This window comes from Phocaeicola sp. GP0067 (assembly GCF_031119655.1).
GTDB classification, from domain to species: Bacteria; Bacteroidota; Bacteroidia; order Bacteroidales; family Bacteroidaceae; genus Phocaeicola; species Phocaeicola vulgatus.
Genome location: NZ_JAVHZY010000011.1, coordinates 57,672 through 115,342, shown reverse-complemented (window position 1 = coordinate 115,342; position 57,671 = coordinate 57,672). Strand labels below are relative to the sequence as shown.

Annotated in this window: 55 protein-coding genes and 1 pseudogene (2 of these 56 cut by a window edge); 37 read left to right on the top strand and 19 right to left on the bottom strand. The window is 42.7% G+C overall.

Going from position 1 to position 57,671, the window contains the following annotated elements; all coding sequences use genetic code 11:
* The 3 genes and pseudogenes from RE317_RS10765 to RE317_RS10755 form a co-directional block, all read right to left on the bottom strand.
* Positions 1-1,008: the 5' portion of an RNA-binding domain-containing protein gene (locus RE317_RS10765; RefSeq protein ID WP_008781276.1), read on the bottom strand. The gene continues 639 nt to the left of window position 1, outside the view; only the first 1,008 of its 1,647 coding nucleotides appear in the window; its start codon is at positions 1,006-1,008; its stop codon lies beyond the left edge, outside the window.
* Entirely contained in the window at positions 977-1,219 is a 243-nt protein-coding gene (locus RE317_RS10760) for a helix-turn-helix transcriptional regulator (protein ID WP_008666336.1), read from the bottom strand. The genes RE317_RS10765 and RE317_RS10760 overlap by 32 nt, the downstream gene beginning before the upstream one ends.
* A gap of 505 nt (positions 1,220-1,724) precedes the next feature.
* A pseudogene (locus RE317_RS10755) lies at positions 1,725-1,925 on the bottom strand (nucleotidyl transferase AbiEii/AbiGii toxin family protein); the annotation flags it as partial.
* A gap of 333 nt (positions 1,926-2,258) precedes the next feature.
* Here RE317_RS10755 and RE317_RS10750 point away from each other — a divergent pair.
* Positions 2,259-3,557, top strand: a complete 1,299-nt coding sequence (locus tag RE317_RS10750) for a glycoside hydrolase family 105 protein (RefSeq protein WP_005849731.1) — start codon at positions 2,259-2,261, stop codon at positions 3,555-3,557.
* Between the two features lie 56 nt (positions 3,558-3,613).
* Here RE317_RS10750 and RE317_RS10745 read toward each other — a convergent pair whose 3' ends face one another.
* Entirely contained in the window at positions 3,614-4,111 is a 498-nt protein-coding gene (locus tag RE317_RS10745) for a hypothetical protein (RefSeq protein WP_008666331.1), read from the bottom strand.
* Positions 4,112-4,123: 12 nt separating this feature from the next.
* Positions 4,124-4,771: an outer membrane beta-barrel protein gene (locus tag RE317_RS10740; RefSeq protein ID WP_005838759.1), complete on the bottom strand. Its 648-nt coding sequence runs from the start codon at positions 4,769-4,771 to the stop codon at positions 4,124-4,126.
* Between the two features lie 179 nt (positions 4,772-4,950).
* Here RE317_RS10740 and RE317_RS10735 point away from each other — a divergent pair, with 179 nt between their 5' ends.
* The 6 genes from RE317_RS10735 to RE317_RS10710 all read left to right on the top strand — a co-directional run bounded on the left by RE317_RS10735 (position 4,951) and on the right by RE317_RS10710 (position 8,366).
* Positions 4,951-5,199 (top strand): hypothetical protein, encoded by a 249-nt coding sequence (locus RE317_RS10735; protein ID WP_008666330.1) that lies wholly within the window; start codon positions 4,951-4,953, stop codon positions 5,197-5,199.
* 204 nt (positions 5,200-5,403) lie between these two features.
* Positions 5,404-5,622, top strand: a complete 219-nt coding sequence (locus tag RE317_RS10730; RefSeq protein ID WP_008666329.1) for a DUF6132 family protein — start codon at positions 5,404-5,406, stop codon at positions 5,620-5,622.
* 2 nt (positions 5,623-5,624) lie between these two features.
* Positions 5,625-6,104 (top strand): thioredoxin, encoded by a 480-nt coding sequence (trxA, locus tag RE317_RS10725; RefSeq protein ID WP_005838762.1) that lies wholly within the window; start codon positions 5,625-5,627, stop codon positions 6,102-6,104.
* 37 nt (positions 6,105-6,141) lie between these two features.
* Positions 6,142-6,489, top strand: a complete 348-nt coding sequence (locus RE317_RS10720; RefSeq protein ID WP_005838763.1) for a winged helix DNA-binding protein — start codon at positions 6,142-6,144, stop codon at positions 6,487-6,489.
* A gap of 23 nt (positions 6,490-6,512) precedes the next feature.
* Positions 6,513-7,178: a M15 family metallopeptidase gene (locus RE317_RS10715; RefSeq protein WP_008666328.1), complete on the top strand. Its 666-nt coding sequence runs from the start codon at positions 6,513-6,515 to the stop codon at positions 7,176-7,178.
* Positions 7,179-7,181: 3 nt separating this feature from the next.
* Positions 7,182-8,366: a hypothetical protein gene (locus tag RE317_RS10710; RefSeq protein WP_008666327.1), complete on the top strand. Its 1,185-nt coding sequence runs from the start codon at positions 7,182-7,184 to the stop codon at positions 8,364-8,366.
* Here the strand turns inward: RE317_RS10710 and RE317_RS10705 are convergent.
* Both RE317_RS10705 and RE317_RS10700 read right to left on the bottom strand, forming a co-directional pair.
* Positions 8,363-9,046, bottom strand: a complete 684-nt coding sequence (locus RE317_RS10705; RefSeq protein WP_008666326.1) for a response regulator transcription factor — start codon at positions 9,044-9,046, stop codon at positions 8,363-8,365. The two genes, RE317_RS10710 and RE317_RS10705, sit on opposite strands and share 4 nt — an antisense overlap.
* 4 nt (positions 9,047-9,050) lie before the next feature.
* Positions 9,051-10,589: a cell wall metabolism sensor histidine kinase WalK gene (locus tag RE317_RS10700; RefSeq protein WP_008666324.1), complete on the bottom strand. Its 1,539-nt coding sequence runs from the start codon at positions 10,587-10,589 to the stop codon at positions 9,051-9,053.
* A 51-nt stretch (positions 10,590-10,640) separates the two neighbouring features.
* On the opposite strand from RE317_RS10700, the gene RE317_RS10695 reads away from it, so the two are divergent.
* Positions 10,641-12,713 carry an outer membrane beta-barrel family protein gene (locus RE317_RS10695; RefSeq protein ID WP_050541239.1) on the top strand — a complete coding sequence of 691 codons (2,073 nt, stop codon included), beginning with the start codon at positions 10,641-10,643 and terminating at the stop codon, positions 12,711-12,713.
* Positions 12,714-12,748: 35 nt separating this feature from the next.
* Here the strand turns inward: RE317_RS10695 and RE317_RS10690 are convergent, their stop codons facing one another.
* The 3 genes from RE317_RS10690 to RE317_RS10680 all read right to left on the bottom strand — a co-directional run bounded on the left by RE317_RS10690 (position 12,749) and on the right by RE317_RS10680 (position 16,019).
* Positions 12,749-13,177: a SufE family protein gene (locus tag RE317_RS10690; RefSeq protein WP_005838774.1), complete on the bottom strand. Its 429-nt coding sequence runs from the start codon at positions 13,175-13,177 to the stop codon at positions 12,749-12,751.
* Positions 13,178-13,188: 11 nt separating this feature from the next.
* The gene (locus tag RE317_RS10685) at positions 13,189-14,193 is read right to left on the bottom strand and encodes a M28 family peptidase (RefSeq protein ID WP_008668565.1); all 1,005 of its coding nucleotides are present in this window, start codon (positions 14,191-14,193) and stop codon (positions 13,189-13,191) included.
* Between the two features lie 68 nt (positions 14,194-14,261).
* Positions 14,262-16,019 carry a gamma-glutamyl-gamma-aminobutyrate hydrolase family protein gene (locus RE317_RS10680; RefSeq protein ID WP_005838778.1) on the bottom strand — a complete coding sequence of 586 codons (1,758 nt, stop codon included), beginning with the start codon at positions 16,017-16,019 and terminating at the stop codon, positions 14,262-14,264.
* 82 nt (positions 16,020-16,101) lie between these two features.
* Between RE317_RS10680 and RE317_RS10675 the strand changes: the two genes are divergently transcribed.
* A complete protein-coding gene (locus RE317_RS10675; protein WP_005849704.1) occupies positions 16,102-17,010 on the top strand; it encodes a phosphate acyltransferase in 909 nt (302 codons plus the stop codon).
* Positions 17,011-17,108: 98 nt separating this feature from the next.
* Positions 17,109-18,173, top strand: a complete 1,065-nt coding sequence (buk, locus tag RE317_RS10670; RefSeq protein WP_005838784.1) for a butyrate kinase — start codon at positions 17,109-17,111, stop codon at positions 18,171-18,173.
* 137 nt (positions 18,174-18,310) lie between these two features.
* Here the strand turns inward: buk and RE317_RS10665 are convergent, their stop codons facing one another.
* From RE317_RS10665 to RE317_RS10655, 3 genes are all read right to left on the bottom strand, one after another.
* Positions 18,311-19,561, bottom strand: coding sequence for a DUF3874 domain-containing protein (locus tag RE317_RS10665; protein WP_008668562.1), 1,251 nt, complete (start codon positions 19,559-19,561; stop codon positions 18,311-18,313).
* Between the two features lie 729 nt (positions 19,562-20,290).
* A complete protein-coding gene (locus RE317_RS10660; protein ID WP_303266241.1) occupies positions 20,291-20,545 on the bottom strand; it encodes a hypothetical protein in 255 nt (84 codons plus the stop codon).
* Positions 20,542-21,270 (bottom strand): hypothetical protein, encoded by a 729-nt coding sequence (locus tag RE317_RS10655; RefSeq protein WP_008668558.1) that lies wholly within the window; start codon positions 21,268-21,270, stop codon positions 20,542-20,544. Before RE317_RS10655 ends, RE317_RS10660 begins: the two co-directional genes overlap by 4 nt.
* Before the next feature lie 25 nt (positions 21,271-21,295).
* On the opposite strand from RE317_RS10655, the gene RE317_RS10650 reads away from it, so the two are divergent.
* A complete protein-coding gene (locus RE317_RS10650) occupies positions 21,296-21,739 on the top strand; it encodes a hypothetical protein (protein ID WP_303266240.1) in 444 nt (147 codons plus the stop codon).
* A 199-nt stretch (positions 21,740-21,938) separates the two neighbouring features.
* Here the strand turns inward: RE317_RS10650 and RE317_RS10645 are convergent, their stop codons facing one another.
* From RE317_RS10645 to RE317_RS10630, 4 genes are all read right to left on the bottom strand, one after another.
* Complete coding sequence (locus tag RE317_RS10645) at positions 21,939-22,253, bottom strand: DUF4491 family protein (protein WP_005838797.1); 315 nt, start codon at positions 22,251-22,253, stop codon at positions 21,939-21,941.
* Between the two features lie 6 nt (positions 22,254-22,259).
* Complete coding sequence (locus tag RE317_RS10640) at positions 22,260-22,718, bottom strand: Lrp/AsnC family transcriptional regulator (protein ID WP_005838800.1); 459 nt, start codon at positions 22,716-22,718, stop codon at positions 22,260-22,262.
* A gap of 116 nt (positions 22,719-22,834) precedes the next feature.
* On the bottom strand, positions 22,835-23,218 hold the full coding sequence (locus RE317_RS10635; protein WP_005838801.1) for a hypothetical protein: 384 nt from the start codon (positions 23,216-23,218) through the stop codon (positions 22,835-22,837).
* 22 nt (positions 23,219-23,240) lie between these two features.
* On the bottom strand, positions 23,241-24,527 hold the full coding sequence (locus RE317_RS10630; RefSeq protein ID WP_005838803.1) for a hemolysin family protein: 1,287 nt from the start codon (positions 24,525-24,527) through the stop codon (positions 23,241-23,243).
* Positions 24,528-24,661: 134 nt separating this feature from the next.
* On the opposite strand from RE317_RS10630, the gene RE317_RS10625 reads away from it, so the two are divergent.
* From RE317_RS10625 to RE317_RS10585, 9 genes are all read left to right on the top strand, one after another.
* A complete protein-coding gene (locus RE317_RS10625) occupies positions 24,662-25,186 on the top strand; it encodes an NUDIX domain-containing protein (protein ID WP_005838805.1) in 525 nt (174 codons plus the stop codon).
* A 9-nt stretch (positions 25,187-25,195) separates the two neighbouring features.
* Positions 25,196-28,099 carry a tetratricopeptide repeat protein gene (locus RE317_RS10620; protein WP_032939401.1) on the top strand — a complete coding sequence of 968 codons (2,904 nt, stop codon included), beginning with the start codon at positions 25,196-25,198 and terminating at the stop codon, positions 28,097-28,099.
* A 23-nt stretch (positions 28,100-28,122) separates the two neighbouring features.
* Positions 28,123-29,820: a TonB-dependent receptor gene (locus RE317_RS10615; protein WP_008668553.1), complete on the top strand. Its 1,698-nt coding sequence runs from the start codon at positions 28,123-28,125 to the stop codon at positions 29,818-29,820.
* Between the two features lie 121 nt (positions 29,821-29,941).
* A complete protein-coding gene (topA, locus tag RE317_RS10610) occupies positions 29,942-32,380 on the top strand; it encodes a type I DNA topoisomerase (RefSeq protein ID WP_008668551.1) in 2,439 nt (812 codons plus the stop codon).
* Positions 32,377-32,904 (top strand): shikimate kinase, encoded by a 528-nt coding sequence (locus RE317_RS10605; protein ID WP_005838813.1) that lies wholly within the window; start codon positions 32,377-32,379, stop codon positions 32,902-32,904. The genes topA and RE317_RS10605 overlap by 4 nt, the downstream gene beginning before the upstream one ends.
* Positions 32,905-32,945: 41 nt before the next feature.
* Positions 32,946-34,838, top strand: a complete 1,893-nt coding sequence (gene speA / locus RE317_RS10600; protein WP_005838815.1) for a biosynthetic arginine decarboxylase — start codon at positions 32,946-32,948, stop codon at positions 34,836-34,838.
* A gap of 4 nt (positions 34,839-34,842) precedes the next feature.
* The gene (gene argB, locus RE317_RS10595; RefSeq protein ID WP_005849685.1) at positions 34,843-35,616 is read left to right on the top strand and encodes an acetylglutamate kinase; all 774 of its coding nucleotides are present in this window, start codon (positions 34,843-34,845) and stop codon (positions 35,614-35,616) included.
* A gap of 63 nt (positions 35,617-35,679) precedes the next feature.
* Entirely contained in the window at positions 35,680-36,189 is a 510-nt protein-coding gene (locus tag RE317_RS10590; protein ID WP_005838819.1) for an RNA polymerase sigma factor, read from the top strand.
* Complete coding sequence (locus RE317_RS10585; RefSeq protein ID WP_005849684.1) at positions 36,179-36,658, top strand: hypothetical protein; 480 nt, start codon at positions 36,179-36,181, stop codon at positions 36,656-36,658. Before RE317_RS10590 ends, RE317_RS10585 begins: the two co-directional genes overlap by 11 nt.
* 197 nt (positions 36,659-36,855) lie before the next feature.
* Here RE317_RS10585 and RE317_RS10580 read toward each other — a convergent pair whose 3' ends face one another.
* Positions 36,856-37,587: a head GIN domain-containing protein gene (locus RE317_RS10580; protein WP_117889404.1), complete on the bottom strand. Its 732-nt coding sequence runs from the start codon at positions 37,585-37,587 to the stop codon at positions 36,856-36,858.
* A gap of 106 nt (positions 37,588-37,693) precedes the next feature.
* Between RE317_RS10580 and RE317_RS10575 the strand changes: the two genes are divergently transcribed.
* The 10 genes from RE317_RS10575 to araJ all read left to right on the top strand — a co-directional run bounded on the left by RE317_RS10575 (position 37,694) and on the right by araJ (position 48,487).
* Complete coding sequence (locus RE317_RS10575) at positions 37,694-38,398, top strand: M48 family metallopeptidase (protein WP_008668546.1); 705 nt, start codon at positions 37,694-37,696, stop codon at positions 38,396-38,398.
* 20 nt (positions 38,399-38,418) lie between these two features.
* The gene (locus RE317_RS10570) at positions 38,419-39,729 is read left to right on the top strand and encodes an acetylxylan esterase (RefSeq protein WP_008668544.1); all 1,311 of its coding nucleotides are present in this window, start codon (positions 38,419-38,421) and stop codon (positions 39,727-39,729) included.
* A 104-nt stretch (positions 39,730-39,833) separates the two neighbouring features.
* On the top strand, positions 39,834-40,484 hold the full coding sequence (locus RE317_RS10565) for a YbjN domain-containing protein (RefSeq protein WP_005849680.1): 651 nt from the start codon (positions 39,834-39,836) through the stop codon (positions 40,482-40,484).
* A 180-nt stretch (positions 40,485-40,664) separates the two neighbouring features.
* Positions 40,665-40,910: a hypothetical protein gene (locus RE317_RS10560; RefSeq protein WP_008668540.1), complete on the top strand. Its 246-nt coding sequence runs from the start codon at positions 40,665-40,667 to the stop codon at positions 40,908-40,910.
* A gap of 608 nt (positions 40,911-41,518) precedes the next feature.
* Positions 41,519-42,019, top strand: coding sequence for an AraC family transcriptional regulator (locus RE317_RS10555; RefSeq protein ID WP_032934128.1), 501 nt, complete (start codon positions 41,519-41,521; stop codon positions 42,017-42,019).
* 65 nt (positions 42,020-42,084) lie between these two features.
* A complete protein-coding gene (locus RE317_RS10550) occupies positions 42,085-44,520 on the top strand; it encodes a PL29 family lyase N-terminal domain-containing protein (protein ID WP_008668533.1) in 2,436 nt (811 codons plus the stop codon).
* A 242-nt stretch (positions 44,521-44,762) separates the two neighbouring features.
* Positions 44,763-44,924 carry a hypothetical protein gene (locus tag RE317_RS10545; RefSeq protein ID WP_005849674.1) on the top strand — a complete coding sequence of 54 codons (162 nt, stop codon included), beginning with the start codon at positions 44,763-44,765 and terminating at the stop codon, positions 44,922-44,924.
* Positions 44,914-45,870, top strand: a complete 957-nt coding sequence (locus RE317_RS10540; RefSeq protein ID WP_005838840.1) for a hypothetical protein — start codon at positions 44,914-44,916, stop codon at positions 45,868-45,870. Before RE317_RS10545 ends, RE317_RS10540 begins: the two co-directional genes overlap by 11 nt.
* Entirely contained in the window at positions 45,867-46,937 is a 1,071-nt protein-coding gene (locus RE317_RS10535; protein ID WP_008668531.1) for a radical SAM protein, read from the top strand. Before RE317_RS10540 ends, RE317_RS10535 begins: the two co-directional genes overlap by 4 nt.
* Before the next feature lie 389 nt (positions 46,938-47,326).
* Positions 47,327-48,487 (top strand): MFS transporter AraJ, encoded by a 1,161-nt coding sequence (gene araJ / locus RE317_RS10530; RefSeq protein ID WP_032939421.1) that lies wholly within the window; start codon positions 47,327-47,329, stop codon positions 48,485-48,487.
* Here araJ and RE317_RS10525 read toward each other — a convergent pair.
* A complete protein-coding gene (locus RE317_RS10525) occupies positions 48,448-48,867 on the bottom strand; it encodes a hypothetical protein (protein WP_005838848.1) in 420 nt (139 codons plus the stop codon). The genes araJ and RE317_RS10525 overlap by 40 nt on opposite strands.
* 138 nt (positions 48,868-49,005) lie before the next feature.
* Here RE317_RS10525 and rimP point away from each other — a divergent pair, with 138 nt between their 5' ends.
* From rimP to sufD, 7 genes are all read left to right on the top strand, one after another.
* Positions 49,006-49,473 carry a ribosome assembly cofactor RimP gene (gene rimP, locus RE317_RS10520; RefSeq protein WP_005838850.1) on the top strand — a complete coding sequence of 156 codons (468 nt, stop codon included), beginning with the start codon at positions 49,006-49,008 and terminating at the stop codon, positions 49,471-49,473.
* Positions 49,474-49,475: 2 nt separating this feature from the next.
* Positions 49,476-50,732 (top strand): transcription termination factor NusA, encoded by a 1,257-nt coding sequence (gene nusA, locus RE317_RS10515; RefSeq protein ID WP_005838852.1) that lies wholly within the window; start codon positions 49,476-49,478, stop codon positions 50,730-50,732.
* Positions 50,733-50,773: 41 nt separating this feature from the next.
* Positions 50,774-53,785, top strand: a complete 3,012-nt coding sequence (gene infB / locus RE317_RS10510; RefSeq protein WP_005838853.1) for a translation initiation factor IF-2 — start codon at positions 50,774-50,776, stop codon at positions 53,783-53,785.
* Between the two features lie 138 nt (positions 53,786-53,923).
* On the top strand, positions 53,924-54,427 hold the full coding sequence (locus RE317_RS10505) for a CvpA family protein (protein WP_005849667.1): 504 nt from the start codon (positions 53,924-53,926) through the stop codon (positions 54,425-54,427).
* Positions 54,428-54,434: 7 nt separating this feature from the next.
* Positions 54,435-55,886, top strand: a complete 1,452-nt coding sequence (gene sufB / locus RE317_RS10500; RefSeq protein WP_005838858.1) for a Fe-S cluster assembly protein SufB — start codon at positions 54,435-54,437, stop codon at positions 55,884-55,886.
* A gap of 27 nt (positions 55,887-55,913) precedes the next feature.
* Positions 55,914-56,666, top strand: a complete 753-nt coding sequence (gene sufC / locus RE317_RS10495) for a Fe-S cluster assembly ATPase SufC (protein ID WP_005838860.1) — start codon at positions 55,914-55,916, stop codon at positions 56,664-56,666.
* 29 nt (positions 56,667-56,695) lie between these two features.
* Positions 56,696-57,671 carry the 5' portion of a Fe-S cluster assembly protein SufD gene (sufD, locus tag RE317_RS10490; RefSeq protein ID WP_005838862.1) on the top strand. 368 nt of this gene lie beyond the right edge of the window, so the window shows 976 of its 1,344 coding nt (coding positions 1-976); it begins with the start codon at positions 56,696-56,698; its stop codon lies beyond the right edge, outside the window.

Below are 57,671 nucleotides of genomic sequence, written 5' to 3'. Positions count from 1 at the left end.
TATCTCCACTCTATCATCAAAGATGAAGATGCGGATAGGGGCTTTCGCATTCAGCGAGCGATGTACCAAAGCATTTACGGTGAACTCAACAAGACTGGTGTAGGGTATCTCCAACACTCCCTTCGAATTGAATTCATCCCCAACTTGTATATGACGCAAGTTCCGGGTGAAGAAATCCATAATAGTCTCGAACTGATGAAACAGATTGCCTTCAATGTCGGCATCATTCACTTTATCACGAAATTGTGTACCGCCAAGACTATTACCCACAAAACAGATACACTTTGCCGTCATTACTGGAAGCCAACGCTGAGTGTACTTCCCAAACAATAACATTGCGGCCACTGTGATTTTTCCATCGGGTCGGATGAAACGTAGGTTACGCAGCAACTTCTCCCCATCGTGCCCACTGGCGATAGCAGAACAGACTGTATCTAAAGAGATTTCACGGAATGCATCACCCACCAAACCTTTTCTCACCAATACTTTTTCAAACTTGTTGCTTAAAAAGGTTTTGATGGTATTCTCGTCCAAGTCCTTAATCGTAGCATCCCGAACACCTGCTTCATCAGGCGAGAAACTGCCGCAGTCGGTCATCATCTCGGCAAGCTCGGCATTATCGAACACCTTGCGCTTGTCGGCACCGTTCTTCACCCACACAATCCCCCGATTGTCATGGTAAGGCTTATTCACCCCTTCTTTAATATGAGCCACAACAAGGCTTCCGCCATCCACAGAAATAGTTTCTACATCAACAAGGATGGCAGGAACAACATTCTCTGATGCGATATTTCCAAGTATATTAGTGGTTTCCTGTACTTCTTGATACGACAAAGGATTGACACTACCAGTTTTGTCCTTCACGCCAACAACCAGTGTACCACCACGTGCATTGCTGAACGCCACCAATTCGCAACCAATATCATAGTTGTCAAGAATCCGCTCTTTGAACTGCACCTTACTGACCTCGCCAAGTTTAATCTGTTGGATAATATCTATTTCTTTCATTGTTCAAATGTTTTTGGTTGAGCAGCCTACCTGCATCAATGTTCAAAGCCTCTGCTATACGCAGGAGGTTTCTTGCGTCAGGCTGCATGGTATTCGTCACCCATTTGGAGACAGTAGCCCTGTCTTTTCCTAATTGCTCTGCCAGCCACTTACTGCTTTTTTGCTCTTCGGCAAGCACAATCTTCAGCCTGTTAATCCTTTCTTTTTCCATAAAAGACATCCTTTTCGATGTAAAAGTACAAATAAGCCTTGAGAATCACGAAGAGACATATCAAAAAAGAGCATCTTTTTTATAAATAATTGGCGATAACGTCAATCATGCTCTTTGTTTATAGCAGAATATGTGGAAAGCATGGGATTCTATATCGCCCATTCAAATGAGGTAATAACAATATATACTTCTCTATATTTCCCCTCGTTTTTGCGTAAACAATGCGTAAACAAACTATTTCAGTTAGGGGGATTTAGTGAGTTTCACCGAGAGTGACAATCTACATAACTATCTGATATTCAATAAAGATTAAAATCGTTAACTATCGCAGAATATCATTTTATCGTTCTCATAATCTGGAGGTCCCTGGTTCAAGCCCAGGCTGGTCCACAAGCTAAAAGGCTGATTCCTAACGGAATACAGCCTTTTTTGTTTGCAGATCCTCCAGATATAAATCTGTTGTTCTTGGTTGATTTACTCCTAATATATAGCTGTTGTTTCACTATTGTTTCTCTATCTGATACCATGCCACTTCCATTTTCTCTGTTTTAGAGGTACGCCATTTCATAAAGTCCAAGTCTTCACTTTGCCGAGTTCCCATTTGCAATGACAAGGCAGTGCCACCTACCAAGAGATAGGATTTGATGCAGTCCAACTTAGAAACAGCTTCAAAAACTTGCAGCGTGTGTGGAGCTAAACCTTTCATGCAAACATTTTAGTAAATTTACATAATAAATTCAGTGTTGATCTCAGAACTTACACAGAAATAATTAGCGTGTTGATAATGAGGTAGATTTACATTTGTTACTCTTGTTACAGGAATCATGAACAGAATTTCTTTCTCTTAGTATAAAATCATGAGCACATTATATACTCTAAAACTGAAAATGTGGATATTACCCTTAAAAAGTAGGATGAAAATTTGTACGAAACGGGAAGATGGCTTTATCTTTGAAGAATATTAAAGATAGCCGGACTTTTTATTTCGGTGGAATATAGAGGTTGTTAGTATAAAAATAAAAAATTAAATTTAGGTTGTATGGTTAAACGTTATGGTTGTGCAGGCATTTTATTGTTTGCAATGGGATTGTTTCCTTTATTGGCACAGGACAATGCTGCGGCTAAAGAGATGGCTATAAAGATAGCCGATCGTATTGTTGCTTCTACGGTTTATGAATTCAAGGATGTAAAAACAGGTAAAGTATACACTTCTTTGGATAATGTTTCTTTAAACCCGGATATGCGTGTCAATAGTAAATATTTGAATTGGCATTACACAAACGGAGTAACAAATATGGCTTTGATGGAGTTGGGTGATAAAATACAGAACCGGAAATATGAGGATTATGTGCTGAAGAATATGAAGTTCATTTTTGATAAGACTAACCAGTCCTATTTTCATCGTTTGTATGATAAGACTTTCCGTGAAGGAGGATGGAGAGCGGTTCCCCGTCTTACTTGGCATATGATTTATAGAAACAAGCGTTTGGATGACAACGGTCCTATGGGGGCTAGTTTGATAACTTTGAACCAGCGTCATCCGGATGATGCTTTCCAAAAATATATTGAAACAACCAATCATCATATTATGGTTTCAGAACCTCGTTTGGCCGATGGAACCATAGCCCGTTTATGGCCTCATGAAAATACAATTTGGGCAGATGATGCGTTTATGGCGGTGTCTTTTATTTCCCGCATGGGAGAGATTACTGGTGAAAAGAAGTATTTTGATGATGCTGCCAATCAGATATTGAATTATACACGATATTTGTGGTGTCCTGAAAAACAGATTTATTATCATTGCTATCATACGGATAATAAGGAACATGGAGTGGCGCATTGGTCCCGGGCCAATGGATGGATTTTTATGGCGACAGCCGATCTGTTGGCAAGAATGCCGGAAAATCATCCTATGCGTGAGGATGTGATAAAGAATTTCCAGATGCAGGCTAGTGGGGTAGCGCGGTATCAAGGGAAAAACGGTTTGTGGCATCAGTTGTTGGATAAAGAAGATTCTTATGAAGAAATTACCGGTAGTTCTATGTTTGTATTTGGCATAGCTAAAGGTGTGAAGGAAGGATGGTTGCATCCGGATTTCATTTATGTAGCATGGCAGGGATTCAAAGGAATGTTGTCAAAAATTTCAGAGAATGGTGATGTGACGGCTATTTGTGTCGGTACAGGTATTATGCCTTCCACCGTATTTTATTATAATCGTCCCACTCAGGAAAATGATCCGATGGGTGAAGGGCCTGTGTTACGCGCTTTGGTGGAAATGATTGATGCGCCTGAATACACGGAGATTAGTGCGAACGATCAGTATGATAGAATAAAATAAGAAAGAGATTAATTTACCCGTTGGCAAGCTGGGTCTAATTTGTCAACGGGTATATGTTAGAATGTTAAATCAAAACGCCCTTCTGTCACTCTTCCTCCTTCAAAAGTTCCGCTGATTATTCTGTTGTTCAAATCAAAGCGGGTAATATTGACAATGCCGTCTTCCAGTCTTTCTTCTTGCTTGTTTCCATCTTTGAAAACGGCGTCGGTATAGATGGTCTGATCATTATCCATCTTTTCAATATCACTGTAAACGGTGATATTTTTTTCTTTCGGGTCAATGATATTGAAAGAAATAGACGTATTGGTATCTACCCAAACGTATACATGGACTGTTGCTTTTTCATCTTCATTATAAGCAGGATAGTAGGATGCTTTATGGTCCGGCCCATAGCGTTGTCCTGTATATATCCAGCCGTCTATCAGACAGCCAAAGGTATTGGCGCCTGTCTGAGTGGCAGGTGGCATGAGAGTAGGATCTGCTGAAAAGTCTTCTCCATTACAGGCACAGCATAACGCGACAGTTAATACTATTGTAATAAGATATTTAATCATGGTCTGAATCTTTTAAAAGTGATAGTTAATACCTGCCGAGAAAGATAATTGAGAAATGTCATCCGAACCGTTCATCGGATAATGTGGTTGTACCATCCATTCTTTATGATGATAGCGGACGGAATATTCACCGGAATACGCCAGGATATAGCTTATCCTTGCACTGATCCCCCAATGGGTGAAAAGGTGGTATTCTCCGCCTACTCCAAAGTTTGCCGCCCATTTGTTCATGGATACTTTTCGTGGTTTATCATATACCATACTGTCGTCTTTATATAACTGGTATCCGGTTCCGGTAGTAAAATACCAATCGAATTGTTGTTTCAGCCAATGCAGGGAGAACTGTGGAGCAAAATAGTGTGTTTGAATCTTGTCTGTGGTATTTGTCGTGTTGCCTGTATATCGGCTGCCTTGATAAAGTATTCCGAATCCGGCTCTAATGGCAGGCTTGTTTCCTACCAGGTAAGTATAACTTCCTGACCAACCTATGCCGTTGCGCAAATTCGAGGAATATCCTGCTATTCCTATCAGCTTTCCGGTGTAGAGGGTAGGACCTGTCTGAAAGGACAGAACGGATCGTTTGTCAGTGCCGGATTGTGCATATAGCGATGTTGGACACAGCAGCGTGGCTACTATAATAAAATATAGTTTGTTTTTCATGGTCATTGTGTTTATCTAGGTGGGTACAAAAATAATAAATCATTGGAAATAACAGCATTAATAGTTTTCTTATTTTAAGTAATCCGTGAAAAATGTGATAGATTAACACTTTCCTGCCATCTTTATTCCATTCATTCTGTTTTCTTATGAAGATTATTCACTTTAAAACCTTATAGTTTATGAAACCAGTAGAATCAGACCGGTTGGATGCCGAAGAGCGTAGAGAACTGAGCAGTTCTGATTTCGGAATTCCTGAAGAGCGTGCTTTCCCGATGCCCGATGCGGCACATGTGCGGGCGGCGGAAGCCTATTTCCGTTATGCTAGTGATGATCAGAAGCCTGAGTTGGCGAGGAATATACTGGAAAAAGCGGCTGAATACGGAGTGCGTGTAGAGAGTCCTGTGGTGCTGTCTTGGGCCGGGAAATAGTTGTTGTATAATGATTTGACCTTTTGTGTTGCTGAATATTGTGTAAATGTAGGTGCCGAATCGTGAAGGAAAGTTATTATTTAAATATTTTCCTAAGGAAATTTGTTATATAGGAAAGTATGGAATATATTTGGAAAAAGTTTCCTAAGGAAATAATTAAAGGAGATAACATAACAGAGTCCGGTTTTAATTATGAAGAAGAGTATGAAAAAAGAGTTTATAAAAAGGTATGGATGGACATTGCTTGGTATTGTGGCAGGAATGGTAGGAGGATATTTGTATTGGCGGTATGTAGGTTGCACCACTGGGACTTGCCCTATCACTTCTTCTCCTGTCAACAGTTCCATTTGGGGGGCGGCAATGGGGGGATTGTTGCTCAGTTCATTTATGCCGGAGCATAGAAAGATAAAGAAGGAGGAATAAGTATGAATAAAACGATTTTATTTTTTTTAGCCCTTGTGCTGGCTGCCACAACAGCTTGCGGCAGAGGAAGCAGTAATAATAACCCTGTAAAAGAAGAAACTATGGCAACAGAAGGAAATGGAAAGGTCATACATTTGACTAAAGCTGAATTTTTGGCGAAAGTATATAATTTCGAGAAAAACCCGGAAGAGTGGAAATATGAAGGTGACAAACCGGCTATTGTGGATTTCTATGCTGACTGGTGTGGTCCTTGCAAAATGGTAGCTCCTATTTTGGACGAATTGGCAAAAGAATACGATGGTCAGATTGTGATTTATAAAGTGGACACGGAGAAAGAACAGGAACTGGCAGGCGCGTTTGGTATACGGAGTATTCCGTCCATTCTGTTCATCCCCATGGAAGGAAAGCCGGAGATGGCACAGGGGGCTATGCCCAAAGCGTCATTTAAAAAGGCTATTGATGAGTTTTTATTGAAAAAATAAGTACTTTTGTGCAATAGCATCAAGAAGAAAGAGCAATATGGAAACTTTATGTAAAATAAGAGATCTCTATCGCGCTATTGCAGAATTTGAAACACGGTTTGAAAAGGCGCACCACCTTTGTCTGAACGAAGGAATGTTGCTGTGCTGTCTCTCCAGAAAGAAACGCCTGTCCTCGGGAGAGATAGCAGAGCAATTGGGGCTTTCTAATTCGAATACTTCTAAGGTTATCAGATCTGTAGAGGATAAAGGCTATATAGAGCGTAATTTGGGAGATTGTGACAAACGCCAGATGTATTTCTCGCTTACGGAGGAAGGAAAGAAAATACTGAAGGAGATGGAATGCTGTAATATTGAGATTCCTGAGTTACTGAGGTCTGTATTATAATAGTAAGAAAGATACCGCTGTAGATGAAGTCTGTTTTTATTTTTATATCATTGCTGATAATGCTCTGTCCCGCTTTCTCGCAAAGCAGGATGGAGCATTATCTTGATTCTTTGGGATTGGTGAATGTAGGCCGGATGGACCCGACATTGAAAATAGATTTGATGTATACCCGTGCCGACAATTTTACCGGGAAAGTCCTTTATGAGGATTTGCAGGAGGCCTATCTTCATCCCGAGGCTGCCAAAGCCTTGTTGCAAGCGCAAAAGCGGTTGAAAGAGTTGTATCCCGGTTATTCTCTGATTATTTATGATGCCGCCCGTCCCATGTCCGTGCAGCAGAAAATGTGGAATGTGGTAAAAGGTACTTCCCAAAATATATATGTATCCAATCCGGCCCGGGGAGGAGGGTTGCATAATTATGGTTTGGCGGTGGATGTGAGTATTGCAGATGAAAAAGGAAATCCTTTGCCTATGGGGACCAAGGTGGATCATTTGGGCAAGGAAGCACACATAGATACCGAGGCGGCAATGGTACAGCAGGGAATCATTACAGCGCAGGAACGGAAAAACCGTTTGCTGCTGCGCCGGGTCATGACGGATGCGGGTTATAAACCTTTGCGCAGTGAGTGGTGGCATTTCAACTTCCGCAGTCGTGAAGAGGCAAAACGGAACTATAAAGTAATTAGATAAAGGATGGAAATATCAGCAAAAACACTCCATTTCATCGAAGAACATAAGGAGGACGATACGCGTACACTGGCTTTGCAAAGTAAGAAATATCCCGATGTAGACATGGCGGCAGCTGTCACACAAATTGCCGGACGGCAGGTGGCGGCCCGCAAGATACCTTCATGGTATCCGGTTTCTGCATTATGGTATCCCCCTCATTTGTCTATGGAGCAATGTTCTTCCGAAGCAACTGCTTTGTATAAGGCCTCTTTGTTGGAAGGCGATACTTTTGCCGATTTAACCGGAGGTTTCGGCATTGATTGCAGCTTTATCTCCCGGAATTTCAAGCAGGCTGATTATGTGGAAAGGCAGTCAGGACTTTGTGAGCTGGCTTTGCATAATTTCCCTTTGTTGGGGTTGGGGCACATTCGGATACACAACCGGGACGGGGTATCCTATTTGCAGGAAATGCTTCCGGTAGATTGCTTGTTTTTAGACCCTGCCAGAAGAGACGGACACGGTGGAAAGACGGTTGCCATCTCTGATTGCGAGCCGGATGTTACTGTTTTGGAGCCTTTGCTGGTTGATAAGGCAAAGAAAGTGATGGTGAAATTATCGCCTATGCTGGATCTGTCATTGGCATTGAACGAGTTGAAAACAGTTCGTGCGGTACACATTGTCGCTGTGAATAACGAGTGCAAGGAGTTATTGCTGATACTGCAAAAAGAGTCCGTTTCATCGGAGGTAAGCATCCATTGCGAACATATTGCAGGCAACGGGGAGAGCCGGCATTACACCTTTACCTTGAAGCAGGAAAAAACATCGCCCTGTCTTTTGGCCGATGAAGTCGGAACTTATTTGTATGAACCGAATGCCGCTATACTGAAAGCCGGTGCTTTTCGTTCTCTCACACAAACCTATCCTGTGGCGAAACTTCACCTCAACAGCCATTTATATACCTCTGTTTCTTTGGTTCCGGATTTTCCGGGACGTCGTTTCCGGGTTGAGGCCGTATCGGGTTTTGGAAAAAAGGAACTGAAAGCGTTCTTGATGGATATGGACAAGGCGAATATTACGATCCGCAACTTTCCATTATCGGTTGCGGAACTTCGCAAACGTTTGAAACTGAAAGAGGGAGGAGATGATTATATCTTTGCCACTACCTTGTCCGGCGGGCAGAAAGTCTTGATTAGAGGGAAGAAGTGTTAGTTTATAATCAGTTTGTAACCTATTCCCCTTACATTCACAATCCGTATGCTTTGGTCTTTGGACAGTTTATGGCGTAATTTCGTAATAAATACATGCAGGCTGCGTGAATTGAAGAAGCTGTCATCTCCCCATAGCTCCAACAAGATGCTTTGGCTGTTCACCACTTCATTCCGGTTCTCACACAGGCGTTTTAGGATTTCCGATTCCCGGTGGGAGAGTTCTTGTATGTTCCCTGCAAAATCCAGTTGTTGGGTGACGGAGTTGAACTGATATCCTCCGATGGTGTAGGTATTGGTTATTTCTTTTTCCACAAAAGCTTTGTGCATCAAGGCTTTGAGGCGTACAATAAGCTCCTGCATACCGAATGGCTTTTTCAGATAGTCATTAGCTCCCAGTTCAAATCCTTTTACTACATCATTGATGGCAGACCGGGCGGTGAGGAATAATACCGGGGTTGGTTTATCCGATTGGCGGATGCGGCGTACCATTTCAAAGCCATCCATACGGGGCATCATGACATCGGCTACCAATACGTCCGGTTTCTGTTCGAAAAACTTTCTTAAGCCTTCTTCACCATCTCCGGCGGTAGTAATGATAAAATCCTGTTCTTCCAGTGTGTCCTTGATAATCATGGCAAGAGTCTGTTCATCCTCTACTAATAAAACGTGTATCTTTTCCATTTGCTTATTCGGGAATTTTAAGTGTAAAGGTACTGCCTTTTCCTGTGCTGCTTTCCACGGAAACAGTTCCTTTATGCTGTTCTATCATTGTTTTTACATAATAAAGTCCTAATCCATATCCTTTTACATTATGCAGATTACCGGTCGGAACCCGATAAAACTTATCAAACAGATGTTTTTGTCTGTCGGCAGGAATACCTATTCCTTTGTCTTGTATCTTTAGCATTACATAAGCGTTACGGTCACCGTTGCATGGATTGTTGCAGCGTATTGCAGAAATGTAAATATATGCCTTTTCATCGGAATATTTTATAGCATTATCTATCAGATTGCTGATCATGTTATACAGGTGCAAGCGGTCTGCACGTAGGGTTATGTTTTCTTCCATAATGAGTTTGAACTCAGTCGGCTTATCAGCTTTCAATCTATGTTGGCTGATCAGATTTTCCAACATAGACCTCAGTTCGACAGGTTCATAGTTCAGACGGAAGTTCTTCCGTTGCTCCATACTCATGGAAAGGATCTGTTCCACCAGTCCGCTGAGCTGTTTCAGCTGGGTTTGGATAATCTGAAGATAGTTCTGTCGTTTCGTCAGGTTTTCTGCTCCGTTGAAGTTCAGTAATGCATCGTTGGCGGCGTAGGCTACGGCTATCGGAGTTTTCAGTTCGTGAGTAATGTTATGCGTGAAGTCCTCTTTCATTTCTTCTACACTTTTCTGCCTTAAGATGATACGGATAAGAAACCAGAATGATACCCCCAATATAATAATGATAAAGAAAGAGGTATAAAGTATCCCCTTCATTTGTTGCAAGACGATGGTATTTGTCGGTTCCACCCATAACCGGTATGCCATTTTGTTGTACAAGTCATAATTGTAATAGTAGCTCACTGCTTCTTTGCCCGGCCTGTATTTTTGAGGTGAGCTGAGTCCTTGTACGACCGTGCTGTCTTGACGTAAATTCACTATTTCGATGCGGTGAGGCAGGTAGATGATTCCGCGCATGGCAAGTGTCCTTGTAAAAAGGCTGTCGAAAGTGTGCAGGTTGATTTCCGTGAAAAGGTCCAGCTGGCTGTGGATACCCCGTTGGAAGTATTTGGTGAGCAGTTCCAGTGTACCGTTTTTGTCGATGGTAGTAGATACCGGTTCATTGATTTCCAGACCAAATCTTTTTTGCTGTTTGAAAGGCTCGGTTTCTATAACTTTGGTAATCAAAGCACTGCTGTCCAGATTGATACTGGATTCGATATAGCCATTTATGGTTTCGTTGCTTCGTTTCACGGAGTCGCACCGTTCCATCATTTCATTGTAGTCACTCACCTGTAATGTTTCTATCAGGCAATTGTCCATATCCTTCTTCATCGAGGTGTATAATCCTGTCAACCAATATGCCTGATAGGCAAAGACGCCTATCAGCGAAAGGATAATCAATGCGGCTATGGCTTTAAACGGTATCTTCATGGTTTGGCAAAAATAGGTACAAAATAAGTATTCTCTTTCTTTTGATAACACTAAATAAGACTTCATAAGCCGGCGGTAACACATACGGCACATTTTTCACCTTTACTTTGCATGGACACTAAAAATAAAACGATGATGAGGACAGTGATTATCTTTTGTTTATGCTTGTCGGCATTTGCGGCACAAGCGCAGAATGATGTGAATTATACCTATATGGACAGCCTTTTCCAACAATTGCCGGAGGTGTTGGTCAAAGGGGAGCGTCCGGTGGTAAAGGCCGAGCGGGGAAAGCTGGTCTATGACTTACCCCGTATGGTAGAGCGGCTTCCGGTGAATAACGCCTACGAGGCGGTAAAGGAACTGCCCGGCATCGTGGAACAAGATGGCAATCTCACTTTTGGGGGGCGCAGTATTACTTTGGTAGTAAATGGAAAAGTAAGTACACTGGACAAGGACGATTTGAAGTCCGTGCTTCAGAATACCCCTGTCAGTCGTCTGGAGAAAGCGGAAATCATGTATGCTGCTCCGGCACGTTACCGCATTCGTGGAGCCATGGTGAATGTTATTCTAAAATCGAATATCGGGCAGAAGCCTTCTTGGTCCGGTGAAGTAGCGGCTATGTATGAACAGTCCCGCAGGGAAGACATTGCAGGCCGTGGAAATTTGCTCTACACTTCCCGGCGCTTTTCGGCGGATGTGATGTATTCATACGGGTTCAAACATACCACTTTCGGATTGGACAAACAGTCATGGCACACTATGGCGGGGGACGTACACGAGTTGGATTTGAAAACAGAGGCTAAAGGGTATGGCGGCCGGCATAACCTCCGCTTGGGGGCGGATTATGATTTCGGGAAGAAGAACTTGTTGAGTGTGGTTTACAATACACAATACCGCTATGGGCAGGACTGTACAAAAATGCGTGGAACAGCCCACAGTGATAAAACGGATGACGGTGACCGCCAGTTACATAATGTGGCGGCCGATTATCAATCTTCTTTCGGCCTTTCGGCAGGAATGGATTTCCTTTTTTTCTCCAATCCGTCACAGACCTTTCTGGAGAAAGATATGCAGGATGTCAGCCGGACATTGAATTATGACAGCAACCAACGTATCAACCGCTGGTTATTCTATGCCAACCAGCTTCATTCCTTGCAAGGTGGAACCGAGATAAATTATGGTGTAAAGTACACTGCCACACACGATAACAGCTACCAGTTCTATCGGGATGGTGAAACAGGAGCCTTGATTCCCGATAATTCCGAGAAACTGCTTCGAAAAGAATATACTCTGAATATGTACACCGGCGCTTCACATAGTTTTGGGAAGAAGTTCTCTGCCGAAATTTCCTTGGCCGCAGAGCTTTATCATGCCGGGGAACGCCATAGCTGGATGCTGTATCCCACTGTAAACACAACTTATACTCCGGCAGATGGCCATACCTTGCAAATGTCTTTCACCAGTAATCGTAAATATCCCGCTTACTGGCAGTTGCAACCTATTATACAGTATGTGGACAGCTATACCGAGGCTCATGGAAATCCCGACCTGAAGCCAAGTTCCAATTATTCGCTCGACTTGAATTATCTGTATAAGAATAGATATATGATAGGGGTGAATTACAATTACACACCCGATTACTTTGTGCAGCTCCCTTATCAATTGCCCGACCGTCTGGCGGAGGTGAATCAGTTTGTGAATTATGATTTTCAGAAAAGATGGACCATACAGACTATGGCTTCTTATAAAGTGAGTACATGGTGGAACGGGCGCATTTTTGCTTTCGGCCTGTTCTCTCATGACAAGAACAGCCATTTCCATGATATTGCATTCAACCGGCATAAATTCAGCGTCATTCTGAATACCACAAACACATTCATCTTATCGAAGAAACCGAATATCATAGGTACGTTGGCTGGTTTTTACCAATCACGTGCCATACAAGGGGTGTATAACTTAAGTCCTATTTGTAATGTTTCGACTTCACTTCAGTGGGCTTCTCCGGATGGAAAGACGAAGGTGATATTGAAAGGAAATGATATTCTTAATACATCGAATATGACCACCCGGCTGGCGTGGGGGCAGCAACGGAACCGGACAGAAATGAATTGGGACAATCGTAGCTTTACATTTTCATTCCTCTATAAATTCGGCGGATACAAAGAGAAGAAACGTACCGATGTCGATACCAAGCGGCTGGGACGATGATTTTTTAGTGGTTAGTAATCACTAACCACTAATCACTAGTTCGCCATTTTTGCCTTGAAAGCCAGCGCATACATACGCATCTGTTTTACCATTGCCAGCAAGCCATTGCTGCGGGTGGGCGACAGATGTTCTTTCAAACCTATCTTCTCTATAAAGTATAAATCACTGCTTAATATTTCATCCGGAGTATGTCCGCTGACTACTTTGATAAGCAGGGCAATGATACCTTTTACAATCAAGGCGTCACTTTCCGCCTGGAACACCACTTTGCCGTCTTCCATATCGGCTTGCAGCCATACGCGGCTCTGGCAACCGTCTATCAGGTTTTGTTCTGTTTTATATTCGGGGGCGAGTGGTTCCTGCTCGTTACCCAAATCTATGAGCAATTGATACTTGTCCATCCAGTCATCAAAATCACTGAACTCTTCTATCACTTCGTTCTGAAGTTCGTTTATTGTTTTCATTATTTTATCATTTATTTCTCATTATAAATCACATCCATCACTGTTTGTCCTACCGCTTTCAGCGTGTTACGGTCAATGTTTTCCATCGTATCGTTTACCGTATGCCAGAAAGAGCCGAAAGAACTTTGCGGATTGTCGGCATCATAGTTAATGATGTCCACACACGGGATACGCGCCAACTTGTTGACATAGATATGGTCGTCCACCGTCTCGCCCCCGTCTTCTTTTACAAAATATTTGCCATATCCCAGCTCATGTGCCTTTTTCCAGATTTTCTTCATTTCGGAACGGGCGGTGCGGGCCGAGTAACCTTCATAATAGAAGGTGGCATCTTTTCCTCCTACCATATCCAGCAAGATTCCATAGCGTGCATTATAGTTCTGAACATGTGGGGTACGTGCCCAGTATTGTGATCCAAGACACCAAGTGTCCTGTTTGTACTTGCCGTCATAAAATTCGGGAATTCCATAATCCTCCGAATCGAAAAATACGATATCTATACCTAGGGCAGGTTGTTCCTTCTGTATCTGACGGGCGATTTCCAGCAGCACCCCCACACCGCTGGCACCATCATTCACTCCCAGTATAGGAGTATGGTGATTCTTCGGGTCGGGATCATTGTCGGCATACGGGCGGCTGTCCCAATGGGCGCAAAGCAGGATACGTTTTTTACTTTCGGGCTTGTAAGCACCGATAATGTTGCGTGATTTCAGTATCGTACCGTCGTATGCTATCAGATCGGCATATTGATTGTATACCTTGGCGCCGAATTTTTCCAATTGTCCTGCCAGATATTCCCCACATTCTTTGTGCGCCTGTGTGTTGGGAACACGGGGACCGAAGTCTGCTTGTACCTGAATGTACTGGTAGGCGCTGTCTGCATTGAATTCGGGAGCCTTGATCACTTCTTTGTCTACGGTTTCTGTCCGGTCGTTTCTGCTTTTACTGTTTCCGCACGAAACGGCTGTCAATACAAGCAGCAAGAACGGGATTACTAAAACATTTCTTATCTTCATACTTATTCTTCTGTTATTTATTTGTGCATTATCCTTTATATGGAAGGGGGCTGCGCCGCAAAGTTACGTTATTTTCTTTGTACTTCTTCCATAACGCGCAGGAAGTTTCCACCCCAAATGAGGCGGATATTTTCTTCACTGTATCTTTCCAACAGCAGCCGGCGTGTAAAGTTTATCAATTCTGATGCCGAAGCGCAGCCTGTGATGCCGCCGTCACCGTCAAAATCGGTTCCTATCCCTACATGTTCTATGCCCATGACATTTACCATGTGGTTCAGATGCTCGATGGCATCCTTGATGGTAGCTTCTCCGTTCTTGCGCAGGAATCCGCCATACATACATACCTGTGCCACCCCCCCCTTGGCTGCCAATGCTTTCAATTGGTCATCCGTCAGATTGCGCGGATGGTCGCAAAGGGCACGGGCCGAAGAATGAGAGGCTACGATCGGTTTGCCGCTGATTGCCAGTGCATCATAGAAACTTTTCTCTCCGGCATGAGAAACATCTACCATCATTCCCACACGGTTCATTTCTTTTATCACCTGTTCACCGAATGTGCTTACGCCCAGTCCTTCCTCATTATAACGGGCAGAGCCGCAGATATCATTATTTCCGTTGTGGCAAAGTGTCATGTACACCACGCCACGATGGCGGAAACGTTCTACATTCGTGATATCCTTGCCAATGGCATATCCGTTTTCAATGCCCAGCATGACAGCCTTTTTCCCTGCTTTTTTCAAACGGCACAGATCAGCGGGAGTATATGCTATATCTACGGCTGTACAGTTCTTGGCAACCATCTCCTCTATTTCGTTCAGGATGCGGTCTGCTTTGGCAGTAGCGGCCGATAAGGCTTCATCGGTACGTTCCAATTGCTTCAGGTAAGCCACCATGATGGTTGCGTCCAGATGTCCTTCCGTCATCTTATGCAGGTCTACCAGGATTTTCTTGTCACGGGTGGCGAAGTTTATTCCTTGATCGAAGAACATGGGAGTGTCGCAATGTGAATCCAGCGTTATCATGCGGCTGTGAAGTTTTTTGGCTTCTCTGAAAGAAGTGGATTCCTGTATAAGCCAGTGGAATACCGGCATCATACAGGTATTGTTTTCCAGAATGAAACATTCCGGATGCCATTGCACTCCCATCATGGACTTGCATTCGGTAGATTCCATCGCTTCAATGACTCCGTCGGATGAGCGGGCAGTTACCCTGAAACCCGGCGCAACCTCCTTTACCGCCTGATGGTGAAACGAATTGACCGGCAATATTTCTGTTTCAAACAATTTATAGAGTAAGGAATCTTTCTCTATCCGGACCGTATGCGAGGCATATCCCCGTCCCAAATCCTGATCGTGTTTGATCCGTTCCCCTTCCATCTGTACGTGGATATCCTGATACAGGCTGCCTCCAAAAGCGGCGTTCATCACCTGTATGCCGCGGCATATTCCCAGAATCGGTATCTGCCGGTCGGCGGCCAGTTTGGCAAGCAATAACTCCTGACGATCCCTCCGGGGATTTATGCTGTGTAATTCCTTTATCGGTTCTTCTCCAAGGAACAAGGGATTGATATCCGCACCGCCGGTCAGTAGCAAGCCATCCAATGCATTCAGTGAGTTTATCAAACTGTTAGTTTCGTCAACAGGAGGAATAATGAAAGGAATACCTCCTGCTTTCAGAATGGAAGTGAAATATCCTTCCAGCAAAGTACATGCGCCTTCCTGGAAGTTTCCGGTAAGCCCTATGACTGGAGCATCTTTGTGGCAGGGAAAGGTGCGGTGTATGGCATCGTACTCGGCTGAAATGTCAAATGTTTGAAACGTTTTCATAAGTTAAATTATTCATAGAAACTAAGCAAAGATAGGGATAAATTCAGATTTATTTTTCATATTTGCTAAAAATCTAATGACCATGGAACCTATACAAGACTTCGCCGGCCTGATATGCCGTTTGCGTTCGTTGAAGGAGCGGAAACGTGTGGTGGTTGTTTGCCCCAATGACCCTCATACCGAATACGTTATAACCCGCAGTTTGCACGAAGGCTTTGCCGATTTCTTATTGGTGGCGGATACGCCCCATTTGCTGAACTCGGAATATATCCGCCTTCAATATCCGGATCATGTGAAAGTATACGAGGCGACAAGTCCCGATAAAGCAGCCCAGGAAGCTGTTTCGCTGATACGTGAGGGACATGCGGACGTGTTGATGAAAGGGATTATCAATACGGATAATTTATTGCGGGCCGTGCTTAATAAGGAACATGGTATCCTGCCGAAAGGGAATGTGCTGAGCCATATCACGGTGGCACAGATCCCGATGTACAAGAAATTGCTGTTCTTCTCGGATGCAGCGGTCATTCCCCGTCCTACCTTGGAACAATTCGAGGCGATGCTGCGGTATGATCTGGAGGTATGCCGCCGCATGGGAATAGAAGCTCCCCGTGTGGCCTTGATTCATTGTACGGAAAAAGTAAACGAGAAATTCCCTCATACACTGGATTATGTGACTTTAAAGGAACGTGCCGCCGCCGGTGCTTACGGAAACATGTACTTGGACGGACCCATGGATGTGAAGACGGCATGTGATGCGCATAGCGGTGAGGTGAAAGGAATCAGCTCGCCGGTGGTGGGACATGCGGATTTGTTGATCTTTCCCAATATCGAGTCGGGAAATACATTCTATAAAACGGTGTCATTGTTTGGTGACGCCAACATGGCAGGTATGTTGCGAGGTACGGCCTCTCCCGTAGTGGTTCCGTCGCGTGCCGATTCCGGTAATTCGAAATATTACAGTCTGGCATTGGCCTGCGTGGCCGGATAAATAATGTGGCAATGTGCCAATTTGCCGGTGTGTCAATTGGCTGTGCTGTGTTGCCGCATGGTTTTGGCTCATTCGCAAATTGATAAATTATTGAAACTATGAAAATATTTGTGATTAATCCGGGCTCTACTTCTACCAAAATAGCCCTTTTCATCGATGAAAAGCCGGTGTGGGCGGCAGGGGCCCATCATACTGCGGATGACTTGTCGGAGTTTCACCACGTCAACGAACAGTATGCGTACCGTAAGGACTTTGTATTGCGATTGCTTGCCGAGGCGGATATTCCGTTGGATTTTGATGCCGTCATTGCCCGTGGCGGTCTGCTGAAGCCTACGCCCGGCGGGGTGTATGCCATTAACGAACAGATGAAACACGATTTGCTCAACGCCCGGATGGAGCACGCCTGTAATTTGGGCGCGCTGATTGCCGATGAAATAGCCCGGGAATGCCATTGTCCCGCCTACATTGCCGATCCCGAAGTGGTAGACGAGCTGCAACCGGCCGCCCGCCTGACGGGAATACCGGAGATAGAGCGCATTTCCATCTTCCATGCCTTGAACAGTAAGGCGGTATCGCGTAAATATGCCGCTTCCATCGGGAAACATTATGAAGAGTTGAATCTGATTGTGGTGCATCTGGGGGGTGGCATATCGGTGGGTGCCCATTGCAAAGGACGGGTGATTGATGTTAACAATGCCTTGAACGGTGAGGGGCCGTTTTCTCCCGAACGTGCGGGAACCATTCCTGCCGACCAGTTGGCGGAATTGTGCTTCAGCGGTAAGTATACGTTAAAGCAGATCAAGAAGATGCTGAATGGCAAAGGGGGGCTGACTGCCCATCTGGGTATGAATGATGTGGTGACTATTGCCCGGAAAGCTTCCGAAGGCGAGGAGCCTTATAAAGGGGTATTGGATGCGATGCTCTATACGGTGGCGAAACAGGCAGGGGCCATGTATGTCACGCTCCGTGGGCAGGTGGATGCCATTATTCTGACGGGAGGCATTGCCCATAGTGATTACTGTGTAGGGATTCTCAAGGAACAGATTGATTATCTGGCGCCGGTCGTGCTGATGCCCGGTGAAGACGAGATGGGCTCGCTGGCTTATAATGCGTTGGGAGCCTTGAAAGGTGAGCTGCCTTTGCAGGTTTACCGGCCGGAATAAGAAGATGGTGGTACATCGGAATTAAAATAAGCGATAAAATTGTTCAAATCCTTCATGGAAGGGTAATGTGTTGATATACAGAAGGCTATTATGAAGGAATCATTATAAATTCCTTCATAATAGCTTCAGGGATGTTTTTACCCGGCCAGTGCTACCAGTTTATACATATTTCCTGTTGTGGTATGCATCCGTTCCGCTCCCAGGGAATTCATGATTCTTCCCATTTTGTTTATCGTGATGCCGCGCATGGCTGCCGGATATCGTTTCAGCAGGATATTGAACAAGCATACTGCCGAGTAAAGTTTGAAGTCTTCCCCTTTCTCCGGCAGTCTGAAACAATGGAGAATCATTTCCGCTTCGGTAGGCAAGGCATAATAGGCCTGGTTGCGCAGTTTCAGCTCGGATTCCTCCTCCGCCGAGAACCAGTAACGCTTTCCCTCGTCCAGTTCTGCTTTCAGCTGGGCGAAAAGCTGTTTGTGCTCCAGTGGCGAGCAGTCTATCTTCTCCTTTACCTCGGCAAAGAAATAACGGCGGCTTCCGCTGGGGTCGGTGAGCAGCGCTTTCCGGTTACTGGTGCCGATGAACGAGGCCATCCGGGGCAGATGGCTGTAGGACGAGCGGTGCGACTTGCGGAAATCCAGTTTTTTCATCTGCATCAGATTTTTCAGCAATGGCAGTTTCTGTGGTGAAAGACGGTCGTACTCATCCAGATTAATCAGTCCGAAGAAAGCCAGCTTCTGCTCGCATCCTGCCTGTCCGGTCAGTTCGAAGCTGTCCGTATAGTAGTCTTTCAACGAATCGGGCATCAGCAATTCGCAGAAAGTGGATTTGCATCTCCCTTGCTCGCTGCTCACCAGCATGGGGGCCACAGCGTTGGCGCACCGGGCCATGCGTCCGCTCCACTGGGCAGTTACGCCCAGCATCCAGCGGTGGAAACTGTTCACCCAGAAATCTTTCGTAGATATGCGTTGTGCCAGCGGAGTCACGCGGTCCTTGCCGTCCCATTCGGGAAGGGTGTTCATATAGGAAAGTAACGGATGATAGTCCGGCATCTGCTCCGAGTTCACGAACCGGCTTACATCCTTGTCCCAGCAGTTGATGTGACGTGCACGTGCTTCCAGGCACAGGCTGTTCAGTGTGCGCTGGCTTATTACCTTATATATAGGTGTGTCAGCGTCTTTTTTGCAACATTCCGTTTGTTCCGTCAGCACGTTGAAGCGAAAATGGTAGCGGCTCAGCAAATATTGTTCCAATTTTTGCTGTACTTGCTCCGTTTCCGGTTTCTTCTGCATTGATAATGAGGTAGATGAACTCTTCACTGTCGGACTTATCACTACATTCGAGGAAGCAAGCTTCTTCATTACTTTGTTCAATAACTTTTTATTCATTATTTGTTGTTTTAGGTTTCCGTTGGAACAAAGATACTGTGTAAAATAGCGTTTTGCAAGTGTTTTTCGTGGGGTTTTAGAGAAAAGTGACTAAGCGTAAACATCCTGAATAACAAGCTGTTTCGTCCGGTTGATTACACGATATCTTCCTTTTGATTCAGTTGTTTCACTTAAGTGATGAAGTTTGAGCACTCTAGTGATGAAAGTTCATCACTAAGGTGATATAATATCATCACTTAAGTGAAACAATTTACTTGAAGGGAAGATACAACGACTTCGACCGGATGATACACCTTATTCGTCCGGTTGTTGTCATTTGATGAAATGTGAGTATTTTGCCGGACAGTCATCACCTTGGGATGCGTTTTTGGAGATGGAACGGGGCTGAAGGAATATGTAAGCGTCTCCGCGCTTTTATATTGTCTCTCTTTTTTTGTTCTTATATCTTGGGTATAAAAACGAATCATTATGGATTTGGCAGAAAATAGATTTAGAAAAACCTGGGAACGTTTCCTTGAAGTATTAAAAGTAGACTGTCATGAAGAATAGATGAAGGATATCTATAGCGATCCTTCATTGCAACTTATTTATATTCAGCAAGTAATGCGCTGATGAAGGATTTGAAGGAAATAATTCCTTCATTGTATCTTGACGTGTGGTTGAGATGGGTGCTAAAACTATCTGTCGGATAAATAGATCAATGTACTAGAATTGACAATTTCCTGATCACTATTTGCGCAAATAACTATCGCTTGTTGTCTGTATGCTTTTCGCACGTTTTACTTTTACTTTCTTGCCAAAGTCAAACTTATATATAAGGTTTAAGCACGCTCCTTGATAAGGGGTTTTATTATTTTCTTCTATTCTGCTTAGATTGTTATTGGTAATTGTGGTCAGATTTCTTCTTTTATTCAAAATAGCGTAAACTGATAATTTTATGCAGAACTTTTGATCCAGGAAATATTTGTAAAGGCCGGCATTCATATTGTATACACTGTGATATATTGTTTCGCTTCTACGTGTTCTTCTTTCTGCCATCCTTCTCCACTCTGATATGCGTAATACATTTGGTTGTTGGTATGGTTATTATAATAGTCGCCACCCCATTTCAACCTGGAATGTTTGTTGAGCAAGAAGATATAATTTATTTCTGCTTTCCATAAATCAGAAACAGTTCCGGTGTTGCTACATTTATTATCCTCTTCGTTTTTCTCCGGATACTGATAAAGATAATGGTGATTCAGTTCTTTCGTTTCGTCACTTTTCAAATAATCAAGAACTGTTTGCAAAGTATTCTTTCCGTTTTTTGATTTCCAATTATAGTTCAAACTAGCCTGATATATTTTGTCATCCCCTTTCCCTTTACTATGGTAGGAAGAGGTATATTCCTTTTCTGTTTCTTGTGTTTCGGAAAAAGAAGAAGATTTTAGTGTGCTTCCAGCCTGTTTTACCATACAGTTAAGTCCGATGCTTTGCAGGGTAGTTATATCATATAACATGCTGAATGTTTCATTGATTCTTCTTATATTTTTACGGTCTATATTTTGATTTACAATATGGGTGTTCAGGTGGCTGTTATGGGTTATATTTTCCGTGATATAAGGATCTCCTGCATTAGAAAGGACCAGATTGTTGTAAAAGTTCCATTTTCCAAGCCGAAGGCTTAATGGAAAACCAAAGCGTTCCCAATGACTATTTCTTTTTCTCATCTCTCCTAGCAAAGAGGGTGAACCATTGCCTCCGCTATCTGCATTTGGTGGAAATATAGGGTATGATACTCATTTCTATACTCATCAGCATGGAAAGGGCTCTCTTTATGTTAATCTTAATACGTATGGACATTATAAAAGATTGTCATGGAATCTTTATGGGAATTATCGGCCTTTCAGCTATGGTGTGAATAACAAACGGAAACATTATGGGTCTGAATCGGAACTGACGGTAACTTGGCGTGTGAACAAACATTTGGGAATTACTGGAAATATGAGGTATTTGTTGGGCACTTTGGGGTATGATTCCACTACGCACGAAGGAACTTATTACAATTTCTCATCCGGCAGGATGAAGGACCGAAGTTTCTGCTTTTCATTAGGATTCAATTATTATATGCAAGGAAAGAATTTCAAATATAGGAATAAGAAGAGTTTGCAGAGTACGGAGCAGGGGATAAAGTTGTGAAATAATTTTTGTTTGATATGTTGCAGGCACGGGATGCGTATGATATTAGAATCGCGGGAACGTTTACGAAGAGCGCATGAGGAATGCGCGAAACTTGAGAGTGTCATCTGATGTCATAGTACAGGCTACAGGGCTTCCTGAAGAAGAAATAAAAGCCCTTTAATTGGATTGCAAAGGGTTTGGCCGGAAAGAATAGTTTCTATTCGTATTCGTGTTTCCGTTTCGGATTCATCGGAAACCAGCCTTTCAGCACGCGTTCGCGTTGCTCGAATATCTCCTTGATAGTCCAGAAAGAAGAGAAGGAGAAGACACCCAATAAAGAGGAAATCAGGATGTCACTGATAAGCACAGTCCCTATAATGCCTGCTATGCCCAGTACCAAAAATATCCACCAGCACCGTGTACCCCAATAATATTCGGCCTTGACCACGATGGGGTGGAAAAGACCGATTATTAAAAAGGTACAAATGCCGATGGCAATACCGCCTAAATGGTATTCATTCAGCCATTCCATTCTTTCTTAGCTTTGAATGGGTATTTCTTTTTTGATGCTCTGCTCCAGAGAGATCAGGGTCTCGGTAGCCGTAACGCCGGGAATTTCCTGAATCTTTGAGTTCAGCAAGTCCATCAAATGCTCGTTATCGCGTGAATAAAGTTTGGTCAGCATGGTATAGGGACCTGTAGTGAAGTGGCATTCCACAATTTCGGGAATCTTCTTCAGTTCTGCCACTACGTTTTTGTACATGGAACCTTTTTCCAGCTTGATTCCTACGTATGTACAGGTTCTATACCCTAAACTCTTAGGGTTCACATGATATCCTGAACCGATAATAACTCCCAAATCAATTAATCTTTGCACACGCTGATGAATGGCTGCGCGTGAAACTCCACATTCTGCTGCGACATCTTTAAACGGGATGCGGGCATTTTGGGATATAATTTCTAGAATTTGTCTGTCGAGACTATCAATTTTCTCCATAATATACCGATTTTAATGTTATCAATCTGTAAGCAAATATAGGAATACTTTTTAATTTATCTACTATTTTGCAAGAAAAAACAGGATTTCTTTGAAAAAAAGTGCAATAAGAGGAGCTAATCACCTATTTTCTTCTCTATTTCGCCGATTTTCCCTCTTCTTTCAAATGAGAAGGTATCGCTATGTGTATCTAAATAGTTCAACAGGAATAGCGATTTTCTTAACAAATATTTTTGTTCTTCGGACTCTTTCAACAAAGCATCCTGATAGAGCAGTTCGGATAACATGTCGATGCGCGTGAGCAATTCCTCGCCACCATAGTTCTGTCCCATCTCGTTCAGTATATATTCCGCATCCTGATCATAATAGAAGGTGGAAGGATGATTGAAGTAGGCACGATAAATGCTTTGAAGTTGCAATTGCAGCTCGGGACCGTCCTTTTTATCTCTTTCTTCTACCAACTTTTCCAATGCTTCGAAAAATTGTTGAAGCAACCGCATAATGTAATCTCTTTGCAGCATGTTAATTGTCCTCTTCGTTTTTATGGGTTAGTGTTACTAATACTTTATCTATCCGGGCTCCGTCCATGTCGACTATTTCCAGTGTGAAGTCATTCCATTCCATGGATTCACCGGTCTTGGGAATGTGGCCTAGTTGTTGCAGGATGAGGCCGCTCAACGTGTTGTAATTATAATCGGGGTATAAATCCTCCATTTCGAAATGACTCAGAAAGTCATAGAAAGAACATTGGCCGTCTATCAACCAGCTTCCGTCCTTGCGGGGAACGATATCGGGGTCTTCCGAGTCACTGGGCAAGGTGCCTACCAGGGCTTCCAGAATGTCCTTCATGGTGATGATGCCTTGCAGACTGCCGAATTCATCACAGATTAATCCGTATTTGATGTTGTGCTGGCGTATTTGTTCCAATACTTTATATACATCCATGTTTTCGTGGAAGTATTGTGCCGGACGGATCACATCACGCAGATTGAATTCGCAACTGTTCAGCTTCCCGAAGAGGTCTTTCAGGTAAACTACTCCGATGATGTTGTCCAGGGTGTTTCCTTGAGTTACAGGGTAAACTTGGTACAGGTGTTGGCATACGATGTCATACAGCTGCTTGTTGTTCATGTCTATGTCAATGGATACGATGTCGCTGCGATAGGTCATGATGGTGTTGATACTGCGGTCGCCAAGAGAGAAGACGCGGTCCACAATATCCTGTTCCACTTCCTGCACTTCACCGTTCTCGGTTCCTTCGTCTATCATGGATTTGATTTCCTCTTCAGTCACTTTTTCTTCCGCTGTGTTGATATGCAGCAGGTTGAAGATAAGTGAAGTGCTTTTGGCAAGTATCCATACAAAAGGAGAGGCGATGACGGACAGCCAGTACATGGGACGTGCCAATAGCTTGGCAGCACGGGTGGAGGCACTCATGCCAATGCGTTTGGGCACCAGCTCGCCAAAGATAATAGTGAGGTAAGTGACCAGGATGACAATCAGGGTTTGAGCCAATAAATAGGCATATGTGGCGGGTACGCCGGCGTCAGTCAGTATGTTCCCAAAATCGGTGGCCAGCACGTCGCCGGAGTAAATACCGGTCAATATACCAATCAGGGTGATTCCGATTTGGATGGTGGATAAAAACTTGTCCGGGTCATTGGCAAGCTTTAAAGCGATACGCGCTGTAGAGCTTCCATGACGGATATCATTGGACAAACTACTTTTACGCGCTGAGATCAGGGCGATTTCGGACATGGCGAATACCCCGTTTAATAAGATAAGTGCGATAATAATGGCAATTTCCATGTAAGAATTTACGTTTTGTTTTGCTAACAAATGTACTAAGAATTGTGTTTTCTCTTTCTTCTTTTAGATTTAATTAATGAATTATCTGTCATTTGCGCTATCTTTGCGGTGTCTATACTTAGAAAGGAGTAATTATGCATCCGTTGGAACTATTCAAATATTGTCCGAAGTGTGGTTCGCCGCACTTTGAAGTGAACAATGAGAAATCAAAGCGTTGCGCTGATTGTGGCTTTGTGTATTATTTCAATTCCAGTGCCGCTACTGTAGCTTTTATCTTGAATGATAAGAATGAGTTGTTGGTGTGCCGCAGAGGAAAAGAACCGGCGAAGGGAACATTGGACCTGTCCGGCGGGTTTATTGATATGCATGAAACCGGCGAGGAAGGTGTGGCACGCGAGGTGTTGGAAGAAACCGGCTTGCAGGTGGAGGAGGCTGTTTATCAGTTCTCATTGCCCAACACTTATCTTTATTCAGGATTTCTGGTACATACATTGGATCTGTTCTTTCTTTGTAAAGTGAAAGATACCAGCCGGATAAAGGCGATGGATGATGTGGCGGAGTCTTTCTGGCTTCCGTTGGATGAAGTGAATCCCGAAGAATTCGGGCTGGATTCTGTGCGTGAAGGAGTCCGGCGTTTTTTGAAAGAACATAAACTTTAATGATAAGATATGAAAAGAAAAACCTTATTGATGGCCGCATTGATGGGAGGCTGTTCCTTGCAGGGAATGGCGCAGCAGATCACTCCCAAGGATGTGGCAGGTGACAAGGAATATAACCGGGTATGCCGGGAATATGAGTTGAAAGGCGGGGACAGCATGGAGCTGTTACAGGCTTATCTGGACAAATATCCTGATTCCCGCCATAAAAACAGGGTGCTGTCACTGATTGCCTCTGCTTATTTTATGGAGGGAAAATACAAGGAGGCCATTGCCCTGTTCCGGTCGTGTGATCTGGAGGCTTTGCCTGATAAGGAAAGAGATGATTGTGCCATGCGTCTGGCCACCTCTTATCTGAAAGAAGACAACCTGCGTGAAGCGGCTGTATGGTTTACCTTGCTGAAAGAGGTAAGCCCATTGTATCAGGATGACGCTGTTTATAATCTGGCTTATATTGATTATGTGGAGAAACGCTATGACAAGGCGCTGAAAAGTTTCCAGTCTTTGCAGAATGATGCCGTATATGCAGCATTGGTTCCTTATTATATAGGAGAGATTTATTTGGTGAAAGGAAATTATCAGCAGGCCCGTACTGTGGCAAAAGCGTATCTGGAGCAATATCCGGCTAAAAAGGATGTTCCTCAGATGGAACGGATTTGGGGAGAGGCTTGTTTCGGATTGAATGATTACCAAGCGGCGATACCTCCTTTGGAAAGATACCGTGAAAGTGTTTCCCACCCGCAGCGTAAACCTTTGTATGAACTCGGTATGAGTTATTATTATACTGGTGTTTATTCCAAGGCTGCCGCTACTTTGGGGGAAATGGCTTCGGTACATGATGCCTTGTCACAGAATGCTTATCTACACATGGGGCTGGCTTATTTGAACTTGAAGGAGAGGAACAGGGCACGCATGGCATTCGAGCAGGCTGCCAATTTCAGTTTTGATCCGAAAGTAAAGGAACAGGCTCTTTATAATTATGCTTTGTGTATTCATGAAACCTCTTATTCTCCATTTGCCGAATCGGTAACCGTGTTTGAGCGTTTTCTGAATGAGTTCCCGAATTCACCTTATACGGAGCGTGTCAATGATTATTTGATAGAGGTGTATATGAATACCCGCAGTTATGAAGCTGCTTTAAAATCTATAGCAAAGATTGAGCATCCGGGCACACGCATTATGGAGGCCAAGCAGAAGATTTTGTTCCGGCTGGGCACACAGGCATTTGCGAATGCCCGTTTCCAGGAGGCTCTGGAGCTCTTCAACCAATCGCTTGCTGTGGGGCAATACAATCAGGCGACAAAGGCGGACGCTTATTTCTGGAGGGGGGAATCCAATTATCGTCTGGACCGTTTTCCGCAGGCGGGTAACGATTACCGCTTGTATCTGGAATTTGCCACCAGTAAGAACGGACAGGAATATGGTTTGGCGCTCTATAACTTGGGATATACTTATTTCAAACAGAAAAATTATGGAAATGCGGGCACTTGGTTTACCCGTTTTGTGGACAGGGGAAGTATCAATGAACGCACCATGCAGGCAGATGCCTATAACCGCATAGGTGACTGCAACTTCTATGACCGCCGTTTTGAACAGGCTCGTCAGGATTATGCCCGTGCGGTGGAGATTGATCCGTCACTGGGGGATTACTCTTTGTATCAGGAGGCGTTTGTGCGTGGTTTGCAACGTGATTACAATGGAAAAGTGCAGACGTTGAACCGCTTGATTTCGGATTATCCGGAATCACAATACATGGATGATGCCCTTTACGAGCAGGGACGTGCTTTTGTGCAGATGGAGGATAATGCCAATGCCATTGCCCGTTTCAATATTCTGGTGAAGAAATTTCCGGAGAGCAATGTCGCACGGCGGGCGGCTAACGAGATCGGTTTGCTATACTATCAGGATGACAAGTATCCTGAAGCCATCCAGGCTTATAAGCAGGTCATAGCCGGTTATCCGGGCAGTGAGGAGGCGCGTTTGGCGCAGCGTGACTTGAAATCGATCTATATTGATTTGAATAAGGTGGATGAGTATGCCAATTTTGCTTCAACTATCCCCGGCGGTGCCAACTTTGATGTGAATGAGCGTGACTCATTGACCTATGTGGCTGCCGAAAGGGTATATATGCGGGGTGAGGTCGCCGAGGCCCGCAACAGCTTTACCCGTTATTTACAGACTTTCCCCGAAGGTGCTTTCAGTCTGAATGCCAACTATTATATCGGTTTGATAGACTATAATCAGAAAGCCTATGAAAGTGCAGCCCGGCATTTGGATAAAGTATTGGAATATCCCAACAACAAATATTCTGAAGATGCCATGTTGATGGGGGCCGAAATGGCTTATACGGCGAAGGATTATGAAAAAGCCTTGCATATTTACAAGCAATTGAAAGATAAAGCCGCTTCTATGGAGCGTCGCCGGCTTGCAAAAACCGGAATGTTACGCAGTGCGCATATGCTGGGAAATGAGGAAGAGATTATCTTTGCCGCAACAGATTTGCTGGCCGATACTAAACTGGCGCCGGAATTGTCTAACGAGGCACATTATTACCGTGCAAAAGCTTATTTGGATGCCGGCAAGACGGATGGAGCTATGGAAGATTTGAAGGTCTTGGCGAAAGACACCCGTAATGTATATGGAGCGGAGGCCAAATATAAAGTCGCCCAGATTTACTTTGACGGCGGACAAACGGATAAGGCGGAGCAGGAGGTGCTGAATTACATTGAGGTAAGTACACCGCATACCTATTGGCTGGCACGCAGCTTTGTGTTATTGGCTGATGTGTATATGAAGTTGGGGCGTAACTTGGATGCTAAACAATATTTGCTTTCATTGAAGCAGAACTATCAGGCCGATGATGATATTGCCGGAATGATTGAAAGCAGACTGGAGAAATTGAAAACAGAGAATTAAAAATTAAAAAATAAGTGCTGAATATGATAAGTAAGAAATTGTCAATTGTCCATTGTCAATTGTCCATTATATTGGCTTTTTTGCCTCTGTCTGTTGCATATGCGCAGCAAGATAGTACGTTGAACCGCACTGTGGTGGTAGAGAATGAGTATAATCCCAATATCATGGATGCCTCAAAGATTAATGTCCTGCCTAGGGTGGAGGAGCCGGCTGTAATGAAGAAAGGCATAGAATATGCTACAGCCTTGCGCCCTGTTTCGGCCTGGACGTATGAAAGTATGTCTCCTGTAACCCGTGAATGGGCTATGAACCGCGCGAAACGTGGATATGTCCGTGCCGGATATGGAAATTATGGGAATGTGGATTTTAAGGCTGGGTATCTGTGGAATATCACCGGAAAGGACCGTCTGAAAGTCGGGGTATCTCTGGATGGCATGAACGGAAAGCTGAAGCATTGGAATGCTGAGGATTGGAAATCACGTTTTTATTCTACTGAGTTCCGTTTGGACTATTCTCATGATTTCAGTAAGGTAACTTTGAATTTAGGTGGCGGCCTGCAATCACAAGTGTTTAACTATATGCCTGATTCCGAAATGCATACGGCTTCTGCCAGAGCTACTGATAAACAGCATCATACTTTAGGCGATTTTCACATAGGTGTTTCTTCCAGAGATGAATCGCTTCCTTTGCAATTCACTTTGCAGACCGGATTGAAGTATTTTGGTATCAAATATCCGCTGGATTATTCAGGCAATGCATCTACAGGTAAGGAGAAGATTGTCCACACTGAAGGAGATGTATGGGGCAAGCTGGATAATGAGCAACGGGTAGGTATCCGTTTCGAGATGGATAACCTGTTTTATTCTTCGGACAGTTTAATGGGCAACTATACTTCACTGGGTTTGAATCCTTATTATATGTTGGAAAGTGATGACTGGCGGGTCCGTGTCGGTGCTCATGTGGATTGGCAGTCGGGAGAGGACAGTGGTATTGATGTGTCTCCTGACGTGAAAGCCGAATACTTGTTCTCGGAGAGTTATGTGCTTTATTTACATGCGCTGGGAGGGCGTGAACTGAATGATTATCGCCGGTTGAATGCTTTTTCACCTTATTGGTCTTTAAACGCCCGGATGCCTTCTACCTATGTGCCACTGAATGCTACATTGGGTTTTAAAGCATCTCCGGTAAATGGTTTGTGGTTTAATGTCTTTGGTGGATATCGGATCAGTAAAGATGAGTTGTTTTGCAATCTGGTGGATGCGGACGGGTATTATTTTACTCATTTCTTGCAGGATAAAGCGAAAACCGCGTATGGAGGTGCTGAATTGAAATACGGTTATAAGGACTGGTTTGACGCTTCATTGAAAGGTACATTTTATAGCTGGAAGACAGACAATGAAAATGAAGAGCTGTATTTAGTGACCAAGCCCAAGTTTGAATTGAATTTCTATGCTGAGGCTAAGGTTTTTGAAGGATTGAAGGTTAATTTGGGCTATGAATATGTACAGCGGAAAGAATATGTGATAGAAGAAGGGAATAGCAGCAGGGATTTTGGTTTGGGCAATATCAGCAATTTGAGTGTGGGAGCCAGTTATACTTTCCTGAAAGATCTGTCTGTTTTTGGGCGTGTGAGTAATCTGTTGAATAAACAATATTATTATGAGTACGGCTATCCTGCTGAAAAACTGAATGTTCTAGCCGGGCTTTCTTTGGCTTTTTAGTTAAATAGGCACTCGGAAAGGATTTTTTTAAGAAAAAAAAGCAGAAACATACCTTATTATATAGGTGTGCTTCTGCTTTTTTTCTACTTTTGCCCCAAAATAAAATGGAATACATAGTATTATGCAAAAAAATCTAGTAATAGTTGAGTCACCCGCCAAGGCTAAAACCATTGAGAAATTCTTGGGCAATGATTATAAAGTCCTTTCCAGTTACGGGCATATCCGGGATTTGAAAAAGAAGGAGTTTAGTATCGATGTAGAGAATGGGTTTGAGCCGACTTACGAGATACCGGCAGATAAAAAGAAATTGGTAGCCGAATTGAAAGCGGAGGCAAAGAAAGCTGATATGGTATGGCTTGCATCCGATGAGGACCGTGAAGGAGAAGCTATTTCATGGCACTTGTTTGAAGTCTTGGGGCTGGACCCTGAGAAGACCAAGCGCATTGTATTCCACGAGATAACCAAAACAGCGATACTAAAGGCCATCGAAAATCCGCGTGACATTGATGTGAATCTGGTAAATGCCCAGCAGGCACGCCGTATTCTGGATAGAATTGTAGGTTTTGAACTCTCACCGGTATTGTGGAAGAAGGTAAAGCCTGCTCTTTCTGCCGGACGTGTGCAATCTGTTGCCGTTCGTTTGATTGTGGAACGTGAACGTGAGGTGCATGCTTTTGTCAGTGAGCCGTCTTATCGCGTTACAGCAGTGTTTGAAGTACCTGATGTCGATGGAAATGAAGTTGAAGTGAAAGCGGAATTGTCCAACCGTTTCAAAACCAAGGAAGAAGCACAGGCTTTCCTTGAAACTTGTAAGGATGCGCAGTTCTCTATTGAAGATATAACAACCCGCCCTGTGAAGAAATCGCCGGCGGCACCGTTTACTACTTCTACGTTGCAGCAGGAAGCTGCCCGTAAGTTGGGATTTACAGTAGCGCAGACCATGATGGTGGCACAGCGTCTGTATGAAAACGGACAAATTACCTATATGCGTACGGATTCGGTGAACCTTTCGGATCTGGCTTTGAATACCAGCAAGCAGACTATCTTGTCCCTGATGGGAGAAAGATACGTCAAAGTCCGTAAGTTTGCCACCAAGACTAAAGGAGCACAGGAAGCGCATGAGGCTATCCGTCCTACCTATATGGAGAATGAAACGGTGAACGGAACCGGTCAGGAGCAGAAATTGTATGAACTGATCTGGAAACGTACCATCGCTTCACAGATGGCAGATGCGGAGCTGGAGAAAACAACGGCTACTATTGTAATCAGCAACAGTAGCGAGAAATTTATCGCTACCGGCGAGGTGATTACTTTTGACGGTTTCCTGCGTGTATACAAGGAATCATACGATGATGACAATGAGCAGGAAGACGAGGGCCGTCTGTTGCCGCCTCTGAGCAAAGGGGAAAAACTGATAAGAAAAGAAATCCTGGCGACTCAGCGCTTTACCCAATGTCCGCCCCGTTATACGGAAGCCAGCCTGGTACGCAAACTGGAAGAGTTGGGCATCGGTCGTCCATCTACATATGCACCTACCATTTCTACTGTGCAGCAACGCGGTTATGTAGAAAAAGGAAACAGTGAAGGTGTGAAACGCCCGTATGATATCTTGAAACTGAAAGGCGGCAAGATTACGGAAACTACCAAGACAGAGATGACGGGAAATGAAAAGGCCAAGTTGTTGCCTACTGATACCGGTATCGTGGTAAACGATTTCCTGATGGAATACTTTCCTGAAATCATGGACTTTAACTTTACAGCGAATGTGGAGAAAGAGTTCGATGAAGTGGCGGAAGGAGAAAAGGAATGGACTGGCATGATGGACAGTTTCTATAAAGGCTTCCATCCGTTGGTAGATAAGACCATTCACTCTAAGACTGAGCATAAGGTGGGTGAAAGGGTATTGGGAACAGATCCTGTAAGCGGTAAGCCGGTATCGGTTAAGATCGGTCGTTTCGGTCCGGTTATTCAGATTGGTACTGCCGATGATGAGGAAAAACCGCGTTTTGCGCAGTTGACAAAGGGATTGTCGATGGAAACCATTACGTTGGAAGAAGCATTGGATGCGTTCAAGCTTCCCCGTACGTTGGGGGATTATGACGGCCATACGGTAACGGTAGGAGTAGGGCGTTTCGGACCATACGTGCGCTATGACAAACTGTTTGTTTCTATTCCTAAAGGAACGGATCCGATGGAGATTTCTTTGGATGAGGCGGTAGAGTTGATCAAGAATAAGATAGAAGCGCAGGAGAAGAAGTTTATTAAAGTATTCGATGCTGACCCTGATATGCAGGTCTTGAACGGACGTTACGGCCCATACATCAGTTATCAGAAAAAGAATTATAAGATTCCTGAGAATGTAGAACCGGCAGATTTAAGTCTGGAGGCTTGTTTTAAGGTGATTGAATTGCAGAAAAGCAAGGCGGAAACGCGTAAAACGAAAGCGGCTTCAAGAAACAGGGGAACCGTGAATATGGAAGAGGAGTCCGAAAAGCCCGAAGAATCCGCAAAAAGTAAGGCGGCTTCCAAGGTAAAGGGCACTGCAAAAGCAAAAAAATGACACGTATATTTTTAATAGGATATATGGGCGCGGGCAAAACGACTCTAGGTAAGGCGTTTGCCCGTGAAATGAGTCTGAATTTCATTGATTTGGACTGGTTTATCGAGGAACGTTTCCATAAAACCGTTCAACAGCTGTTCTTGGAACGCGGAGAAGACGGATTCCGGGAACTGGAACGGAAAATGTTGCACGAAGTGGCCGAGTTTGAAGATGTGGTTGTTTCGACCGGTGGAGGAACACCTTGTTTTTTTGATAACATGGAGTATATGAATGATTGCGGTGATACGGTGTTTCTGGATGTGGAACCTGCCGTATTGTTCCGCCGTCTGAGAGTGGCCAAGCAGCAACGTCCATTGTTAGCAAATAAAAGTGATGAGGAACTGATGGATTTTATCTGTGAGGCGTTACAGAAAAGACATCCGTTTTATTCAAAGGCGAAACATCTGTTTAAGGCTGATGAGCTGGAGGATAAAAGACAAATTCAAGCCTCTGTTGACAGCTTGAGAAAGAAATTGAATAAATAATTATATATAGTAAAATACACACTCTTTGTACAGAAGAAGAAATGAGAAAATGGCGTATTGAAGATTCGGAAGAACTCTACAACATAACAGGGTGGGGAACTTCGTACTTTGGTATCAATGACAAAGGTCATGTAGTGGTAACTCCTCGTAAGGACGGCGTTGAGGTCGATTTGAAAGAGTTGGTCGATGAGTTGCAATTGCGGGATGTGGCAGCTCCTATGCTGGTCCGTTTTCCGGATATTCTGGATAATCGTATTGAAAAAATCGCGAACTGCTTTAAGCAGGCATCTGATGAGTATGGGTATAAGGCCCAGAATTTTATCATTTATCCTATCAAGGTAAATCAGATGCGTCCTGTAGTGGAAGAAATCATCAGTCATGGAAAGAAATTCAATTTGGGACTGGAAGCCGGTTCCAAACCTGAACTTCATGCGGTGATAGCTGTGAATACAGATTCGGATTCATTGATTATCTGTAACGGATATAAGGACGAAAGTTATATCGAGCTGGCTCTGCTGGCACAGAAGATGGGGAAACGCATTTTCTTGGTAGTGGAGAAAATGAATGAATTACGCCTGATAGCCAAAATGGCAAAGCAGCTGAATGTGCGTCCTAACATAGGTATCCGCATTAAGCTGGCTTCTTCGGGAAGTGGTAAATGGGAAGATAGCGGAGGAGATGCCAGTAAGTTTGGCTTGACATCCAGTGAATTGCTGGAAGCGCTTGATTTTCTGGAAAAGAAAGACATGAAGGACTGTCTGAAACTGATTCATTTTCATATAGGCAGCCAGGTGACTAAAATACGCCGTATCAAGACAGCTCTGCGTGAGGCATCGCAATTCTATGTGCAGTTGCATGTGATGGGATTTAATGTGGAATTTGTGGATATCGGTGGCGGTTTGGGTGTGGATTACGACGGAACTCGTTCTGCCAATAGTGAAAGCAGTGTGAACTACTCTATTCAGGAGTATGTGAATGACTCTATCTCTACGCTGGTGGATGCCAGTGACAAGAATGGAATTCCTCATCCGAATATTATTACCGAAAGCGGACGTTCACTGACCGCCCATCACTCCGTGCTGATTTTCGAGGTGCTGGAAACGGCGACTCTGCCCGAAATGGATGAGGATTTCGAAGTGGGTGAAAATGATCATGAACTGGTACATGAACTTTATGAGATATGGGATAATCTGAATCAGAGCCGTATGGTGGAGGCTTGGCACGATGCACAGCAGATACGTGAGGAAGCACTTGATTTATTCAGCCACGGTATTGTGGATTTGAAGACCCGTGCCCAGATAGAGCGTCTGTACTGGTCGGTGACCCGTGAGATCAATCAGATTGCTTCGGGGCTGAAACATGCGCCCGATGAGTTCCGCAAACTGGACAAACTGCTGGCTGATAAATATTTTTGTAATTTCTCGTTGTTCCAGTCGTTGCCGGACTCGTGGGCGATAGATCAGATATTCCCTATCATGCCTATCCAGCGTCTGGATGAGAAGCCCGACAGAAATGCTACCTTGCAGGATATCACTTGTGATTCGGATGGAAAGATTGCCAATTTTATCTCTACCCGTTATGTATCGCATGACCTGCCGGTACATTCGTTGAAGGGAAAAGACGCTTATTATATAGGTGTATTTTTGGTTGGTGCTTATCAGGAGATTCTGGGTGATATGCACAATTTGTTTGGAGATACCAATGCGGTGCATGTTACGGTGGATGACAAAGGGTATTCTATTGATCAGGTAATTGATGGTGAAACGGTGGCCGAGGTTTTGGATTATGTACAATATAACCCGAAGAAATTGGTGCGTACACTGGAAACCTGGGTGACCAAATCAGTGAAGGAAGGAAGAATTTCTGTAGAGGAAGGAAAAGAATTCCTCTCTAATTATCGTTCCGGGTTGTACGGATATACTTATTTGGAATAATAGCATGAAAGAGAAACTGACTATCATAAAAGTAGGTGGAAAAATTGTAGAGGAAGAGTCTACACTTAATCAGTTGTTGGCTGATTTCTCTGCTATAGAAGGTTATAAGTTGTTGGTACACGGTGGCGGGCGCTCTGCTACCAGACTGGCGGCACAACTAGGGATTGAAAGCAAGATGGTGAATGGCCGCCGCATTACGGATGCAGAAACGCTGAAAGTGGTAACCATGGTATATGGCGGACTGGTGAACAAGAATATTGTAGCCGGCCTTCAGGCAAAAGGTGTGAATGCCATTGGACTGACCGGAGCCGATATGAATGTGATCCGTTCGGTAAAGCGTCCGGTAAAAGACGTGGACTATGGCTTTGTTGGTGATGTGGAGAAAGTAAATGCCGGTTTCCTGGCGACATTGATCCGTCAGGGCATTGTGCCTGTTATGGCTCCATTGACCCATGACGGTAAAGGAAGCATGCTGAATACCAATGCTGATACCATTGCCGGAGAAACCGCCAAAGCATTAGCGTCCTTGTTTGATGTGACATTGGTTTATTGCTTTGAGAAAAAGGGCGTATTGCGTGACGAAAATGATGATGACAGTGTAATTCCTGTCATTACTCCTGAAGAGTTTAAAGAATTTGTAGCGCAAGGCATTATTCAAGGAGGGATGATTCCCAAGCTGGAAAATTCTTTTTCTGCCATTGATGCAGGAGTCAGTCAGGTGGTAATAACCTTAGCATCAGCCATTAATGAAGGAAGTGGAACCGTAATCAAAAAATAATTCAAAAAAAACAGGCGGGTGAGTGTAACTTTAGTGTAACTCACCCGTCATTATTACAGAGCAATGCGAGAGATCAGTTTCCGAAACGATATTCTGCCCCTGAAAGACAAGCTCTACAGGTTGGCGCTTCGTATTACGCTGAATAGTGCTGAAGCGGAGGATGTGGTGCAGGATACGATGATCAGGGTATGGAACAAGCGGGATGAATGGCCGCAGTTTGAATCCATCGAGGCATATTGCCTGACCATTGCTCGTAACTTGGCAATTGACCGCAGCCAGAAGATGGAAGCGCAGAATTTGCAACTGACCTCTGAAGTGCGGGAGATGCCTGATACATTGACGCCTTATGACCGGTTGGCGCAGAACGAACAAATACAGTTGGTTCACCGTCTGGTCAATGAGCTTCCCGAAAGACAGCGTACAACTATGCAGTTGAGGGATGTGGAAGGAAAGAGTTATAAAGAGATTGCAGATATTCTGCAGATTACGGAAGAACAGGTGAAAGTAACCCTTTTCCGTGCCCGGCAGAAGATAAAACAAAGATACACTGAAATAGAGGATTATGGATTATAAATATATTGAACAGCTTTTGGAACGTTATTGGAATTGCGAAACTTCATTGGAAGAAGAGCAAATACTACGTTCATTCTTTCGTCAGAAGGAAGTGCCTGCTCATTTACTCCGTTACAAGCAGTTGTTTGCTTATCAGGATGTGGAGAAGGAGAAAGGTTTGGGCGATGATTTTGATACCAGAATCCTGACCCGGATAGAAAGACCGGTGGTAAAAGCGCAACGTCTGACTATGCGTACGCGCTTTATGCCTCTGTTTAAAGCGGCTGCAATGATTGCCGTGTTGTTTCTTATGGGTACAGTGATGCAACACGCTATGGAAGGCGGTGATAGTGATACGGTATCGGTACACGATGAGTATCAGGATTCTACTACCGATCCCCAAGTGGCATACGAACCTGTATTGCCTACAGATACGGTGACAAAGATTACCGCTGATGATACCGGTACAGGGACAGGGAAAACAAATTAGAACATTTTCATTTGCTTTTATATAAATATGATAGTTAGTGCTTATTAAAACAACTTTTTAATTCGAGGCTGTGAAGTTTCAATTCTCTCAAATTTTAAATTAACTAACTAAATAATTTTAAAAAGGATTACCGCGTGAGCAGTAATCCTTTTTTGCTTGGTAGATAATTTAATGTAAAGAGAGAGTTATGAAATGAGTTATTTGCTCTTAACGCTTCCGATTCCGGATTTTTTTAGTCCGGTAACCCGAGGGTCACCGTAGTAGTTTACACTTCCTACTCCCTGGGCACTGATATTTATCGTCCCGGATGCATAACAAGAAACACTTCCCACACCGTTTTGTTCAACTACCACATCAGAAACAGTCATGTCTTTTGCTTTCAGGCTGCCTACTCCTTCCAAATAATATGTCGCATGACCGGCCTGCCCCTTTAAATTGATACTTCCTACTCCTTCTTGGGATACTTTGATGGAACGTGCCATTAATGCATTTGCTTCAATACTCCCCACACCTTCGGCACTGATAGAAAGATCTGTTACTTTCACGCTGTCTTTCAGATAAATACTTCCTACACCTCTTTGCTTGATATTGCATAAAACCGGACTGGTAATTGAGATATTGATTTTTGAACTTTTGAAGTTTTTGAATTTGTCTTTATCCATACTGATACTCAGTGTACTGTCTTTGACCATGACAATGAGTTGGGGGATGTAATTATCCGGACCGTCGGCTTCTACTTTGGTCGCATTCCCTTGAGTAAAGACAATGTTGGCAGGTGCTTTGTTCTCTATCTTATTGAAAGGAGTTACGCTATATTTTTTGGTCATTTTACTCTTGCTGGGTTTCGGGCCTGATGATATGTGGAAACAGCCTGTCATCATTGTGATTGTCAGAAAAAGACTGAAAAAATAAATAGTTTTTGTTCTCATGGTAATATATATATTTAATTGGTTTCTGTTAATTAGACGGTGAAGATTCCTGGAAAGTTGCAAATCTCTGCCTTTTTTTATTGGAAAGCTGTATCTTTGTATCCGTATGGCAACTAAAAGAGTACTTCCGGATAAAGATTTTGACCGTATTATAGTGCGTACACACAAGCTGGCGCGTAATGTTACTATGCGGGTAAAGCCCGACGGACTGCATGTTACTGTTCCTCCTTATAGTTTAAGCAGCAAAGTGCTGGAGGTGGTGGAGCAATACAGGCAACGTCTGTTGGAGGACTGGAGGAAAGTGAGCAAGAAACCGATTGATCTAAATTTTCGTATTCACACTCCCTGTTTCCGTTTATGGCTGGAGCAAGGTAACTTTACTTGCTTTTCCGTACGTTTTACCGAGGAGGGAGTCAAGATTATCTGTCCGCGGAATGTGGATTTTTCTTTACCTGAAGTACAAAGGCTGGTACGTAATGCCATCATCCGTGCCATGAAGAAAAATGCACAAGAGTATCTGCCACCTCTTTTATCTGCCTTGTCCGAACAGTATCATTTGCCATTTAAACGTGTGAAGATTACCGGCAGCAAGGGAAGATGGGGAAGTTGTTCGGGGACAGGCAGTATCAATCTTTCCTGTTATTTGATGTTGTTGCCTCCCCATTTGATGGACTATGTACTGTTACACGAATTGTCTCATACCAAGGAAATGAATCACGGTCCTTGTTTTTGGGAATTGCTGGATAGTATGACAGGAGGGAGAGCTCGTGCCTTGCGTGCGGAGTTACGCAGATTTAATACTGATTTTTAGAACCATTAAATAGAATTACAATGAAAAACAGATTTTTAAGCATGCTTATTGGGGCTGTCTTGTTCGTTCTTTCAGCAGCGGCCGAAAATTATCCTTATCGGAGTGATGTGCTTTGGGTAACTGTACCCGATCATGCCGACTGGTTGTACAAGACAGGCGAGAAAGCGAAGATTGAGGTTCAGTTCTATAAATATGGTATTCCGCAAGATGGTGTGGAGGTTTTATATGAGCTGGGAGGCGACATGATGCCTTCGGATACCAAGGGAACTGTAAAACTGAAGAATGGAAAAGCGGTTATTTCTATGGGGACAATGAAAGAGCCCGGTTTTCGTGATTGTCGTCTGACGGCTAAACTAGGAGGTAAAACTTATTCCCACCATATCAAAGTCGGCTTCTCTCCTGAGAAGCTTCAACCCTATACCCAGTTGCCTTCTGATTTTAATGAATTCTGGAATAAGACTAAGGCGGAAGCAGCCCAGTTCCCTCTGACTTATACTAAAGAGTACGTAGAGAAATATTCTACGGACAAAATAGACTGTTACTTGATCAGACTTCAGCTGAATAAGCAGAACCAGTGTATTTATGGTTATCTGTTCTATCCTAAGGCGGAAGGAAAGTATCCGGTAGTACTGTGTCCTCCAGGGGCCGGTATCAAGACGATCAAAGGGCCTATGAGGCATAAATATTATGCGGAAGAAGGCTGTATCCGCTTTGAGATAGAAATCCACGGCTTGAATCCGGAGCTGGATGAGGACACTTTCGGCGAAATAAGCCGCGCTTTCAGTAGTCGGGAAAACGGTTATTTGGTAAACGGCTTGGATAGCCGTGAAAATTATTATATGAAACGGGTTTATCTGGCTTGTGTCCGCAGCATTGATTTGCTGACTTCATTACCTGAATGGGATGGTAAAAATGTTATTGTGCAAGGGGGGAGCCAAGGGGGAGCTTTGGCTTTGATTACGGCAGGACTTGACAAGCGTGTTACGGCATGTGTGGCAAACCATCCCGCTTTAAGTGATATGGCAGGTTACAAAGCCGGCCGTGCCGGGGGATATCCTCATCTTTTTAAGAATACGGTAGATATGGATACACCTGCCAAGATGAAGACCCTTGCATATTATGATGTGGTGAATTTTGCCAAACAGATTACTGTTCCTGTTTATATGACATGGGGATTCAATGACAATACTTGTCCTCCTACTACCAGTTACATTGTCTATAATGTACTGAACTGTCCGAAAGAGGCGTTGATTACTCCAGTCAACGAGCACTGGACTTCTGAAGACACAGAATACGGGCATTTGCTTTGGATAAAGAAACACTTGAAATAAATCGATGGAAATAGATGTTTTTAAGATTATAATTGCTATATTTGTTTAGCATAGTGTAGCAACTATCTGTATTTTGATGTTGAACCCTTAAATCGCAAACAGATATGACCGACCTCACCATTCTAATCGCTGTTATTGCATTGGCATTGTGGCCGCTTGCATTTTTAGTTCTTCGCATCCGTCATGAGCGTAAAAAACGTAGAGACCGTTTGGACCGTATGACAAAGGAAGACTTGGAGGATATCGGTACGGAAGAGCTGGTTATAGCTGTGCTCAAAAAGATAGGCTGTCAGCCGGAAACCAATGAGGAAGGACATATTGTCTTTAAATATCAAGGTGATGATTTTTATATTGCGGTAGAGGATGAGGCCCGGTTCATCATGATATGGAATCCGTGGTGGGCGTCTATCAGTATGGATAATCCGGCTTTACCTTACTTAAAAGAGATTGTCAATCTGGTCAATGTGGATTCGTTGGTGACCACTGTCTTTACGGCGGATGAGGATGAGAAAAACGTGGGGCTTCATTCCAAATGTCATACGGTCTTTACTCCCAAAGAAGGCCAATTGGACGAATATCTGAAAGCTATGCTCGATCATTTCTTTGTTACTCACGATGCTATCAAGCAAAATTTGCAGCAACTGGGTAGTGCCGCTTCGGAAAGTGCTAATAAGGAACGGACAAAGGTGAAAGGATTTGCTGCTTATAAAGAGAACAGTACGCCACTGTCTTCTGTCGAAGAAGAGAAAAAATAAGGAATGTTTTCATTCGTTCCGGCTTTTATGAAAGTTGCTTTGATGTATGGTTCAAAGCAACTTTATTTGTGTTTATACTTATGCTAAATCCTTTTTCTCTTAAGGATTTTTTTTCTTATCTTTAAGTCCTTGCTTCTTGAAATCCTGAAGTTCAACAAGAAGGAAGATAAGGTGGAGGGCATGTTTGACAAATGCCTGTTCGTTCTGCGTAATCTATCTTCCCTTCTTGAGCGTCTGTGTGCGTTGCGGAGCCGTGTATTCGATCGTTTTTTCGAGGCTGCCGAGATTGCGAAATTCACCTCTAGGGAGTTTGGTGAACATTGGGAAAATTTGAAGAGCTTCCGTGATTGGTATAGCGTAATGTCTACCCCATTGAAGAAAGGACGTGAGGAGGACCTTAAAGAGGGACTCGAAACAGGTCTTTAGGAAGGATTTGAAACAGGTCGTAAGGAAGAATGCTAAAAATGAAACAGGTCGGTATTGCATTTGATGTAAATTGCCCAGGTTACCGGTTTATCGGCTCAGGAAATAATGTTTCTTTAAGTTCTTTTCTGGAGAAATTGACTTCGTAAAGTGATTAAGTTGGCTTGATGCTTGAAACTTGTTGACCGATTTCCGTTCAAAGAGTTTGTCCAAATTATTTCGGTGAATCTTTTTTAAGGAGAGAATCTCTTTTTTGTGATAGTAATCAATTGATTAACAATTGATTGTTCCCTTCTTTTATATATGCTTATTTGTATATCTCTTACCAAGAGATATACATTTTCTGTGCAAAAATAAGCAAAGTTTTGAGAACTAATACATTTTTGGCAAAAAAAATAGGAATTTATATAAAAAATAAGCTTCCAAGTCCATTTTTATACTCCTTTATCCTATTTGAAATAGGATATAATATGTTGATATATTGTTCATTAGTTACTTTCTATAGATCTCTTGGTAAGAGATCTATAGAAAATGTCGTTTTTAAGTTCCTTTATTATATGATAAAGTATGTCTTTGAAGCGATGAGAATGAATGAAATTAACATAGAGCAGATGGAATATCTATTTCTAAGACGTAAACGAAGTAGCGCCGTTTCCGAGCGGCAGAAGAACTTGCTTTTCAAGGCCGCCCAGCGGCATTGGGAGGAGGAGTTTGTCGGCAAGGAAGCGAATATTCGTAAAGTGGACTGTCGTATATATAAAGCTATATTGTACCAGCTTGAGATACGTCAGATATTCCTTGACACTTCGCTTTCGCTGAAAAAACTGAGCGATTTGCTTGAAACAAACCAGACCTACCTGAGTAATGTAGTAAACAAATACTTTGGCTGTAACTTGAAGGAGCTTGTGAACGGCTATCGTGTGGAATATGCCAAGGAGCTTCTTAGTTTCGGTCGTTGTGCATTGAATGACTTGCCTCGTAGTTGCGGTTTCGCTTCTAAAAGCGCTTTCTATTCAGCTTTCAGTAAGGTTGCGGGTGTGTCACCTTTGTCTTATCAGTCACGGGAAAGGAGGAAACGGGAACTACAGGTAATAAACGAACTAAGATATTAATAATGAGATTAATATGTATAATCAATTTTAGTTTTTTAAATTTATAAATTTAAAGTTTTTCTATTATGAACAAAAAGTTTTTAAGTGCAATCCTGTTCGGAGCCTTGATGGTTTCGTCAACGGGAACATTTGTGTCTTGTAAAGACTATGATGATGACATTGACAACATCAATAAAGAGTTGTCGACTCTTAAAGGAGATCTGAGTGCTTTACAGGCAAAAGTAAATGAAGGCAAATGGATTACAAGTTTGGCTCCAACTACTGGTGGTTTTACCGTAACTTTTTCGGATAACACTTCTTATACCATTACGAATGGTAAAGATGGTGCTGCTGGTGCTGATGCTGTGAAATGGGAGATTGGTACTGACGGTTTCTGGTATAAGAATGATGTAAAGACCGAGTATCAGGCTGTTGGTCAAGCTGGCGAAGCTGGTGTTGCTGGTGTATCTCCTTATATCGGTGAAAACGGTAACTGGTTTGCTTATAACACCGAAACAAAAGAAGTGGAAGATACAGGCATCTCTGCTGCCGGAACCAGTACCTACGTGGTGAAGAATGGTGATAACTATGAATTGCATGTGTATAACCAGACTACCGGGGAATATGAGTCAATCGTTCTTCCTGCTACTGCCGCTGCAGCTGCTTTGAACGTGGTGTTTATGCCGACATATAGTGATATGCAGACTAAAGTAGTTGCTATCAATATTTCTGTTGGTGACGATCTTAACGATAAGAACCATTTGTGGGATAATAATGTTTCATTGACTAACGATATTGTTTTCAACTATCGTGTTTCTCCTGCAAGTATTGATTTGGCAAAAGCAAATATTGGTTTCTTGGTAAATGAAGTACAGTCAAGAGCTGCAGGTTCTATCTTAGATGTTGCTGACAAATCGTTTGCTGATGGTGTTTTGACTGTAAAAGCTAAAGCTGGTGAAGCATTCTCTTTGAAGAATAAGAAATATGCCGTGGCTTTACAGGTTCAGAATGATGCACAGAGCGCAATTTCTACTTACCATTTGCTTACATCTAATACAATTAATCGCGAAGACTTGACAGTATTCGAAGCTCGTAAGGATGATAATGGAGAGATTGGGTATTTCCAGTTCCCTTCTCTTGATATAAACCTCTTATATACAGGTGAATTGAATGTTGCTGATACTTTAACTGTTGGACGAACTGTTGGTGATTATTATATGACTACTTCGTCATATAGTGACTTGAGAAAATATGGTTTTGCTCCTTACTACGAAGTAGCTAAGAAAGCTGGTGAAGACAAAGGCAATTATTTCACTGTAGAAAATGGCGTTATTAAGACTAATGGACAAATTTCTTCTGTAGGTCATGAATGTACTTTCATCGTATCTGTATATGATAAGAAAGACGGATATAAATTGGCTGAAAAAGAATTAACTGTATCGTCAGTTGAGAAGATTGCTACTACTAAGACTTATACCAAATCTGAAACTCATGAATTAACTCTTGAATCAAAAGATTATAGATTCAAGTTTGATATGAATGATGTATATAATACATTGGGCATGTCTTCTCAAACATTCTGGAGTGCAGGATATACTCGTGAATATTATATTTGGGATGCAGAAAGAAGTGAATATGTACAAACAAGCAGTAGTAATGGTGTTATTTCTGCTGGCACAGCATATGAAAACAATGAAAGCTTCTTGTATGTAAACGTTAAGAATATCTTGACTAAGGATCAGCTTGGCAAGTACAAAGTAGTATTTAAAATTGGTAATACAGGTGCAGAAGTTGTTTATGAGGTTAAGGTAGTATATCCTGAAGTAACTTTGGTTAAAGACAATGATTACTGGAAAGACGGTTATATGATTAATGCCGGTAAACTTGTAGGTTCTAATTATATCATGTCTGGTGACTTACGTCGCGGATATAAGAATAAAGACCTTGATTTGGTATTTGAAACAGTAGCTGGTGAAACTCGTACAGATTTTGATTTGACTAACAATATCCTGACCTATACAGGATCTTGCAATGATAAAGAAGGTAACCGTATCAACATTTCTAAGATCGATCCGGTTGATGTAATGGTATTTGTTCTGATTAATGGCCAGAAGATTGACAATGGTACTAAGATCCAGGTTAAGTTTGCTGACCCGTTGAAGAATATCACTTTGAAGAAAGATGCCAAGTTTGAAACTACAGACAAGAAGAATCCTGCCGATAAATTGCAGTTGAATTCTGCAATCAACTTGGTAAGCATTGCTGGTGAAAAAGTAATTGAAAACGGTACGATGGATGCTACTATTGCCGGTTACTATAATGCTCAGGCAGCTAAGTTCGAAGTATCGGAAGAGGATGCTGCTAAGGGAGCTAGTGTAAATGCTACAACGGGTGAATTTACATGGCAGAATGATGGTGTAGCTTTGACAGCCAACAAGACTATCAATGTGAAAGTTACGGTTACATACACTTGGGGTGTTGCGGTTGGTACAATTCCTGTAACTGTAAAATCTAACCTCTAATCTGAATTTAGATGATTAAAAAATAATCATACTATAAAGTAAAAGTCCGCTTCTCCTTCGTGAGAAGCAACTTCTACCCAAAGTAGAAATTATAAATTCTTTCAAGCGGGGAAAGCATACGTATCCGGCAACGGGCGTTTCTTTCCCCGCTTTTTTTAAAGGAAATGACTCTGAAGAATAGTTTGTTTCTTTCCCGCTTAGAGTCTGTTCATTGAATTTGTAATCAATAAATTGTATATACCATGAATAAAATAGAAGAGATAAAGAAAAAAATCAGGGATTTGAAGTTAAAGCAGAAGATGACAACTGGGCGTTTGGAATGGAACGATATACAGAGAGAAATAGACATTTTGAATAATGAGTTAAAGCAACTAGAAACAGACAAACCACAATATGGAAAATAGATTATACTTGTACAACTTAGGTATAAAGACATTTGGCGGCTTTGCAACACTGGGTGGGGTTATACAGGCTTTGCAACTATTTACGCAGCCTGATCTTGATATTAAATCAATTTTGCTTTCGTTTCCTGCGTGGGTAGTATATGTATTTGTATGCCTGACTATTATTTTTGCTATGTTGAGGGAACGGTACAAATCGATGAGTCAAAGGGTGGAAGTATTGAATGTTAAATTGAACGAGCAAGATGCAATGATTCGTTCATTGCAGGAAATGATGAAAATTGTGCCATTCAAAGGACGCTTTTTCTTGACCACAGAGTATTTATACAATGAATTGGGGGAATATATACAGAATAACATTGATATTGATTCAATAGAGATAAAGAATACAATAGAAAAAAGAGGTATGGGAAACAAGAGAGATTCCTTTGTCCGATTAAATATAAGAGGTGTTGTTTCGCATAAAATCAGTACATTCCAACTGCTGGTGGCAGGTGATACCATTGTTAACTTTGAAGATATAAACATACAAGCGTTCGAGCGTGTTGGTGGGAAGCAGAAAAAATTATGTGCAAGAATTGCTGATAACGGACAGGATTCTTTGTTGAAGCAGGTTGTTGTTTCTTATGGCAAAGTAAAAAGTCCCGGTAGTATTGTTGATTTGATGATTGAATGGTGCTGGCCTAATATGTTGAATATTACAGATTGCGACTATACTACATTGCCTAATTTTTTGGCAGGTACGGTGAAACATCTGAAAATGTCTTTGGAATGTAAAGAAGATATAGGTTTTAAATCGGCAAGTATATATAAATATAAAGTCGGTATGGATAAGGCCCAGTTGATTTTGGACGTTGATATGTCCGAAATCACAGATACGATATCTTATGAAGAAGATAATCCGTTAATGAATTCTACTTATATATTGTATTACGAAGTTGCCAGATGATTGGAAATCTGAAAAAATATATAGATAAGGCATCTTTTATGGAACATATAGATGCCAAGCTGCGGCAGAATGAACCTATGATTATAGATTCATTCGTCAGTAATAAATGTAATCTGAAATGTAGACATTGTTATTTTGGAGATGCCCGGCCCATATCAGAGCCGGTTTCTTTGGCAAGATGGAGAAGTTTTCTTGATGAAGCTATTGGAATGGGTATGAAACATTTTCATTTTTCGGGTAAAGAATCTTTTTTGGATAATAGAATCTTTGATATCCTGAATCTTTTAGCAGAGTATAAAGAAGATAGGAAAATATTTTATGGAGTTGTTTCAAATGGAATGAGTATGGATATTCAGGGGTATGACGAAGTTCTTGCAACCAACATCTCATACCTTGAAATTAGTCTTGAGGGCTCTGGAAAATACAATGATTTGATAAGGGGTGAGAATGGATACAATACGGTTTATGAGTTGATTGAAAATGTGGAGCATCGAGATAAAATAAACATTACTTCTACTATTTTTGATGATAATGGAGCTGATTTATTATCCATGTTGCTTGCATATTGGAAATTAGGAGTTGATAAATTTAATTTTGCTCCTATCATGTATTATTCACCATTTGAAATGAAACCATTAAAAAGTTTGTCGTGTGAATCCTTGCTTGGTTTTGTTTCACTCTGTCTTGATTTTATGAATAATGATAACAGTCCGGATGCTATTGATATAAGGATTTGTATGACGAAAGCAATGGCGTATGAACTGTTTCTGAAAGAAAATATATTAACCGGAAAAATAGAGGAATATATATACAGAGGCAATAAAATGAAATATCAGAGGGGGAATAAGGTGTTGGAGTTTAGTTATCCTTTACTCAGCATTCCATTCCTTAATGAATTGGTCGTTACTCATGATGGTTACATTATATCCTGTGCAGATGATATTCATTATAAGTATCTTGATAAGATCGCTTTACCGAACGTGAATATAGTAAAAAACAGTTTTGCAGAAATATTGCAAGCGAGAAACGAATTTATTTTGTGTTATTTAGACAAAGAATTATCTTAATATACTAAATGTTTATAATTATGAAGACACAAGAAATTGTAGATGTTCGGGTGGGTGAAAGCACTCAGCCGGATCACGGTTATGAATTGAGTGATAGGTGTATAATAACGAAAAGTTCAAATGCTGTCGCTAGCGGAGCAGGAAGCAAAGGCTTGTTTAGTGTGAATGTTGATTAGTAAGCATGGCTTTGTAGAGAGGTTTGTTTGTTCTTTTTAACTTCTGAACGTGAAGCTAAAATGTTTGACCTCTTTTGCATGTGGCAACAATAAATTGACATAAAGCAAGTAATCATTCCTTTTCTTATAAAAGTGTGCTAAAAACACTTATATCTGAAAACATAACAATTATTTTTGTACGTTTTTTAATTAATGGATTGTTTTTATTCAGGTATGAAGAAGAGTTTGACGGCTTTGGCGTTCGGCACATTGGGATTGGGCATTGCCGAGTTTGTAATGATGGGCATTTTGCCCGATGTAGCGAAGGACTTGCATATAAGTATTCCGCAAGCAGGACATTTTATTTCGGCTTATGCACTAGGTGTGTGCGTAGGAGCACCGGGGATGGTTTTGGTGGCTCGTACCCGTCCGCTGAAACATATTCTGTTAGGTTTGATGGTTATTTATATTTGTGGTAATTTGTGTGCTGCCGCTTCAGTGAATTATTGGATGATGTTGATGATGCGTTTTATTTCCGGATTGCCTCATGGCGCCTTCTTTGGGGTTGGTTCCATTGTGGCGGAAAGAGTGGCTGATAAAGGAAAAAGTTCGCAGGCAGTGGCATTGATGGTGTCGGGTATGACGATTGCCAATCTTTTTGGTGTACCTTTGGGTACGTTCATGAGTAATATAATGTCTTGGCGTATTCCTTTTCTCTTTAATGGAGTATGGGGACTGATTACTTTGTTCTATATTTGGAAATGGGTTCCTTCACTGCCTGCTTTGCCAGATACAGGTTTGAAAGGGCAGTTCCGTTTTTTGAAGAATCTGGCTCCATGGTTGTTGATAATTACGACCATGTTCGGAAACGGAGGCATTTTTTGTTGGTATAGCTATGTCACTCCTTTGATGACGCACGTGGCAGGTTTCAGTGAAAACAGTATGACTTTCATTATGGTGTTGGCAGGTCTTAGCATGACTGTAGGAAACTTGATGGGTGGAAAGTTTTCTGATCAGTATGGGGCTGCCCGTGTGGTAAAATATACACAGGTTATTATGGCTTCCGGTTTGTTCGCCATTTTCTTTGCGGCTTCTGTTTCTTGGTTGGCAGTAATATTGATGTGTATATGTACGGCAGGATTATTTGCTGTTTCGGCTCCACAACAATTATTGTTACTCCGGAATTCACGCGGAGGAGAAATGATGGGAGCGGCCTGTGTGCAAGTCGCTTTTAATTTGGGCAATGCCATTGGTGCTTATGCCGGTGGGCTACCCATAGATGCCGGATTGGGTTATCGGTATCCGGCTTTGGTAGGAGTTTTTATCGTATTGATCGGCTTTGTCGCTGTTTCCCTTTATTCCAAAAGGGAATCGGCTTCTCTTTCTAAGATATAAATCACATCTCCACTCTTTTTAACCTCTACCCGGCTACCCTCCGGATTCAGGTTGAAAGGTGTGGTCTTGTCTGTTTTGTTATCTACGACCATCAGTACATTATCTTCGGCAAAGCGTTTTATCTCCACTTTCAGGTTGGCGTCGGGCATGGTTTGGTCCAGTAGCAGACTGTCATTTAGATATACCGCTATACTGTCTCCGGCAAAACTATTAGTCAGTTCTATGTTGTAGACTCCTTCATAAGTCTGTACTTTGTCAGCCTTGCGTTGGAAACGGAAGGACATATACAAAAAAATGATAATAACGGCAAAGACTCCAAAAGCCAGCATACCGTTACCTATCATGAACTGCTTGTTCGTATTTAAACTGTTTTTATCCATAGTGTTATAAGTTTCTGCAAAACTACAATTTTTTAATAGAATATTTTGTAGCACTGGTAGATAATTTGTATCTTTGCACCGAAATGGATGAATGGTGGGGCTTGATTAAGCCCTTTTTTTGTTCTTAATAGTGAATAAATGATAGATAAAAATGTAGTAACCCGGATTGTTGACGAGTGGCTGGAAGGTAAAGATTACTTTTTGGTAGATGTCACGGTGAGCCCGGATGACAAAATTGTGGTAGAAATTGACCATGCCGAGGGAGTATGGATTGACGATTGTGTAGAACTTAGCCGCTATATTGAGTCTAAACTGGACCGTGAAGAAGAGGATTATGAACTGGAAGTGGGTTCGGCCGGTATAGGACAACCTTTCAAGGTATTGCAACAGTACTTGATACACATTGGTAAGGAGGTGGAAATCCTGACTAAAGAGGGAAAGAAGCTGGAAGGTGTATTGAAGGATGCAAATGAAGAGAACTTTACCGTAACCATTGAAAAGAAAGTGAAACCGGAAGGAGCCAAACGCCCCAAACTGGTAGAGGAGGATATTACTTTTGCATATGATGAGATAAAATACACTAAATACTTAATTAGTTTTAAATAATTATGGCCAAAAAAGAAGAAACAATCAGCTTGATTGATACATTTTCGGAATTTAAGGAATTAAAGAATATTGATAGAACAACTATGGTGAGTGTACTCGAAGAGTCTTTCCGTAGTGTGATCGCGAAAATGTTTGGCACTGATGAAAATTACGACGTTATTGTGAACCCTGACAAGGGAGATTTTGAAATATGGCGTAACCGTGAAGTTGTAGCAGATGAGGATTTGACGAATCCCAATATGCAGATCTCATTGACCGAGGCACAGAAAATTGATGCGTCTTATGAGGTGGGTGAGGAAGTGACCGATGAAGTAATCTTTGCCAAGTTTGGCCGCCGTGCCATTCTGAACTTGCGTCAGACACTGGCATCGAAGATTTTAGAACTGGAGAAAGATAGCTTGTATAATAAATATATTGATAGGGTGGGTACTGTAATCAGTGCGGAAGTCTATCAGATATGGAAGAAAGAAATGTTGTTGCTGGATGATGAAGGCAACGAACTGCTTTTGCCCAAGACTGAACAGATTCCGAGTGACTTCTACCGTAAAGGCGAAACTGCCCGTGCCGTAGTGGCCCGTGTAGATAATAAAAATAATAATCCGAAGATTATTCTGAGCCGTACTTCACCTGTGTTCTTGCAACGCCTGTTTGAAATGGAAGTACCCGAAATCAATGACGGGTTGATCACTATCAAGAAGATTGCGCGCATTCCCGGAGAACGTGCTAAGATAGCAGTTGAGTCGTATGACGACCGTATAGACCCGGTAGGTGCCTGCGTAGGTGTAAAAGGATCACGTATCCACGGTATTGTGCGCGAGTTGCGTAATGAAAATATCGACGTGATCAACTATACTTCTAACATTCAGTTGTTCATTCAGCGTGCGTTGAGTCCGGCTAAGATTTCTTCTATTGTGTTGCACGAAGAGGAGAAAAAAGCAGAAGTATATCTGAAACCGGAAGAAGTGTCTTTGGCAATCGGTAAGGGGGGAATGAATATCAAACTCGCCAGTATGCTTACCGAATATACGATTGATGTGTACCGCGAATTGGATGAGAGCGCGATGGATGAGGATATCTACCTTGATGAATTCAAGGATGAAATTGATGAGTGGGTTATCACAGCCATCAAGAATATTGGATTGGATACAGCCAAGGCTGTATTGAATGCTCCGCGCGAGATGTTGATAGAAAAAGCGGACCTGGAAGAAAACACGGTTGATGACGTGTTGAGAGTTTTAAGAGCTGAATTTGAAGAGTAACTCTTCAGTCCCGGCTCGTAGTTAATAATTAAAAAACGAGTATGACGATTAGACTGAACAAAGTAACAAGAGATTTAAATGTAGGAATAACGACGGTAGTTGAATTCTTGCAGAAGAAGGGCTATACCATTGAGGCTAGTCCTAATGCGAAAATTACCGAAGAACAATATGCTGTACTTGTGAAAGAGTTCAGCACAGATAAAAATTTAAAAATAGAGTCTGAAAAATTTAGTCAGGAAAGACAGAACAAGGACCGCAACAAAGCTTCTATCTCTATCGAAGGTTTTGAATCTAAGAAAGAGAAAGAAGAGGTGGTGAAAACTGTTATTCCTGAAGAGGCACGCCCCAAACTGAAGCAAGTGGGTAAAATAGATCTGGACAATTTGAACAAGAAAACTGCGCCAAAGGTTGTAGAACCAGTTGCGAAAGTTATTGAACAAACTCCGAAAGCAGAACCCGTGGTGGAAAAGGTGGTTGAGAGGAAGGAAACTCCCCAACCCGAGAAGGAAACGCCGAAGCCTGTGGTGGTAGAGGAAAAGAAACCGGAACCTGCTCCTCAACCTGCTCCTGCTCCAGTTCTGGAAGAGAAGAAAGAGCCTAAAATTGAAAAGACGGAAGAAAAGACACCCCAGGTGAAAGAGATGGAAAAAGAAACACCCGAAGCAGCACCCGTTCAGGAAAAAGAAGAAGACGATGTATTTAAAATTCGTCCTACTGAATTTAAATCGAAAATTAATGTAGTAGGTCAGATTGATCTGGCTGCATTGAATCAGTCTACCCGTCCGAAAAAGAAATCGAAGGAAGAAAAACGGAAAGAGAGAGAAGAGAAAGATAAGCAGCGTCAGGAACAGCGTAAACTGATGAAGGATGCTATTATCAAAGAAATCCGTAAGGGAGACGATAAGATTTCTAAAAACTCGGTTAACGATGATGCCGCAAAGAAGAAAAAACGCAATAGAATAAATAAGGAACGTGTGGATATAAATGCTGCCGGTACAACAAATGCTGGAGGAGCATCTAATAATAACCAACGTAACGATAACGCTAACAGACCGAATAGGAACAATAACTCCAAACCTAATGGCAATAACAATCAGGGTGGAGGCAAATTTAATAAAGACCGTTTCAAGAAACCTGTTGTAAAAGCGGAAGTTAGTGATGAAGATGTGGCAAAGCAGGTTAAGGAAACATTGGCACGTCTGACTAACAAGACTAAGAACAAGGCTGCCAAGTATCGTAAGGAGAAACGTGAAAATGTTCAGAACCGCCTGATGGAACAGGAGGAGATGGAACAGGAAGATAGCAAAATATTGAAACTGACCGAGTTCGTTACTGCGAACGAATTGGCAAGTATGATGGATATTCCTGTTACTCAGGTTATCGCTACTTGTATGAGTATCGGTATCATGGTCTCTATCAATCAGCGTCTGGATGCCGAGACAATCAACCTGGTAGCGGAAGAATTCGGATACAAGACAGAATATGTAAGTGCTGAGGTAGCACAGGCTATTACAGAAGAGGAAGATAACGAAGAAGATTTGCAGCCGCGTGCTCCGATTGTGACAGTAATGGGACATGTTGATCATGGTAAGACTTCATTACTGGACTATATTCGTAAAGCAAATGTAATTGCCGGTGAGGCAGGTGGTATCACCCAGCATATCGGTGCTTACAATGTGAAATTGGAAGACGGACGTCATATTACATTCTTGGATACTCCGGGTCACGAGGCATTTACCGCCATGCGTGCCCGTGGTGCGAAAGTGACGGATATTGCTATTATTATTGTAGCTGCCGATGATAATGTGATGCCGCAGACCAAAGAGGCGATTAATCATGCTATGGCTGCCGGTGTGCCTATCGTATTTGCTATTAATAAGGTGGATAAGCCGCACGCCAATCCGGATAAGATTAAGGAAGAACTGGCTGCCATGAACTTCCTGGTGGAAGAGTGGGGTGGTAAGTATCAGTCGCAAGATATTTCGGCAAAGAAAGGTACAGGTGTACACGATTTGTTGGAAAAAGTATTGCTGGAAGCTGAAATGTTGGATTTGAAGGCTAATCCCGACCGCAAGGCAACCGGTTCTATCATTGAATCGTCGTTGGACAAGGGACGCGGTTATGTGGCTACTATGTTGGTGGCAAACGGTACGCTGAAAATGGGGGATATAGTTTTGGCTGGTACTAGTTATGGTAAGGTGAAAGCCATGTTTAATGAACGTAACCAGCGCATCAAGGAGGCCGGTCCTTCCGAACCGGTATTGATTTTGGGACTGAACGGTGCTCCTGCGGCAGGTGATACTTTCCATGTGATTGATACGGAACAAGAGGCTCGTGACATTGCCAACAAGCGTGAACAGTTGCAGCGTGAGCAGGGCTTGCGTACTCAGAAACTGCTGACATTGGATGAAGTGGGCCGTCGTTTGGCTTTGGGTGATTTCCATGAGCTGAATGTGATTGTTAAAGGTGACGTGGACGGTTCTGTCGAAGCGTTGAGCGACTCATTGATAAAACTGTCTACAGAACAGGTACAGGTTAATGTGATCCACAAAGGTGTCGGTCAGATTTCCGAGTCGGATGTGACTTTGGCTGCTGCATCAGATGCTATTATTGTAGGTTTCCAGGTTCGTCCTTCAAGTTCTGCCGGCAAACTGGCTGAGCAGGAGGGTGTGGATATCCGCAAATATTCTGTTATCTATGATGCGATTGAAGAAGTGAAGGCTGCTATGGAAGGTATGCTGGCACCTACTTTGAAGGAACAGATTACTGCAACCATCGAAGTGCGTGAAGTCTTCAATATTACCAAGGTCGGTTTGGTTGCCGGTGCTATGGTGAAGACAGGTAAGGTGAAACGTTCTGATAAGGCACGCTTGATTCGTGATGGTATTGTAGTCTTTACCGGTGCTATCAATGCTTTGAAGCGTTTCAAGGATGATGTGAAAGAAGTAGGTACTAACTTTGAATGTGGTATCAGTCTGACAAACTGTAACGATATCAAGGTCGGTGATATTATTGAAGCTTACGAAGAAGTAGAGGTTAAACAGACTTTGTAATACACTGAAGTCTGAGAATATAGATGGTAATGTCATCCTGAGCATAGCGAAGGATCTGGCACCTCGCCCAGCGCGTGGGCTGGCAGATTCTTCGCTTTGTTCAGAATGGCATTACTGCTTTTTGTAATAACGATAAAGATGGCGACAATAGATATTATTATATTGGCTATGATTGGTGTGGGTGTCATTATGGGATTAATAAAAGGATTTGTGAAGCAGATGGCGTCTATTGTAGGGTTGATAGCCGGATTGCTGATGGCTCGTGCCTTGTTTGGCATTGTTGCCGAAAGGTTGGCGCCGGTTCTAGGTACTTCGACGACTGTAGCACAGGTCTTGGCTTTTATATTGATCTGGATAGCTGTACCTTTAGGTTTTGCGTTCGTCGCCTCTTTGTTGACAAAAGCATTGGATGCTGTGCACCTGGGATGGCTGAACCGTTGGTTAGGCAGCGGATTGGGAGCATTGAAGTATATGATACTGATAGGGTTAGCTATTCATGTGATAGAATATATAGATCCGAACAATGAGATGATCAGTGCAACAAAAAAGAAGGAATCAGTGTTATATTATTCTATGAGGGACTTGTCCGGTATCTTTTTTCCGGTATTTAAGAATGTAACAGAACAATTAATAGAAATATAAGATAGATATGCAAGAAGAACCCAATAAATATGTGAAAGAACTGACGCAGGAGAAGTACAAATATGGCTTCACCACAGAAGTTCACACAGATATTATAGAAAGGGGATTGAATGAGGATGTTATCCGCTTGATTTCTGCAAAGAAGAACGAGCCGGAGTGGTTGCTGGAGTTTCGCCTGAAAGCATACCGCTACTGGTTGACCATGGAGATGCCTGCATGGGCACACCTCACTATCCCTGAAATAGATTATCAGGCTATATCCTATTATGCGGACCCTACAAAGAAAAAAGAAGGACCGAAAAGTATGGATGAGGTAGATCCTGAGTTGATTAAAACTTTCAATAAATTAGGTATTCCTTTGGAGGAGCAAATGGCGTTGAGCGGTATGGCAGTAGATGCTGTCATGGACTCTGTATCCGTCAAGACTACATTTAAAGAAACCTTGTTGGAAAAAGGGATTATTTTTTGTTCGTTCAGTGAAGCGGTGCGTGAGCATCCCGATTTGGTGAAGAAATATCTGGGTTCGGTGGTCGGGCCGCGGGATAATTTCTTTGCAGCCTTGAACTCGGCAGTATTCAGTGACGGATCGTTTGTATATATTCCGAAAGGAGTGCGTTGTCCTATGGAACTCTCCACTTATTTCCGTATCAATGCAGCCAATACCGGTCAGTTTGAGCGTACACTGATTGTTGCGGATGATGATAGTTATGTTTCTTATCTGGAAGGATGTACGGCCCCTATGCGGGATGAGAACCAATTACATGCGGCCATAGTGGAGATTGTGGTGCACGACCGTGCGGAAGTGAAATATTCTACCGTACAGAACTGGTATCCGGGAGATGCCGAAGGCAAAGGAGGAGTATATAACTTTGTGACAAAACGCGGTCATTGCAAAGGAGTGGATAGCAAATTAAGCTGGACACAGGTGGAAACCGGATCGGCCATTACTTGGAAATATCCCAGTTGTATCCTGAGTGGAGATAATTCTACTGCTGAATTCTATTCGGTGGCAGTAACGAATAACTATCAGCAGGCTGATACGGGGACTAAAATGATTCATTTAGGCAGAAATACCCGTAGTACCATTGTTAGTAAAGGAATCAGTGCCGGAAAGAGCCAGAACTCTTATCGTGGTCTGGTACGTGTGGCTCAGAAAGCAGACAATGCCCGTAATTACAGTCAGTGTGACTCTTTGTTGCTGGGGAGCCAGTGTGGTGCTCATACATTCCCATATATGGATATTCATAACGAGACAGCTGTGGTGGAACATGAGGCGACAACCAGCAAGATCAGCGAAGACCAGTTGTTTTATTGCAATCAGCGCGGTATTCCTACGGAAGACGCTATTGGGTTGATTGTCAATGGATATGCAAAAGAAGTACTGAATAAACTTCCAATGGAGTTTGCGGTGGAGGCACAGAAACTGCTGGCTATTTCTCTAGAGGGAAGTGTAGGATAAATGAAGAACTAAGAATTTAATAGAATTATGTTAGAGATAAAAGACTTACATGCCAGTGTCAATGGCAAAGAAATATTGAAAGGTATTAATCTAAGCATAAAGAAAGGTGAAGTTCATGCTATTATGGGACCCAACGGTTCCGGAAAGAGTACCCTTTCGTCTGTGTTGGTAGGCAATCCGGCTTTTGAGGTAACGAAAGGTTCGGTGACTTTTGAAGGAAAAGATTTGTTGGCTTTGAGTCCTGAGGATCGCAGTCATGAAGGTCTGTTTTTGTCTTTCCAATATCCGGTGGAGATTCCCGGAGTCAGTATGGTGAACTTTATGCGTGCGGCGGTAAACGAGCAGCGTAAATATAAAGGCCTCCCTGCATTGACAGCCAGTGAGTTCTTGAAGCTGATGCGCGAGAAGCGGGCTGTGGTGGAATTGGATAATAAATTGGCAAACCGTTCGGTAAACGAGGGATTCAGCGGTGGTGAGAAGAAGCGCAATGAGATCTTCCAGATGGCTATGCTGGAACCTAAGTTGAGCATTTTGGATGAAACGGATTCCGGTCTTGATATTGATGCGTTGCGTATTGTAGCCGAGGGTGTGAACAAACTGAAGACTCCCGAAACAAGTTGTATCGTCATTACGCACTATCAACGGTTGCTGGATTATATCAAACCCGATATTGTACATGTATTGTATAAAGGACGTATTGTGAAGACTGCGGGTCCCGAATTGGCTTTGGAACTGGAAGAGCGTGGTTACGACTGGATAAAAGCCGAGTTGGGAGAATAATAATTTGATGCCTAAAGAAGAAAGTGATTATGAGAGCAGAACAACAATATATTGATCTCTTTTCTCAATGTGAGGCGATGATTTGCCGGCATAGTGCCGAGGTGCTGAACGCTCCCCGTGCGCAAGCTTTCGCAGATTTCGAAAAATTAGGTTTCCCTACCCGCAAACAGGAGAAGTATAAATATACGGATGTGAGCAAGTTGTTCGAGCCGGATTATGGTTTGAATTTGAACAGACTTGACATTCCGGTGAATCCGTATGAAGTGTTCAAGTGCGATGTACCTAATATGAGTACCGCTCTTTATTTTGTAGTAAACGATGCTTTTTATCGTAAGGCTTTGCCGAAGGCACAATTGCCGGAAGGAGTGTTGCTTGGCAGTTTGAAAGAGCTGTCTGAACAATATCCGGCTTTGGTCAAGCAGTATTATGGCAAGTTGGCAGATACTTCCAAGGATGGTGTGACCGCCTTCAATACTACTTTTGCCCAGGATGGCTTTATGCTGTATGTGCCGAAAGGCGTGGTGGTGGACAAACCCATTCAACTGGTGAACATATTGCGTGCTGATGTTAATTTTATGGTGAACCGCCGTGTGCTGGTTGTGCTGGAAGAAGGTGCGCAGGCTCGTCTGTTGATTTGTGATCATGCCATGGATAATGTAAATTTCCTTTCTACTCAGGTTATTGAGGTCTTTGCAAAAGAAAATGCTACTTTCGATCTTTATGAACTGGAAGAAACCCATACCAGCACAGTGCGTTTCAGTAACCTCTATGTGAACCAGGAGGCAGACAGTAATGTGCTTTTGAATGGTATGACTTTGCATAACGGTACTACGCGTAATACAACTGAAGTAACTTTGGCCGGACGTGGAGCTGAGATCAATTTGTGTGGTATGGTCATTGCCGATAAGAATGAACAGGTGGACAATCATACTTTCATTGACCACAAGGTTGCTGATTGCACTAGTAATGAGCTGTTTAAATATGTATTGGATGATCAGGCGACAG

Bases quoted from the DNA above. Each gene is read 5' to 3' on its own strand.
- RE317_RS10585 (WP_005849684.1), top strand. From the start codon at position 36,179: ATGGATTATAAATATATTGAACAGCTTTTGGAACGTTATTGGAATTGC.
- RE317_RS10590 (WP_005838819.1), top strand. From the start codon at position 35,680: ATGCGAGAGATCAGTTTCCGAAACGATATTCTGCCCCTGAAAGACAAG.
- RE317_RS10695 (WP_050541239.1), top strand. From the start codon at position 10,641: ATGAGGACAGTGATTATCTTTTGTTTATGCTTGTCGGCATTTGCGGCA.
- RE317_RS10630 (WP_005838803.1), bottom strand. From the start codon at position 24,527: ATGGAAATTGCCATTATTATCGCACTTATCTTATTAAACGGGGTATTC.
- RE317_RS10710 (WP_008666327.1), top strand. From the start codon at position 7,182: ATGGAAATATCAGCAAAAACACTCCATTTCATCGAAGAACATAAGGAG.
- RE317_RS10560 (WP_008668540.1), top strand. From the start codon at position 40,665: ATGTTTGACAAATGCCTGTTCGTTCTGCGTAATCTATCTTCCCTTCTT.
- RE317_RS10680 (WP_005838778.1), bottom strand. From the start codon at position 16,019: ATGAAAACGTTTCAAACATTTGACATTTCAGCCGAGTACGATGCCATA.
- sufB (WP_005838858.1), top strand. From the start codon at position 54,435: ATGCAAGAAGAACCCAATAAATATGTGAAAGAACTGACGCAGGAGAAG.
- araJ (WP_032939421.1), top strand. From the start codon at position 47,327: ATGAAGAAGAGTTTGACGGCTTTGGCGTTCGGCACATTGGGATTGGGC.
- RE317_RS10750 (WP_005849731.1), top strand. From the start codon at position 2,259: ATGGTTAAACGTTATGGTTGTGCAGGCATTTTATTGTTTGCAATGGGA.
- topA (WP_008668551.1), top strand. From the start codon at position 29,942: ATGCAAAAAAATCTAGTAATAGTTGAGTCACCCGCCAAGGCTAAAACC.
- RE317_RS10705 (WP_008666326.1), bottom strand. From the start codon at position 9,046: ATGGAAAAGATACACGTTTTATTAGTAGAGGATGAACAGACTCTTGCC.
- RE317_RS10580 (WP_117889404.1), bottom strand. From the start codon at position 37,587: ATGAGAACAAAAACTATTTATTTTTTCAGTCTTTTTCTGACAATCACA.
- RE317_RS10525 (WP_005838848.1), bottom strand. From the start codon at position 48,867: ATGGATAAAAACAGTTTAAATACGAACAAGCAGTTCATGATAGGTAAC.
- RE317_RS10730 (WP_008666329.1), top strand. From the start codon at position 5,404: ATGAAAAAAGAGTTTATAAAAAGGTATGGATGGACATTGCTTGGTATT.
- RE317_RS10575 (WP_008668546.1), top strand. From the start codon at position 37,694: ATGGCAACTAAAAGAGTACTTCCGGATAAAGATTTTGACCGTATTATA.
- RE317_RS10665 (WP_008668562.1), bottom strand. From the start codon at position 19,561: ATGAATAAAAAGTTATTGAACAAAGTAATGAAGAAGCTTGCTTCCTCG.
- RE317_RS10615 (WP_008668553.1), top strand. From the start codon at position 28,123: ATGATAAGTAAGAAATTGTCAATTGTCCATTGTCAATTGTCCATTATA.
- RE317_RS10550 (WP_008668533.1), top strand. From the start codon at position 42,085: ATGAACAAAAAGTTTTTAAGTGCAATCCTGTTCGGAGCCTTGATGGTT.
- RE317_RS10535 (WP_008668531.1), top strand. From the start codon at position 45,867: ATGATTGGAAATCTGAAAAAATATATAGATAAGGCATCTTTTATGGAA.
- RE317_RS10565 (WP_005849680.1), top strand. From the start codon at position 39,834: ATGACCGACCTCACCATTCTAATCGCTGTTATTGCATTGGCATTGTGG.
- RE317_RS10605 (WP_005838813.1), top strand. From the start codon at position 32,377: ATGACACGTATATTTTTAATAGGATATATGGGCGCGGGCAAAACGACT.
- infB (WP_005838853.1), top strand. From the start codon at position 50,774: ATGACGATTAGACTGAACAAAGTAACAAGAGATTTAAATGTAGGAATA.
- nusA (WP_005838852.1), top strand. From the start codon at position 49,476: ATGGCCAAAAAAGAAGAAACAATCAGCTTGATTGATACATTTTCGGAA.
- RE317_RS10760 (WP_008666336.1), bottom strand. From the start codon at position 1,219: ATGGAAAAAGAAAGGATTAACAGGCTGAAGATTGTGCTTGCCGAAGAG.
- RE317_RS10720 (WP_005838763.1), top strand. From the start codon at position 6,142: ATGGAAACTTTATGTAAAATAAGAGATCTCTATCGCGCTATTGCAGAA.
- RE317_RS10555 (WP_032934128.1), top strand. From the start codon at position 41,519: ATGGAATATCTATTTCTAAGACGTAAACGAAGTAGCGCCGTTTCCGAG.
- RE317_RS10640 (WP_005838800.1), bottom strand. From the start codon at position 22,718: ATGGAGAAAATTGATAGTCTCGACAGACAAATTCTAGAAATTATATCC.
- RE317_RS10645 (WP_005838797.1), bottom strand. From the start codon at position 22,253: ATGGAATGGCTGAATGAATACCATTTAGGCGGTATTGCCATCGGCATT.
- RE317_RS10540 (WP_005838840.1), top strand. From the start codon at position 44,914: ATGGAAAATAGATTATACTTGTACAACTTAGGTATAAAGACATTTGGC.
- RE317_RS10620 (WP_032939401.1), top strand. From the start codon at position 25,196: ATGAAAAGAAAAACCTTATTGATGGCCGCATTGATGGGAGGCTGTTCC.
- RE317_RS10690 (WP_005838774.1), bottom strand. From the start codon at position 13,177: ATGAAAACAATAAACGAACTTCAGAACGAAGTGATAGAAGAGTTCAGT.
- sufC (WP_005838860.1), top strand. From the start codon at position 55,914: ATGTTAGAGATAAAAGACTTACATGCCAGTGTCAATGGCAAAGAAATA.
- RE317_RS10735 (WP_008666330.1), top strand. From the start codon at position 4,951: ATGAAACCAGTAGAATCAGACCGGTTGGATGCCGAAGAGCGTAGAGAA.
- RE317_RS10675 (WP_005849704.1), top strand. From the start codon at position 16,102: ATGGAACCTATACAAGACTTCGCCGGCCTGATATGCCGTTTGCGTTCG.
- RE317_RS10505 (WP_005849667.1), top strand. From the start codon at position 53,924: ATGGCGACAATAGATATTATTATATTGGCTATGATTGGTGTGGGTGTC.
- RE317_RS10700 (WP_008666324.1), bottom strand. From the start codon at position 10,589: ATGTGTTACCGCCGGCTTATGAAGTCTTATTTAGTGTTATCAAAAGAA.
- RE317_RS10545 (WP_005849674.1), top strand. From the start codon at position 44,763: ATGAATAAAATAGAAGAGATAAAGAAAAAAATCAGGGATTTGAAGTTA.
- RE317_RS10740 (WP_005838759.1), bottom strand. From the start codon at position 4,771: ATGAAAAACAAACTATATTTTATTATAGTAGCCACGCTGCTGTGTCCA.
- RE317_RS10660 (WP_303266241.1), bottom strand. From the start codon at position 20,545: ATGAATGCCGGCCTTTACAAATATTTCCTGGATCAAAAGTTCTGCATA.
- trxA (WP_005838762.1), top strand. From the start codon at position 5,625: ATGAATAAAACGATTTTATTTTTTTTAGCCCTTGTGCTGGCTGCCACA.
- buk (WP_005838784.1), top strand. From the start codon at position 17,109: ATGAAAATATTTGTGATTAATCCGGGCTCTACTTCTACCAAAATAGCC.
- RE317_RS10685 (WP_008668565.1), bottom strand. From the start codon at position 14,193: ATGAAGATAAGAAATGTTTTAGTAATCCCGTTCTTGCTGCTTGTATTG.
- RE317_RS10655 (WP_008668558.1), bottom strand. From the start codon at position 21,270: ATGAGAAAAAGAAATAGTCATTGGGAACGCTTTGGTTTTCCATTAAGC.
- RE317_RS10570 (WP_008668544.1), top strand. From the start codon at position 38,419: ATGAAAAACAGATTTTTAAGCATGCTTATTGGGGCTGTCTTGTTCGTT.
- rimP (WP_005838850.1), top strand. From the start codon at position 49,006: ATGATAGATAAAAATGTAGTAACCCGGATTGTTGACGAGTGGCTGGAA.
- RE317_RS10715 (WP_008666328.1), top strand. From the start codon at position 6,513: ATGAAGTCTGTTTTTATTTTTATATCATTGCTGATAATGCTCTGTCCC.
- speA (WP_005838815.1), top strand. From the start codon at position 32,946: ATGAGAAAATGGCGTATTGAAGATTCGGAAGAACTCTACAACATAACA.
- RE317_RS10625 (WP_005838805.1), top strand. From the start codon at position 24,662: ATGCATCCGTTGGAACTATTCAAATATTGTCCGAAGTGTGGTTCGCCG.
- RE317_RS10635 (WP_005838801.1), bottom strand. From the start codon at position 23,218: ATGCGGTTGCTTCAACAATTTTTCGAAGCATTGGAAAAGTTGGTAGAA.
- RE317_RS10745 (WP_008666331.1), bottom strand. From the start codon at position 4,111: ATGATTAAATATCTTATTACAATAGTATTAACTGTCGCGTTATGCTGT.
- argB (WP_005849685.1), top strand. From the start codon at position 34,843: ATGAAAGAGAAACTGACTATCATAAAAGTAGGTGGAAAAATTGTAGAG.